56 protein-coding genes and 2 tRNA genes (2 of these 58 only partly in view) are annotated in these 56223 nt (G+C 60.4%); 12 read left to right on the top strand and 46 right to left on the bottom strand.

Annotation, left to right across the window (positions count from 1 at the left end):
- Both flhB and WNY80_RS15400 read left to right on the top strand, forming a co-directional pair.
- Window positions 1–130 carry the final stretch of a flagellar biosynthesis protein FlhB gene (flhB, locus tag WNY80_RS15395; protein ID WP_342888289.1) on the top strand. It extends 956 nt beyond the left edge of the window, so only the last 130 of its 1086 coding nucleotides appear in the window; the start codon falls outside the window, past its left edge; its stop codon occupies window positions 128–130.
- Between the two features lie 2 nt (window positions 131–132).
- Window positions 133–585, top strand: a complete 453-nt coding sequence (locus WNY80_RS15400) for a hypothetical protein (protein WP_342888290.1) — start codon at window positions 133–135, stop codon at window positions 583–585.
- A 157-nt stretch (window positions 586–742) separates the two neighbouring features.
- Here the strand turns inward: WNY80_RS15400 and WNY80_RS15405 are convergent, their stop codons facing one another.
- From WNY80_RS15405 to WNY80_RS15500, 20 genes are all read right to left on the bottom strand, one after another.
- Entirely contained in the window at window positions 743–1486 is a 744-nt protein-coding gene (locus WNY80_RS15405) for a helix-turn-helix transcriptional regulator (protein ID WP_342888291.1), read from the bottom strand.
- A gap of 17 nt (window positions 1487–1503) precedes the next feature.
- Window positions 1504–2106 (bottom strand): LuxR C-terminal-related transcriptional regulator, encoded by a 603-nt coding sequence (locus WNY80_RS15410; RefSeq protein WP_342888292.1) that lies wholly within the window; start codon window positions 2104–2106, stop codon window positions 1504–1506.
- Between the two features lie 746 nt (window positions 2107–2852).
- Window positions 2853–4535, bottom strand: coding sequence for a flagellar basal-body MS-ring/collar protein FliF (gene fliF / locus WNY80_RS15415; protein WP_342888293.1), 1683 nt, complete (start codon window positions 4533–4535; stop codon window positions 2853–2855).
- A gap of 106 nt (window positions 4536–4641) precedes the next feature.
- On the bottom strand, window positions 4642–5034 hold the full coding sequence (locus WNY80_RS15420) for a hypothetical protein (protein ID WP_342888294.1): 393 nt from the start codon (window positions 5032–5034) through the stop codon (window positions 4642–4644).
- Window positions 5035–5048: 14 nt separating this feature from the next.
- Complete coding sequence (gene cheD, locus WNY80_RS15425) at window positions 5049–5603, bottom strand: chemoreceptor glutamine deamidase CheD (RefSeq protein ID WP_342888295.1); 555 nt, start codon at window positions 5601–5603, stop codon at window positions 5049–5051.
- On the bottom strand, window positions 5600–5989 hold the full coding sequence (locus tag WNY80_RS15430) for a response regulator (RefSeq protein ID WP_269389511.1): 390 nt from the start codon (window positions 5987–5989) through the stop codon (window positions 5600–5602). The genes cheD and WNY80_RS15430 overlap by 4 nt, the downstream gene beginning before the upstream one ends.
- Entirely contained in the window at window positions 5989–7059 is a 1071-nt protein-coding gene (locus WNY80_RS15435; protein ID WP_342888296.1) for a chemotaxis response regulator protein-glutamate methylesterase, read from the bottom strand. The genes WNY80_RS15430 and WNY80_RS15435 overlap by 1 nt, the downstream gene beginning before the upstream one ends.
- Before the next feature lie 5 nt (window positions 7060–7064).
- Window positions 7065–7946 (bottom strand): protein-glutamate O-methyltransferase, encoded by an 882-nt coding sequence (locus WNY80_RS15440; protein WP_342888297.1) that lies wholly within the window; start codon window positions 7944–7946, stop codon window positions 7065–7067.
- Window positions 7943–8398, bottom strand: coding sequence for a chemotaxis protein CheW (locus WNY80_RS15445; RefSeq protein ID WP_342888298.1), 456 nt, complete (start codon window positions 8396–8398; stop codon window positions 7943–7945). The genes WNY80_RS15440 and WNY80_RS15445 overlap by 4 nt, the downstream gene beginning before the upstream one ends.
- A gap of 12 nt (window positions 8399–8410) precedes the next feature.
- Complete coding sequence (locus WNY80_RS15450) at window positions 8411–10660, bottom strand: chemotaxis protein CheA (RefSeq protein WP_342888299.1); 2250 nt, start codon at window positions 10658–10660, stop codon at window positions 8411–8413.
- 13 nt (window positions 10661–10673) lie between these two features.
- Entirely contained in the window at window positions 10674–11039 is a 366-nt protein-coding gene (locus WNY80_RS15455) for a response regulator (RefSeq protein ID WP_152010190.1), read from the bottom strand.
- Window positions 11036–11335 carry an STAS domain-containing protein gene (locus WNY80_RS15460; RefSeq protein WP_342888300.1) on the bottom strand — a complete coding sequence of 100 codons (300 nt, stop codon included), beginning with the start codon at window positions 11333–11335 and terminating at the stop codon, window positions 11036–11038. Before WNY80_RS15460 ends, WNY80_RS15455 begins: the two co-directional genes overlap by 4 nt.
- A gap of 63 nt (window positions 11336–11398) precedes the next feature.
- Window positions 11399–12955 carry a globin-coupled sensor protein gene (locus WNY80_RS15465; protein WP_342888301.1) on the bottom strand — a complete coding sequence of 519 codons (1557 nt, stop codon included), beginning with the start codon at window positions 12953–12955 and terminating at the stop codon, window positions 11399–11401.
- A 774-nt stretch (window positions 12956–13729) separates the two neighbouring features.
- A complete protein-coding gene (locus WNY80_RS15470) occupies window positions 13730–14806 on the bottom strand; it encodes a DUF1513 domain-containing protein (protein WP_342888302.1) in 1077 nt (358 codons plus the stop codon).
- Window positions 14803–15891, bottom strand: a complete 1089-nt coding sequence (locus WNY80_RS15475) for an imelysin family protein (protein WP_342888303.1) — start codon at window positions 15889–15891, stop codon at window positions 14803–14805. Before WNY80_RS15475 ends, WNY80_RS15470 begins: the two co-directional genes overlap by 4 nt.
- Window positions 15891–17423 carry a di-heme oxidoredictase family protein gene (locus WNY80_RS15480; protein ID WP_342888304.1) on the bottom strand — a complete coding sequence of 511 codons (1533 nt, stop codon included), beginning with the start codon at window positions 17421–17423 and terminating at the stop codon, window positions 15891–15893. The genes WNY80_RS15475 and WNY80_RS15480 overlap by 1 nt, the downstream gene beginning before the upstream one ends.
- 151 nt (window positions 17424–17574) lie before the next feature.
- Window positions 17575–18057 (bottom strand): bacterioferritin, encoded by a 483-nt coding sequence (gene bfr, locus WNY80_RS15485; RefSeq protein WP_342888305.1) that lies wholly within the window; start codon window positions 18055–18057, stop codon window positions 17575–17577.
- Between the two features lie 63 nt (window positions 18058–18120).
- Window positions 18121–18426, bottom strand: coding sequence for a (2Fe-2S)-binding protein (locus tag WNY80_RS15490; protein ID WP_342888306.1), 306 nt, complete (start codon window positions 18424–18426; stop codon window positions 18121–18123).
- A 12-nt stretch (window positions 18427–18438) separates the two neighbouring features.
- Window positions 18439–19662, bottom strand: a complete 1224-nt coding sequence (locus tag WNY80_RS15495) for an imelysin family protein (protein WP_342888454.1) — start codon at window positions 19660–19662, stop codon at window positions 18439–18441.
- An 83-nt stretch (window positions 19663–19745) separates the two neighbouring features.
- A complete protein-coding gene (locus WNY80_RS15500; protein WP_342888307.1) occupies window positions 19746–20267 on the bottom strand; it encodes a hypothetical protein in 522 nt (173 codons plus the stop codon).
- Window positions 20268–20553: 286 nt separating this feature from the next.
- Here WNY80_RS15500 and WNY80_RS15505 point away from each other — a divergent pair, with 286 nt between their 5' ends.
- Entirely contained in the window at window positions 20554–22374 is a 1821-nt protein-coding gene (locus tag WNY80_RS15505) for an alpha/beta fold hydrolase (protein WP_342888308.1), read from the top strand.
- Between the two features lie 111 nt (window positions 22375–22485).
- On the opposite strand, the gene WNY80_RS15510 is transcribed toward WNY80_RS15505, so the two are convergent.
- From WNY80_RS15510 to WNY80_RS15540, 7 genes are read right to left on the bottom strand one after another with little or no spacing between them, the layout of a single operon-like run.
- Window positions 22486–23433, bottom strand: coding sequence for an FAD:protein FMN transferase (locus WNY80_RS15510; RefSeq protein ID WP_342888309.1), 948 nt, complete (start codon window positions 23431–23433; stop codon window positions 22486–22488).
- Entirely contained in the window at window positions 23430–23981 is a 552-nt protein-coding gene (locus WNY80_RS15515; RefSeq protein ID WP_342888310.1) for a nitrous oxide reductase accessory protein NosL, read from the bottom strand. Before WNY80_RS15515 ends, WNY80_RS15510 begins: the two co-directional genes overlap by 4 nt.
- A complete protein-coding gene (locus WNY80_RS15520) occupies window positions 23978–24811 on the bottom strand; it encodes an ABC transporter permease subunit (RefSeq protein ID WP_342888311.1) in 834 nt (277 codons plus the stop codon). The genes WNY80_RS15515 and WNY80_RS15520 overlap by 4 nt, the downstream gene beginning before the upstream one ends.
- Entirely contained in the window at window positions 24811–25728 is a 918-nt protein-coding gene (locus WNY80_RS15525; RefSeq protein WP_342888312.1) for an ABC transporter ATP-binding protein, read from the bottom strand. Before WNY80_RS15525 ends, WNY80_RS15520 begins: the two co-directional genes overlap by 1 nt.
- Window positions 25725–26993: a nitrous oxide reductase family maturation protein NosD gene (locus WNY80_RS15530; RefSeq protein ID WP_342888313.1), complete on the bottom strand. Its 1269-nt coding sequence runs from the start codon at window positions 26991–26993 to the stop codon at window positions 25725–25727. Before WNY80_RS15530 ends, WNY80_RS15525 begins: the two co-directional genes overlap by 4 nt.
- A 20-nt stretch (window positions 26994–27013) precedes the next feature.
- Entirely contained in the window at window positions 27014–28927 is a 1914-nt protein-coding gene (nosZ, locus tag WNY80_RS15535) for a TAT-dependent nitrous-oxide reductase (RefSeq protein WP_342888314.1), read from the bottom strand.
- Between the two features lie 14 nt (window positions 28928–28941).
- Complete coding sequence (locus tag WNY80_RS15540; RefSeq protein WP_342888315.1) at window positions 28942–31194, bottom strand: 4Fe-4S binding protein; 2253 nt, start codon at window positions 31192–31194, stop codon at window positions 28942–28944.
- A 281-nt stretch (window positions 31195–31475) separates the two neighbouring features.
- Here WNY80_RS15540 and WNY80_RS15545 point away from each other — a divergent pair, with 281 nt between their 5' ends.
- Window positions 31476–32156, top strand: a complete 681-nt coding sequence (locus WNY80_RS15545; protein WP_342888316.1) for an NnrU family protein — start codon at window positions 31476–31478, stop codon at window positions 32154–32156.
- A gap of 1 nt (window position 32157) precedes the next feature.
- Here WNY80_RS15545 and WNY80_RS15550 read toward each other — a convergent pair whose 3' ends face one another.
- Window positions 32158–33342: an NnrS family protein gene (locus tag WNY80_RS15550; RefSeq protein ID WP_342888317.1), complete on the bottom strand. Its 1185-nt coding sequence runs from the start codon at window positions 33340–33342 to the stop codon at window positions 32158–32160.
- 119 nt (window positions 33343–33461) lie between these two features.
- Here WNY80_RS15550 and WNY80_RS15555 point away from each other — a divergent pair, with 119 nt between their 5' ends.
- The gene (locus WNY80_RS15555; protein WP_342888318.1) at window positions 33462–34157 is read left to right on the top strand and encodes a Crp/Fnr family transcriptional regulator; all 696 of its coding nucleotides are present in this window, start codon (window positions 33462–33464) and stop codon (window positions 34155–34157) included.
- Between the two features lie 6 nt (window positions 34158–34163).
- Here WNY80_RS15555 and WNY80_RS15560 read toward each other — a convergent pair whose 3' ends face one another.
- The 11 genes from WNY80_RS15560 to WNY80_RS15610 form a co-directional block, all read right to left on the bottom strand.
- Entirely contained in the window at window positions 34164–34382 is a 219-nt protein-coding gene (locus tag WNY80_RS15560) for a DUF1858 domain-containing protein (RefSeq protein ID WP_342888319.1), read from the bottom strand.
- 265 nt (window positions 34383–34647) lie between these two features.
- Window positions 34648–34723, bottom strand: a tRNA-Phe gene (locus WNY80_RS15565).
- Window positions 34724–34876: 153 nt separating this feature from the next.
- Window positions 34877–35077 (bottom strand): DNA gyrase inhibitor YacG, encoded by a 201-nt coding sequence (gene yacG, locus WNY80_RS15570; protein WP_342888320.1) that lies wholly within the window; start codon window positions 35075–35077, stop codon window positions 34877–34879.
- A gap of 4 nt (window positions 35078–35081) precedes the next feature.
- A complete protein-coding gene (locus WNY80_RS15575; RefSeq protein WP_342888321.1) occupies window positions 35082–35702 on the bottom strand; it encodes a Maf-like protein in 621 nt (206 codons plus the stop codon).
- A gap of 22 nt (window positions 35703–35724) precedes the next feature.
- Window positions 35725–35943 carry a translation initiation factor IF-1 gene (gene infA / locus WNY80_RS15580; RefSeq protein ID WP_004435948.1) on the bottom strand — a complete coding sequence of 73 codons (219 nt, stop codon included), beginning with the start codon at window positions 35941–35943 and terminating at the stop codon, window positions 35725–35727.
- Between the two features lie 101 nt (window positions 35944–36044).
- Complete coding sequence (locus tag WNY80_RS15585; protein WP_342888322.1) at window positions 36045–36518, bottom strand: low molecular weight phosphatase family protein; 474 nt, start codon at window positions 36516–36518, stop codon at window positions 36045–36047.
- 8 nt (window positions 36519–36526) lie between these two features.
- On the bottom strand, window positions 36527–37003 hold the full coding sequence (locus tag WNY80_RS15590; RefSeq protein ID WP_342888323.1) for a UPF0262 family protein: 477 nt from the start codon (window positions 37001–37003) through the stop codon (window positions 36527–36529).
- Between the two features lie 5 nt (window positions 37004–37008).
- Complete coding sequence (gene hisD / locus WNY80_RS15595) at window positions 37009–38328, bottom strand: histidinol dehydrogenase (protein WP_342888324.1); 1320 nt, start codon at window positions 38326–38328, stop codon at window positions 37009–37011.
- Window positions 38329–38383: 55 nt separating this feature from the next.
- On the bottom strand, window positions 38384–38821 hold the full coding sequence (locus WNY80_RS15600; RefSeq protein WP_342888325.1) for a DUF2948 family protein: 438 nt from the start codon (window positions 38819–38821) through the stop codon (window positions 38384–38386).
- A 148-nt stretch (window positions 38822–38969) separates the two neighbouring features.
- Entirely contained in the window at window positions 38970–40259 is a 1290-nt protein-coding gene (gene murA, locus WNY80_RS15605; protein WP_342888326.1) for a UDP-N-acetylglucosamine 1-carboxyvinyltransferase, read from the bottom strand.
- A gap of 117 nt (window positions 40260–40376) precedes the next feature.
- Window positions 40377–40601, bottom strand: a complete 225-nt coding sequence (locus WNY80_RS15610) for a hypothetical protein (RefSeq protein WP_342888327.1) — start codon at window positions 40599–40601, stop codon at window positions 40377–40379.
- Between the two features lie 388 nt (window positions 40602–40989).
- On the opposite strand from WNY80_RS15610, the gene WNY80_RS15615 reads away from it, so the two are divergent.
- The 3 genes from WNY80_RS15615 to WNY80_RS15625 all read left to right on the top strand — a co-directional run bounded on the left by WNY80_RS15615 (window position 40990) and on the right by WNY80_RS15625 (window position 43852).
- Window positions 40990–41064: transfer RNA gene (locus tag WNY80_RS15615), tRNA-Thr, on the top strand.
- A gap of 241 nt (window positions 41065–41305) precedes the next feature.
- Window positions 41306–42847, top strand: a complete 1542-nt coding sequence (locus WNY80_RS15620; RefSeq protein ID WP_342888328.1) for a phospholipase D family protein — start codon at window positions 41306–41308, stop codon at window positions 42845–42847.
- 135 nt (window positions 42848–42982) lie between these two features.
- Window positions 42983–43852, top strand: a complete 870-nt coding sequence (locus WNY80_RS15625) for an endonuclease/exonuclease/phosphatase family protein (RefSeq protein ID WP_342888329.1) — start codon at window positions 42983–42985, stop codon at window positions 43850–43852.
- Window positions 43853–43990: 138 nt separating this feature from the next.
- Here WNY80_RS15625 and WNY80_RS15630 read toward each other — a convergent pair whose 3' ends face one another.
- Window positions 43991–45124: an aminotransferase class V-fold PLP-dependent enzyme gene (locus WNY80_RS15630; RefSeq protein WP_342888330.1), complete on the bottom strand. Its 1134-nt coding sequence runs from the start codon at window positions 45122–45124 to the stop codon at window positions 43991–43993.
- A gap of 213 nt (window positions 45125–45337) precedes the next feature.
- Between WNY80_RS15630 and WNY80_RS15635 the strand changes: the two genes are divergently transcribed.
- Window positions 45338–46168, top strand: a complete 831-nt coding sequence (locus tag WNY80_RS15635) for a crotonase/enoyl-CoA hydratase family protein (RefSeq protein ID WP_342888331.1) — start codon at window positions 45338–45340, stop codon at window positions 46166–46168.
- Window positions 46169–46180: 12 nt separating this feature from the next.
- Here the strand turns inward: WNY80_RS15635 and galE are convergent, their stop codons facing one another.
- The 3 genes from galE to mscL all read right to left on the bottom strand — a co-directional run bounded on the left by galE (window position 46181) and on the right by mscL (window position 49175).
- Window positions 46181–47305 carry a UDP-glucose 4-epimerase GalE gene (gene galE, locus WNY80_RS15640; RefSeq protein WP_342888332.1) on the bottom strand — a complete coding sequence of 375 codons (1125 nt, stop codon included), beginning with the start codon at window positions 47303–47305 and terminating at the stop codon, window positions 46181–46183.
- 100 nt (window positions 47306–47405) lie between these two features.
- Window positions 47406–48572 carry a pyridoxal phosphate-dependent aminotransferase gene (locus WNY80_RS15645; protein ID WP_342888333.1) on the bottom strand — a complete coding sequence of 389 codons (1167 nt, stop codon included), beginning with the start codon at window positions 48570–48572 and terminating at the stop codon, window positions 47406–47408.
- 189 nt (window positions 48573–48761) lie between these two features.
- A complete protein-coding gene (gene mscL, locus WNY80_RS15650; protein ID WP_342888334.1) occupies window positions 48762–49175 on the bottom strand; it encodes a large conductance mechanosensitive channel protein MscL in 414 nt (137 codons plus the stop codon).
- Window positions 49176–49403: 228 nt separating this feature from the next.
- Between mscL and WNY80_RS15655 the strand changes: the two genes are divergently transcribed.
- Window positions 49404–52904 carry a hybrid sensor histidine kinase/response regulator gene (locus tag WNY80_RS15655; protein WP_342888335.1) on the top strand — a complete coding sequence of 1167 codons (3501 nt, stop codon included), beginning with the start codon at window positions 49404–49406 and terminating at the stop codon, window positions 52902–52904.
- 10 nt (window positions 52905–52914) lie between these two features.
- Here WNY80_RS15655 and WNY80_RS15660 read toward each other — a convergent pair whose 3' ends face one another.
- The gene (locus tag WNY80_RS15660) at window positions 52915–53574 is read right to left on the bottom strand and encodes a response regulator transcription factor (RefSeq protein WP_342888336.1); all 660 of its coding nucleotides are present in this window, start codon (window positions 53572–53574) and stop codon (window positions 52915–52917) included.
- Between the two features lie 149 nt (window positions 53575–53723).
- Window positions 53724–54167 (bottom strand): hypothetical protein, encoded by a 444-nt coding sequence (locus tag WNY80_RS15665; protein WP_342888337.1) that lies wholly within the window; start codon window positions 54165–54167, stop codon window positions 53724–53726.
- Between the two features lie 119 nt (window positions 54168–54286).
- Here WNY80_RS15665 and WNY80_RS15670 point away from each other — a divergent pair, with 119 nt between their 5' ends.
- Both WNY80_RS15670 and WNY80_RS15675 read left to right on the top strand, forming a co-directional pair.
- Window positions 54287–54634, top strand: a complete 348-nt coding sequence (locus WNY80_RS15670; RefSeq protein WP_342888338.1) for a DUF952 domain-containing protein — start codon at window positions 54287–54289, stop codon at window positions 54632–54634.
- Complete coding sequence (locus WNY80_RS15675) at window positions 54634–55713, top strand: quinone-dependent dihydroorotate dehydrogenase (protein WP_342888339.1); 1080 nt, start codon at window positions 54634–54636, stop codon at window positions 55711–55713. The genes WNY80_RS15670 and WNY80_RS15675 overlap by 1 nt, the downstream gene beginning before the upstream one ends.
- Before the next feature lie 34 nt (window positions 55714–55747).
- Here WNY80_RS15675 and WNY80_RS15680 read toward each other — a convergent pair whose 3' ends face one another.
- A protein-coding gene (locus WNY80_RS15680; protein WP_342888455.1) for an MATE family efflux transporter crosses the window boundary here: on the bottom strand, window positions 55748–56223 show its end. It continues 817 nt past the right edge of the window; only the last 476 of its 1293 coding nucleotides appear in the window; its start codon lies beyond the right edge, outside the window; it ends in the stop codon at window positions 55748–55750.

Consider the following 56223-nt stretch of genomic DNA (forward strand, 5'->3'; position numbering starts at 1 on the left):
ACTGGCACGCTCCATTTTTGCGCAAGTCTCAGTCGATAATTTCATTCCACCGGTGTTCTACAAGGCTGTTGCCGAGTTGGTGCACCGTATTTATTCGGCCAAACCTAATTCCAGAATTCCGGGCGCCTGATCATGAAACAGAATCCCTTCTCCGCCGAGCAGGAAAAGATCATCGCAGACGCCATCTGTACGGTTGCGAGCGAACTGCGCCTGATCGACGTGGCCGATCTCATCTCGATGCTGCGTTTCGAAAGGCACGGCGACCTGGCCGACCTGGTGGCTTCGGCAGCAGAAATGTATTTTCTGCCCGGCACAATCAAGCTCGGCATCGGCGGCGACTATTATCTGGACTGGGGCGGACAGCCGCGCGTGGTGCTTGATCTCGAGATCCGTCCAAAGAAGGTCACCATTTACGCACGACTGGTGCTGGAACAGGATTGCGGCGGCGTTGAAATCAATCACATTGCTTTTGACGAGACGCTGGAAAATCCGGACGACTATACCACCGTGCTTGCAGAAAACCTGCGCGCGGCGGCGTTCCGGCCATTCATGAACGCGACCCAGATCTCCAGACCCGCGGCCTGAAGCATCCGGCTTGCCGGAAGGCGAACGTCCGGCTCAGCTCCATTTTTTCCAAAGCATCCAGAGGCTCAGGCTTGAGCTGATTGCCTGTCTTGACCTTGATTGTCCGACTTTCGTGCGGGCACCGCACAGCGCGCTTCACACCGACTGGTGACGGTTGTCACGCAATGACGCCCAGCCGGATTGCCTTTGCAATCGCCTGAATACGGTTGACGGCGTTGAGCTTGGTCGTCGCCGATCCCAGATAGGCATTTACGGTGTGGACCGAAAGATTGAGCTGCTCGCCGATCGCTTCGCTCTTCATGCCGTTTCCGACCAGCTGCAGGCATTCAATTTCGCGGTCGTTGAGATTTTCCGATCCGCTTGTCATGCCGAATGCAAGCCGCAGCTTTTCCCGCATCACCGTGAGAGACTTCCGGTGCAGATCGATGAGGATGTCATTGTTGAGAATGGCGCGGGCGTCGAAGAACACCACGAAGCCATTGCCCATCGTTCCCAGCTGGACCGGAAACGCCAGGTTGGTGCCAGAACCGGCTTCCGTCTGGATGACAACGGCAGGCGAGGAGTTGAACACCGTTGCATCCTGCGGTGCAAACATGACCGGGCACGGTGAAGAGGACAGGTGTTCGAGCAGGAATTCCGAATGTTCGAGGAGGAACTTGCCGACTCGGTCCTGGGAACCGGGGCTCTGCATGGCGCACTCGATCTGGCCCGGTTTCAGCAATGTATGCGCCTGAACGGTCAACAGCGCGAACGCGGTGCTGCCACAGAGCCTCTGCATTGTCACAAGCTTGGGAAACAAATCAGCAATCGAACCGGCATCGCCAACCGCACCACCGCCAGGTGAACGCTCCGAAGAGCGCTCCTGGGTATTTTGTGCGTCTTGATATGCTCCGATTTCCATCTAGGTGGTTCCTCTGGTCATATAATGCGCTGACGAACGGCGAATGCAACCGCTTCGGAGCGTGTTTTTGCGCCGGTCTTGTTCATGATGCTGGTGATATAATTGTTCACGGTGTTGCGTGAGATACCGATAATCAACGCAATCTCATCGCTGGTTTTCCCCTCGCCAATCCAGGAAAGGCATTCGACTTCCCGCACCGTGAGGTCGGAAAGCGCATAATTGTTCGAAACCAGCTCGGGAAACTGCGAGGTGTGATAGGCGGTTGCCAGGGCCACGTCGCGCATGCGGTCGTGCGAGACCGATGCATCCTTGTCGAACAGGAGGACCAGCAACATGCGGGCCTGTCCGGCATTGTAAGGGATCAGGCACATCCGTCGCGCATATTCAGGCGCCAAGTCCACCGATGTGTCAATTTCCTGGAATGTCGGCTCGAAGGCCTGGAGGCAACGACGCACCTCGCTTGTCCGAGCCTCGGAATCAACCAGTGTCGCGCCAAATTTGCGGACAAGATTGAAGGGCCAGTTCGAGGTTACGATGAAATCGTGATTGCGGTCCGAATACAGATCCGTCCGGGCCAGAAGATAGGACCGCGCGCCGGCATAGGCGCAGATAAGGTCCATTCCACCTGTCAGATGCCCACAATTCCGCTGAGCTTCCAAATCATGGATAAATGCCCCGCGTGCAATCATCAGATACCCTTCCCTCGTATAGTGCCCGCAACTGACAGCGCACTGAGAAACCACCGCATGGTTCGGGAAATGTCAGTATCCATACGCTACTCGAAACCGATCGCCCCACCGCAAGACCAAGCCGCTTCCTCGTTTGCCCGGCCAATCGAATCAACGAATCGATTCGCTGGCAGAGGTAGTGTGCCGAAATTCACCCCGAGAAAACATAACCACTTTCTAGGACTGGACAGAACCAATGTTTTCTGAGGGGAACTTACAGCATTTCTCGCGGCTTGTGCGATTTATCGTCGAATCAGCCGATTTGACGCCGGGAATGAGCCTCAAGGGCATGATTTCGGCCGAATACTGCTATTTTCAGGCCGATTCTTCACCGGTTCGCTTGATTTCGCATACAGGCCCGGACCGGCGTAGCGGGGCATCATGCGCCCTTTTGGGGAAACCGCATGGGGCACCGTACAAGCATGTGGATTGGGAAAAATCTACGCTGCCAGGGACTGCTGTCCGGCAAAATTTGTCTTGAGCGGCTCTCGTCTGGTCCGGGGAAGGATACCCAGGCACCGCTCAGGCGGGGGCCGCTTTGACCACTGCGCTCCGGACCGCGCCGTCCGCGATCCCGGAATTTTGGTTCCCCCGGACGGACGGACCTGAGGCTGGTCCGGCCGGGGATAATTCTTTGGTTATGCCGCTTCGCTCGAGGCCCAGCTTCTGAGGATTTTCGCCGCGCGTTCCTCGTTGATCTCGACCATCCGGGCGAGACGCCGCTCCGGACCTTCCTTGACGCGGCGGTTGAAGGCACCGCTGTCTTCGAGTTCAAGATCGGATTCGCTCTCCTCGCCAAATCCGAAGTCGGCTCCGAAGCCTTCCATCGGCATTGCGTTGCCACCACCCATCGCCGCCGGCGAGAAGTCAGGCAGTTCCAGCTCATCATCCAGGCCAAGCGCTTCCTGGCTGGAGGCTGCAGCCGAGCCGCGCAGCAGCGGACGGAAGCCGAACATGATCAGCAACACTGCCACGGTGATGAACGCTATCGCATTGATGATCGTGCCGAGATGGGTCTTCAGGGTATCCATGAAACCCGGCTGTGCGGCATCAGCAGTGAGAATTTCGCTGGCCAGGAACTCCATGACCGTGACGGTGGCGCGGTCGCCGCGCTCGACATCGATGCCGGAAGCGGAAGCAACAACCTCTTCAAGTTCCGCAATATAGGCCGCGGTCTGTTCAGGAGTGGGTTCGCCGCCGAGCATAGCATCGATGCGTGCCTTGTTGACCACAACCGCGATCGACAAGCCCTCGATGGTGTAGCTGTTGCGTACGGTCGAGACAGTTTTCGAGTTGATTTCGAAATTGGTCTGCTCTTCTTTCCGCTCGGCCAGTTCGCTGGATTGCGGGCCGTCTGCACCGGTGGCGCCCGGTCCCTGGTCGGGAATGTTCTGCTCGACAGTGGCAGGCGTTGCCGAAGTCGACTGACTGGACGTCTGGTTTTCACGCGTTACCCGGATCGACCGCTCGACACGGGATTCTGGATCGTAAACGGTTTCCTGTATCTGCTGGCTGTCGGTGTTGACGTTTGCATTGACGCTGGCCCTGAAGTTCTCGATTCCGAGGAAGGGGGACAAAGCCTTCTCAATGTTGGTTTCCACCTCACCCTGCACCATCTGAACGATCGAGAGCGAGCGGTTGATGTTCGAGTTAGAGAAATCATCCCCGGCGGCGAGCAGCTTGCCTGTCGCATCGAGCACGGTGACTTCATCCACCGTCAGACCCGGCACCGATGAAGCGACCAGATGACGGATCGAATCTGCAGTGCGGCCGGCAATGTTGGTGCCGCCGCGGACCATCACCGAAGCTGACGGTTTCTGGTCTCCGCGCCGGAAATTTCCGCGATCAGGCATCACGATGTGAACACGCGCTGCCGAAATGCCGTTGATTGATTGAATTGTGCGGGCGATCTCGCCCTCGAGTGCGCGGACCCGGGTCACTTCCTGCATGAAGCTGGTCAGTCCGAGAGAGCCGACCTGGTCGAACAGTTCGTAGCCTGCGGTGCTTGACGAGGGCAGTCCACGTTCTGCCAGCAACATCCGGGCACGATTGGTCATGCCAGCAGGCACGGTCACGGATGTACCATCCGCACCGGTTGCGAAATCGATGTTGGATTCGGCCAGAACCAGACCAATCTGGTTAACGTCTTCACCGGACAGGCCGATGTACAACGTCTCACGTGTTGGTTTGTTCAGGAATATCGCTGACCCGATAATCAAAAAGATCGACAGGGCGCCGACCCCGACAAGAGCCAACAACTTCGTCTGACCGAGACCGGCCAGATTCTTGGTGATTTGTGACAGCTGGTTCAACAGACTCATTCTGTATCCGCGCTCAATAAAAGATGCCGGCCACATTGACCGGTAAGTTCACCCTAGATGGTGAAACTTGCGCGAAGATGGTCAGGAACCGCCTGGCCCCGAATGATCAGAAAAACTCGAGGTCGCCCGATGCCTTCTGATAGGCCTCTGCCGAAGGCTCTTCATGAATGGAGGCCATCAGGCGCCGCTTCATGTCTTCCAGCGTAATCAGATTGAGCGCCGTGGTAATGTCGATGAGGTGGTCAGGCTCCAGCCGCTCGCCGAGCCCGTTGAGGAAGTCCGCAAGCCCGTGGGTTTTCTGAACAGCAAGATCGATGCCCTGCATGACCCGCATGTGATCGGGAGACGCCAGAAATTCTGTCGACCTGCCATTGGACAGGAGAGGCTCGAGCCGTTCGATCAGCTGAGCAACATCAATGAGTTCCGAACTGATCCGGGCCATCACTTCACGCAACGGCTCGGTTGCGTCACCGCCGGGGTCATCGAACTTTTGCGTCATCTTGGCGGAACTCCCTAAAAAAACTCGATCGACGTATCCGCCGGCTTCGGTGCAATAATTTTTGGTTGTGCGGTCTCGAGTGCAACCGTCTTCTGCGTTTCCGCACCGGAGAGCGGGTACTGGCGGGCGCGGCCACTGACGGGGAAGTACTCAAGCTTGCGCCCGACGTCCCCACCGGTATTGCTTCCGACAATACGAATGCCTTCGTCACTGAGAAACTGCTGGGCAAATTCCGCGTTCTTCTCCCCAACATTGGAGAATCCTGCAATCGTCTTTGCACCACCGATAATCTTGGCTTCAATACGGTCGCGCCGCGCACCCTTCTTCAGCAGGCCGTTGATGAGCAATTCCATCAAATGCACGCCATAGCGGGTTGCTTCGCCACCGGACCCGTTGGCCGAACCGGGCAACAGGAAATGATTCATGCCTCCAACACCTGCTACCGGGTCACGCATGCATGCAGCAACGCATGACCCCAGGATGGTGGAGAGCACGACGTCCGGATCATCTGACACTTTGTATTCGCCCTGGATCACGTGGATCCTGCGAAACTGGACGTCTGCTGTCATTTCAGCGATCCAAACACTGCCTCAATCGCCGCTCTCATCTTTTCGATGGTGAACGGTTTCGCCAGAACATTGTTTGCGCCGAGTGCAGCAGCCTTCTGAACCAATGCCCGGTCACCCTGGGCTGTCAGCATGATAAATGCCGCTTTCTTGGTTGCCGGATTGGACCGGACCGCCTGGAGAAAGCCCAAGCCATCCATTTTCGGCATGTTGAAGTCCGAAATAACCAGATGGTGTGGTTGCTGGGCCATGATCTTGGCACCTTGCTCTCCATCACCGGCCACAGTGATCTGTGTAAAGCCGAGCTGCTGGAGTGCGTCGCCGAGCAAGAGCCGGCTAGTCACCTGATCATCGACGATGAGAACCTTGATTTTCTGTGCAATGGACATCACGCGACCCTATCTTTGCGAGAGGTTGTTGTTGTTGACTTGAGGATCTCTTCCCCAATCTGATTAAGAGGCAATTGGAAATCGACGGCACCAATCTCGTGCGCCACGCGCGGCATGCCGTAGACAACGCAGGTTTTTTCGTTCTGCCCCAAGGTGGTGGCGCCGGCTTTGTGCATTTCCAGCAGGCCGGACGCTCCGTCACGCCCCATGCCTGTCAGGATAATTCCAACCGCCTTGCGCCCGGCAAGCTTTGCAACAGACTTGAACATGACGTCGACCGATGGCCGGTGGCCATTGACCGGAGCACCGTCGATCAACATGCACCGCGGCGCTGACGGGTTGGAAATCTCCAAATGGCGGTCACCGCCCGGAGCCAGGTATATCCGGCCGATCTCGAGCCGGTCACCATCCTCGGCTTCCTTGACCCGTGGCGCGCACAGGCGGTTGAGCCGCTCGGCGAAACTCCTGGTGAAGGTCGCAGGCATGTGCTGGGTAATAACCGTGGGCGGACAGTTGGCCGGAAACTTGGTCAGAACCGCAATCAATGCCTCGACACCGCCGGTGGACGCGCCGATGGCGATAATCTTGCGCGCCGGCTGGTAATCGCTGGGCGCGGCATAATCAGGCGCAGCGGCAGCTGCTGCCTGGCCGGCAACAACCGGATCTGGCGGATGACGCTTCGACCGCGCCGCGGCCTTTACCGTTTCGGCCAGTCCCGCGAACGGCCGCGGATCGCCCGGCAATGGCTTGCCGATGCAATCGAACGCACCTATTTCAAGCGCGGCCAAGGTCGCCTCGGCGCCGCGCTGGGTCAGGGTCGAGACCATGATCACAGGCATCGGCCTGAGTTTCATGATCTTCTCGAGAAACTCGATGCCATTCATGTTGGGCATCTCGACATCCAGAGTGACGACGTCGGGATTGAGCTTCTTGATGGCGCTCCGTGCCTCCATGGCGTCGGCGGCCTCCCCGACGACCTCAATGCCCGGATCGGACCGCAGAACAGCCCTGATCAAGCTCCGCATCGTCGGAGAATCGTCGACAACAAGTACACGCGTTCGTGCTGTCATGAGTGTCAGACCCTCCCCTTGTGGCGATAGGTGGTGATGGCCGTGTTCTCAAAACGATCCTTGCCCTCGCCGGACAGCCGCTCAGAATGGCCAATGTAGAGATATCCGCCAGGCGGCAGGAGATCGGCGTAGCGAACCCAGATCTTCGCCTGGGTCGGTTCGTCGAAATAGATCACGACGTTGCGGCAGAAGATAACGTCAAACGGCCCGCGGAATGGCCACTGGGCCATCAGGTTGAGCTCCTTGAAGCTGATCAGCTGCTTGACCTGATCACTGATCTGCCAGCGTTTTTCCGGGGTCTGGGTAAACCACTTGCTGCGCATTCCGGCATCGACGGTCTCGATGGATTGCGCGTCATAGACACCGGCTTTTGCCTGCGCGATGATTTTCGGATCGATGTCGGTGGCGAGGATCTTGAAATCCAGGTTGGCCACGTTCGGCGCCATGGAGAGCACGGTCAGGGCGATCGAATAGGGCTCCTGGCCATCGGAACAGGCAGAAGACCATATGCGAACCCGGCCGCCGGCATTGGCACGGGCGAGAAGACCGGGCAGAACCTCGGTGCGAAGATGCTCAAAATGATGGTTCTCGCGGAAGAAGCGGGTGAAGTTGGTGGTCAGGAAACTCAACATCTCCCGCCGCTCTTCAGCGCCGGCGGCTGAACCGACAAGAGCGCAGTAATCCCGGAAGCTGTTCAGTCCGATCTGACGCAACCGCTTGGACAGCCGCGAATAGACCAGCGACGCCTTGGTCTCGTTGAGAGCAATGCCAGCATCGGCGTAGATCATCGCGGCAATCTCGGAGAGATCCTTGCGGGTGAGCGGATACTCTCCCTTTACAAGGCATTCATCAGGCCGGCCCGATTGGAGTATAGCAGCGGCGCTCATGCGGCCTCACTTTCAATGCTGACAAAAAGGGCGTCGAGTTGAATAAAGCTGATCATTCGATCATCCATCGGAAGCATCCCTCGGATCAGGTCGCGATCCATGTTCTTGCTGACGTCGGGCGCCGGGTGAATGTCGCTTGCGGGGACCGCGAGGATATCGGAAACCGAATCCACCAGCAGACCGACAATCTGGGTGCCGATCTGGGTGACGATAATGACATGTTCCTCGGTGGGTTCGGCTGGCGCCATTCCCAGTCTCAGTGACAGGTCCATTACCGGCAACACCGTACCGCGAAGGTTGATCACGCCGCGAACATAGCCCGGCGAGTGCGGCAGAATGGTCGCGGGTGTCCAGCTGCGGATTTCACGCACGGACATGACTTCGACGCAGAACGCCTGATCGCCAAGTGTAAAAGCAATCAATTCAAGCATGTCATTTTCCGAAATCCGCATTATGCCCTGCCCCTAGCCGGTTGCCGCGAGGACCATGTCAGGGCTCAGCGGCTGACCGCGAGAAGCCGTGACAACAGCATCGACATCGAGAATGAGAGCCACTCGACCATCACCGAGAATTGTCGCGGCAGCGATGCCCGGGACATTGGTGTAGTTGGCTTCGAGGCTCTTGATGACAACCTGGCGCTGACCCTGGATAGCGTCGACCATGAGCGCGCGCTGACCGCCGCCTTCGGATTCCACCAGCAAGGCCACTCCGTCGATCGGGTTGGCCAGATCGGACCGGAAGTTGAGGATGTTGCCGACATCGACAAGCGGACAGAAGGTGTCGCGGATGGCTATAAGCCGCTGGCTTGGGCCAAAGGAATGAATATCGGCCTTTTCCGGCTGCAGCGTTTCGACGATGGCGGTGAGCGGCACGACCAGTGTCTGGTTGGCGACCGTGACAACCATTCCGTCGAGAACGGCCAGCGTCAGCGGCAGGCTCATGGTGAAGACCGAGCCCTTGCCGGGCTTGGAGGTGATCGAAATTCGGCCGCCCAAGGCCTGGATGGAGCGCTTGACCACATCCATGCCGACGCCACGTCCGGAGATATCGGAGATCTTGTCCGCGGTCGAGAAACCGGGATGGAAGATCAGGTTGTCGATATCCTCGTCGCTCAGGTTTGAATCCGGTGTGATCAGCCCGTTCTCGATGGCCTTGGCCTTGACGCGTTCACGGTTGATGCCTGCGCCGTCATCGGCAATTTCGATTACAATGCGGCCGGAGCGGTGTTTCGCGCTGAGACGCAGCACACCTTCGGCGTTCTTGCCGAGCTCGGTGCGCTTCTCGGGCCTTTCCAGCCCGTGATCGACCGCGTTGCGGATCATGTGGGTCAGCGGTTCGGCGATCTTGTCGATAACCGTCTTGTCGACTTCGGTGTTTTCACCTTCGGTGACCAGTCGAACCTGCTTGCCGGTCATGTCTGCGATTTCGCGAACGATACGGCCCATGCGCTGGAACACCGGCTTGACCGGCTGGGCGCGGATGGCCATCACGCTGTCCTGGATTTCCCGGGTCAGCTGCTGAAGCTCTTCAAGTCCGAGGTTGACGGCAGACGAGCCGCCGCTTTCGTTTTCAACCACGCTCTGCGCCAGCATGGCCTGGTTGATCACCAGCTCGCCGACCAGGTTGATCAGACGATCAACGCGGTCAAGATCAACGCGGATGGTCTGCGGCGCCGCAGGGACTGCGGGAACGACGGTTTCCTTTTTCTCGCTTTCGGCAATCGCCTTGGCTGCAAGCGGCAGGTTTGCCGGAGCCTTTGCGGGTTCTTCGGCGGCTGCAGGCGCGGGGGCGGCAGCTTCGGCAGAAACCGCCGGCTGGTCTTCCAGCAACGACAGGTCAAACGGAACCGCAGCCATCGGCTGTTCCTCGCCCGATGCGGCGGGGGCGGCAAATGCCTCCTCGTCGGCGCCGGCGGTGATTTCAACGGTGGCGTCCCACTCGACGAATTCGAACACGTGACGAATGGCTTCTTCGTCGCTCTCGGTTTCAATCCGGATCAACCAGGAGAAGTAAGAGCCTTCCGGATCGAGCATGTCCAGCGAAGGCAGATCGTCTGTCTCGCAGCGGACCTGAAGGTCGCCGAGCTTGGCGAGTTCGCGCAGGATCAGGACCGATTCATTGCCCTTCGCATAAAGATCGGAGCGGGGTTTGAAGCGAACAGTGAAAACCGAGCGGCCGTCTTCGATCGCCAGTTCATCATCCAGGCTGTCGAAGCTGAACGGAACCGGCTGGAAGCCGCTGTCATCGGTGGGCTCGACCGCTTCGGCGGCCGGAGCAGGCTCTTCGGTTTTTGCAGGTTCCGGCGCCGCGGCAGAAGCACTCGGTACCGGCTGGCCCTTGGCGTAGGCTTCAAGTTCGGCGACCAGGCCCGAGGTCCGGGTTGAATCGACGGTGCCGCCGTCGCGGGATGCCGCCGTCAGGTCGGCGAGAACGTCCGCAGACCGGAGCATGACCTTGAGCAGGTCCGGAGACGCTTCAAGCTTGTTGGATCGAACGCAATCAAGTGTTGTCTCGAACACGTGAGCGAAGGAGACGAGATCGTCGAGGCCGAATGCCCCTGCGCCACCCTTGATCGAATGCACGGCGCGGAAAACCGCATTCACCGTTTCCGGATCGGTGTCGCCATCATTGAGTCGGAGCAGACCGGATTCCAGTTCAGCGAGTTGTTCCTCGCATTCCTGGAAAAAGATCTCCTTGATTTCATTCATGTCCATGGGGAAGATCCTGTCAGGCGGTTACACGCTCGATGGCGGCGATCAGCTTCGATGGGTCAAAAGGTTTAACAATCCAACCAGTTGCGCCGGCTTCACGAGCACGATTCTTCTTTTCCGCGTCGCTTTCGGTGGTTAGAACCAGGATCGGAATTGCGCGGTAGCGGTCGTTCTGCCGCACGCCTTCGATGAAACCAAAACCATCCAGCCGCGGCATGTTGATGTCGGTGACGATGACGTCGGGATTGGATTCTTCGAGCACTTCGAGGCCTTCGACGCCGTCTTCCGCTTGAACGATGTCAAAGCCGGCGTTGTTCAGGGTCACCAGCAACATGTTGCGGATGGTTCGCGAGTCATCGACCGTGAGAACCTTCTTCTTCATTTCAACATCTCCTTTGGAAGCAGAGCTTCATCCGAAATTCCTAGTAATTGCAGTGTCTTGGTAAAGACATCCGAAGCCGGCTCCACCTTGAAATTCTGATCTTCCGCGCGCCAGCTCTTGGCGGCGGCCAACAGCACCTGGATGCACTGGGCACCAACCCGGGTGACATCCGATGCATCAATGTCGATGTCCTCGCCCTTGTGCGCGAGCACCTGTTCATGCAGCCGACTGGCTGCGTTGAGGTCGAGAACCTCCGGCAGTTTCAGAACTTTCGGTGATGTACCGTCAGACGACATGTCGACTATCCTCGCTTTTGAATGGGCAAACGCAGTGTGGCGCTATCTGTTTCTGGTTCAGGCTCATCGTGCGAGCCTCCGCTGCGGCGGCTGTTCCTGTCCGGCCTGCGCAGATGCCGGCTGAGCCGACAGCTCGACAGTCTGAAACCCTGCGTGGCGCTGCTCACGGTGCAGGCGGATCTGTTCGCCAAGTTCGGAAATAACGAGCCGAAGATCGGCGCCGGCTTCAGCCGCGCCTGCAAACTGTGCCGCACCGGAATTGATCTGGCCGGAAATCTTTCCCAGGGAGATAGCCGAACCGCCGATCTGGTCGGCTTCGGTCTGCGTCTGGGTGCCGACGCCTGAAACGGATTGCGATATGTTGCCCACCTGCTCGACAAGTCCCGAAATGGCTGACCGGGTCTGATCGACCAGTTCGACGCCACGCCCGACATGGGACTTGGCGTCGGAAACCAGATCCTTGATTTCGTTGGCGGCGCCAGCCGACCTCTGTGCAAGGCCGCGGACTTCGGTCGCGACAACTGCGAAGCCGCGACCGGCATCACCTGCGCGGGCAGCCTCGATCCCCGCATTGAGCGCCAGCAGATTGGTCTGGAATGCGATTTCCTCGATAACCGAGATGATCTTGCCGATCTGTTCGGCTGAATTCTCGACGCCGGCCATGGCATCGATGGCGTCGGCAACAACCCGGTCACCGGCCTCGGCGCTCTTGCGGGCTTCGGCAATCAGGTTTTCGGCCTTCAGTGCGGCCTCGGCCGTCACGCGCATGCGGTCGGCAATGGCGGCAAGACCGCTGTGCTCTTCGTCAACTGATGCGCCCTGGCGCTCGATCTCGACGCGAACAGCCTCGATATCGTCGCTCAGCCGCACTGCGAGCTGTTCGGCCTCGGCCAGGCTGGCAGCGGCGCCGGTCACAAGGTCTTCAAGGCGGCTGACCGCACGATTGAAATTGTCGGCAGCCTGCCGGTGCGGCTCGATGTTTTCCGGCTCGATCCGCACGGAAAGGTCGCCATCAGCCAATTGGGCAAGTGCCGCACCCAAGGTGGATTCAACCAGCGCGCGTTCCCCGGCGATTTCGTCTTCGCGCTGCCGGGTCAAAGTTCTGGCCTGCTCGCCAAGCCTGTGGGTGACCTGCACGTCGATGTCGATGAGAGCGGCCTTGACGACATCGACAAGGCGGTCAGCCAGCAGGTTGCGATCGGACTGGCGTGAAAAACTCCTGAACAGGCCGGTGCGGCTTTCGTCGACAAGCCGGCGGATAACCCGTTCGAGAACCAGCGCATGTCCACCGATGGACCAGCCTGCGTCGAGGCCTATGCGCTGGCGAACCTCACCGAGAATGACCGACCGGTCCGCATAAAGACCATCAAAACGGCCATCGGCCAGAATCGACCAATGGGCCACTTCCAGCTCTTCAAGCCGGTCGATCTGGCGACCGGATGTAAACAGCGAGGCGATTTCGGGAGTGTTCTGGAGGCGTTCGAAAAAGGCCGAGAGTGCAATGCGGGCTTCGGCCTCGATCATCGGCCGCATGCCGCGCAGGCGGTCGCCGCTGTCCTGATCAAGCCGGGTCAGCTCAAGCCGTGCGCGCAGGCCGTCAGCGGCTGCTGCATCCCTCACCCTTGCTTGAACCTGCCCCACGCGTTTAACCCCAACAGTCGGCCATGAGCCGAAGACTTCGACTGGACCAGTCTGACTGCGGTGTGGCGTCAAAACACTTGATGTCCCTGTCGCGCTTGCTGACAGGACACAGCCGGTGTTTTCATACCGTGCGCCTCTTGGCCCATGAAATTCTGGAAATCCGGATCTTGCCGGAACCTTGGAGCGGCTTCATGCCTTTGTGGGAGGCGAACAGGTCGCGCATATCCACAATCCGAAGATTAGATTGTTTTTTACGTATTAATCCTTGCCCGAAGGTTAACGCCGGTTATCAGTGTTAATCATATTTCGCGGGCAATTGCGGGCCTTCCATGCCAAGCTCCGGCCAGTCTCAACTCATGTGAATTGTTGCAGCACAAGCTTGGGACAAGTTGCGCCCCGTAGTTTCTACTCCGAATATGACAATGATGTCAGTTGGGACCGAGCAATGATTGTTCTTGGAATTGGCGCGATCGTAATCGCGATCACCACTCTCGCAAGTTTTTCACTTCTTCTTCACTCGAGAGAACCGCGCCGCCGCTTCAAGCGGATTTTCTGAGCTGTAAAAAGCTCTTGCGGACACAGTCTCTTTACTGCTTTCCGCATCGCCCGGTCATACATGCACGAGAGCTAAGGTTTTAACCACGGACTGCAAGATCTCGCAGTCCGTGGTTGTTTTGCGAGCGGTTGCCATGTCCCATTCTGGATGATCCCGGCTTGTTTGCTGCCATCCAGGCCCGCAATCGAAGTCCACGATCAAACCCGTGCGATGTGATTGTCCCAGGCGCAATCATGGCTCGAAGCTCCAAACCGACCGGTTTCGCTGGAGCTGACAAAGCCACCCTTCCGGGCCTGGACACCGCATGTGCCCGGTTTCATGTCGATATCCAGAGCCTTGCCGGTGCGGGTGTCGAGGGTGATCACCACGCCGCTCTTGGGTGATGTGACGGCAAGGGTCACGCCATCATTGCCGATCGCAACGGAGCCTGCATATTTGCCGAGGGCCGTTGCGACCCGATCTTCGAGCTGGACCGACACCAGCCCCAGATCTTCATGAAGTCTGGCAAGAACCGGCACATCGTCGAAGACATCGCCTTCATACTGACCGCCGATCCAGACCTGGCGATTGGCATCCACCGCCATGTGACGCAAGGACAGCCGGTGCAGCCTGGCAGGCAGGGCATGGGACGAAAGCAAGGTTCCGCTTGCGGTATCGATAAAGGCCACGGACGGCGCCATGGTGGGTAGATTGAGTTTCTGCCGCCCCTGGTCGGGATGAGTGCGGATGCCGCCATTGGCGACGCACAGTGTCTTGCCGTCCGGCATCAGCACGATTTCATGCGGGCCGACGCCGTGGGTGGCGAATTCCGAGATCCGCTTGAAGCCATCTGTGACATCATAGACGCCGATGACGCCGTCGCCTGTTTCAAAGGCATTCTCGGCCGCATAAAGCAGACGTCCGTCAGCGGAGAAGACGCCATGGCCATAGAAGTGCCGGTCAGCAGGCGTGTGAAACAGCAAGGGCTCGGCAGCCATGCCGCGATGAAGGGCTACCGCAAAGTTGCCGGGGCGGCGGGCAAAGGCGACAAGCCATTCGACCCGAGGGTTTGCAGCAAAGCCATGCCCCCGGCCGGGCAGCGGATGGGATGAAACGACTGCCGCCTTTTCATCCAGGATGGCAACGCCATAGGCGCCCTGCGGATCCCTGTAGGCAGCAGCAAAGAGCACATCGGAAGCGAGCAGCTTTTCGGCGCCGGCAGGTGCGAGACTGGCCAGCCAGGCGAGGCCGGCTCCGGCCAGAAACTTGCGTCTTTCAAGAACGACAGGTTTCAATCGCCATCCCCGAACGAAAAACCGACCGCAAGGCCGCCCGCCTGGGCAAACTCCTGATCGAGGCGGCCGACAATGATCTTGATGGCATAATCCAGATAGAGCAGTTTTTCCCGCGTTTCCCGGTCGGCCAGAAGATCACCCACCGGCGCCTCGAGGCTCTCGGCGGTGCGGATGGCCTGACGGAACTCAAAGCGGATGGTGTCGGCAAGCCGGGGAGCGCTGTCTTTCGAGACGACTTCGATGCCGCTTTCGTTGAAAAGCGCCTGGAGGCCTTCCAGGTCGGCGCGGATCGACGGCACTGTCATGCCGGAGCGCCAGAAGAGGGCTGATTTCGGCCGGTCGTGGTCAGGATTCTCCTTGTCGAGAAAGGCGTTCACGCGAGTGTCGCGAATGGCTTCTAGTCCGTGGATCATTTGACCCAACAGCAGGTTCAATGCCTCCCGATCGGTCCTGAAAAGCGGATTTCCGGCTGCGGGTTTGAGAAACGCCTGCACGAGACCGGTTTCGTCGCCCCATCCGGCGATGATCTCGTCCGACAGATTGACAAGATTGGTTGCCGCGGCCAGCGCAAAGGCACAGCGGTGACTTGCCTGAGACTGCGCAAGCGCATCGCTGCCGCTGCCAAAGAGGATGAACTCGAGCGCGCCCAGCCCCTGCATGGCAACACTCTGGCCTGCGAGCGTGTCGACCCCGGTGACGGCCTCCATGCTTGAGGCGATGGCCGCCTGAACCTGCTTCCTGCCGGTGCCCTTGCGGTCCGGGAAAAACAGGATGCGCTCGAGCCTGTTTTCGGACATGACCGGGCCGAGCCGCAGCCATTCCATCCGCGACCAGCTTTCCACCACCGTGCGAAAGGCGGATCGCGCGGTTGCCAGCTTCTCGCCCGACGGGCTGGCGCAAAGTGCTGCGACGGAGGCTTGCAGGCCGCTTGCCGCAGTATTGACCTGAGCATAACCGGGGCGGATGTAATCGACCAGCATGCGCTCCAGCACCGGCCCGATTGGTGGACGCGCATCGTCCTGATCAGCCCGGGCGATGCCGGCGCCGATCATCAGCGCCACGAGACAGATCAGCAGACGGTTCATCACAGGCTTTCCAGAAATTTCAGAAGATTGTCCCGGTCCGATTTTTCCAGCCCGGAGAACCCGTCACGGGCGTTTTCGGCCTCGCCGCCATGCCACAAGATCGCTTCGGTCAGATTGCGCGCGCGCCCGTCGTGGAGAAAGAACGTGTGGCCGTTGACGATTTTGGTCAGACCGATGCCCCAGAGCGGCGGGGTCCGCCATTCCTGCCCACTGGCAGAACCGACCTGCTGTCCGTCCGCCAGACCTTCGCCCATATCGTGCAGCAGGAAATCGGAATAGGGCCAGATCAACTGGAACCGGTGCTCTTTGGTCGCCGCCTTGCGCGATGTCACGTATTTCGGAACATGGCAGGCGGTGCAACCGAGATCGTAAAACGTCTGCTTGCCTGCCAATACAGCGGCATCGTCAACCAGTCGCCGAGCCGGAACCGCGAGATTCTGCGAATAGAACGTGACCAGCTCCAGCACCGGATCGGGGGCCTCGGTATCCCCGAGATCAGCCTGGACACCGGTGGGCAGCACCAGGCATTCGGCCTGGCTTGCCGTGCAATCGCCATGGGCTGCCGGAGCATCGGGCGTGGAAATACCGATGTCTCCGGAAAACGCGCCAGACGTCTGCTGGCGCACGGTTGCGTTCTGGGCCTTCCAGCCAAAACGCCCGATGGCGAGCTTGCCGGTTGCGGGATCGCGGGCCATCGCAACGCGCCCGGACACGCCGTCGCCGTCCTTGTCGTCGGGGTCGGCGTTGGCAAGAATATCGGCCGGGTGAATGGCTTCGATCAGCCCCATACCGGTCATCGGCGGCGTCATCCGCGGCGACAGGGTGGTTGACGGATCGAGCGGGCCGTAGCCCAGATCCGCAACGCTGTAACCTGGCTTGCGCAGGGAGACGACCGAACCGTCGGCGAGCTCGACCGGTTGCTCCTGGTACTCGATCACCATCCGGCCCTCGGCCTTGAGCCCCGGCACCGCCAGATCCTGGAGCTGGCCGCCATAGACCGGATCAGGCAGGGAGGCGACGAGATAATCCTCGAGCGCCTGGCGCTCTGCATCGGTTCTGGCCGGCCGGGCAAGCCGCAGGAACATCGACGTCGCATCCGCCGCACCTTCGGGCGGATGACCGCGGCCATCCTTGATGTGGCAGCTCTGGCAGGCCCGGGCATTGAAGAGCGGGCCAAGCCCGTCGGACGCCAGCGTCGAGGAAGGCGAGGATACCCAGAGCTTGCGGAACAGGGCGTTTCCGAGCTTGAAGGTCTCCTCCTGCTTAAATGTCAGATTGGCGTTGAAGTGCGACAACGCATCACGATTGACCAGCTTGGTGGACGTGCCGGCTCCGCCCTGCATGCGCTCGAATTTCTCCGCCGCCGCAAATGAAGTCGCCGGACGGACTATCCGTTCGACGCGTGCGCGATCTCTTGCGCTCAGGTCATCACGGGTGTGCGGCAGCGCCGACAGATCGCCTGCAGATACCGGCGCCAGCAAAGCCAGCGCGACTCCGGCTGCGACGCAGCCTTGAAGGATAAAACGGGACATGCGCACCCCTTTTGAACCGGAGGTACGTAATGAAAAGGTATCGGTCATACAGTGCCGCACAAAATTTGGATTAGCCGACACTTAAACTCGTGTTCCGCGATCATGTTCGAAACCGGCATTGGCCAGCAAATGGCCCATGCATTGATGAAAGTTACGCTTCGTCAGCAGGTGATGCGTTCAGCTGACCGTATTTCTGTTCGCCCAGACGGGAAAGAAGTTCGAGCTGGGTTTCAAGAAAATCAATGTGCCCTTCTTCGTCGGCAATCAGGGACTCGAACAGGTTCTTGCTGACATAGTCGCCCTCCTGCTCGCAGATATCCCGCGACTTGGTGTAGGCTTTCCAGGCATCCTGTTCGCCAGCCAGGTCACACTCGAGCACTTCCTTGATGTTCTGGCCGATCCTGAGGGGGGCCACGGTCTGGAGATTGGGAAAGCCGCTGAGAAAGATGATGCGCTCGATAATCTTGTCGGCGTGCTGCATTTCCTCAATGCTCTCCGCACGCTCCTTGGCAGCCAGCTTCGCGTAGCCCCAATCCTCAAGCAGCCGGTAGTGCAACCAGTACTGATTGACCGCTCCGAGCTCGAGAAACAGCGCCTCATTGAGGCATTCGACGACTTTCTTGCTCTTTTTCATGACCCGCCAACTTTTCCGTAAATCACGCGCTCAACACGTCACACCATTAGACCACTGATGGGGTCAGACTGCAACTTTCAACCGGGCTCTTTTTTTGGCATTTTCGATGCGAACCCGCTGATCCGCAATGCGGTTCAGCAGATCGACGACCTTCGGCGCCGGACTCTGCATCAACTCATGGTAGCGCTCGGTTGTCTCCACGATAATATCAATCACCCCGGGAAAACAACCGCAGCATTTGCCACGGGCGCTCACGGCCTGGAACACCTTTCCCGGAGTGATCAATTGCCATTGGTCCTCATTGAGAAAATCGATGACGACCTGCTCGATGTCTTTCCGGGAAACGATATTGCAGCTGCAAACGATCATGGCGCATGGCTCTCACTGAAAAATGGCGTCAGGGCTGTCGAGGCTGTCAGACCCTTCCAACTCGATCGTGCCAAGCTCGAGTGCCGCGATGGCGCGCTCGATCGACCGGGTCTGCGTGATCAGGCCGTCAATCGCCGCCTGCACCGTCGCATTGCCCTCGTCATTGCCGACGGCAATCATCTGGTCATAGGCCTCGACCGTCTCGGCGCGCTCGACCATCGCTTCCATGGCCGCGATGGTTGCATCAAGATCGTCGGAAAGTTCCTGCGCGATGGCAGGGTCTTTTGCAGCCAGAAGATCGGCGAGTGACGGTCCGGTCATTTCGGATCCATTCGGCCTTGTGTAAACCCCGGTATATGCCGTGCGGATACCGACAGCATCGTAGCGGTGCGAATTGTGGGTGTTGTCGGAGAAGCAATCATGCTCCTCCTCCGGATCGCCGAGCAGCAGGCCCAGCTTCATGCGCTCGCCGGCCAGTTCACCATAAGACAACGATCCCATGCCGGTGAGAATGGTCGACAAACCGCCGGCGACGCCCGTTTTCTCGAGAGCCAAGCGCGCCGCGCCGCCTGTCTTCCAGTTGGCCGCCATCTCTTCGAGATCCGCTACCAGCAGGTCGCTTGCAGCGCCGAGATAGTCGCGGCGGCGATCGCAATTGCCGTTGGTGCAATTCTCGAGACTGTAATCGGTGGCTGGCCGGTCACCGGCACCGGGTCCGTTGCCATTGAGATCCTGTCCCCAGAGCAAGAACTCGATCGCATGGTAACCGGAGGCAACATTGGCTTCGATGCCGCCTGCTTCCTGCAGCGTCTCGGAAATCAGCGCCGGAGTAATCTTCGTGGCATCGATGGTCTTGCCGTTGATCTCAATCGACGGATTGGCGATGACATTTGCGGTAAAAAGCGAGTTCTCGTCGCTCTCGGCCCCATAGCTCGCATCGACATAGTCAATCAGGCCCTCGTCCAGCGGCCAGGCATTGACCCGCCCTTCCCAGTCATCGACGATCGCGTTGCCGAAACGATAGACCTCGGTCTGCTGATAGGGCACACGGGCCGCAAGCCAGGCTGACCTTGCGGCCTGCAAAGTCTCGTCCGTCGGGTTTGCGAGAAACGCCTCGATCGCGGCATCGAGCGCCTTGGCGGTTGCCAGCGCATCGCCGTATTTCGCTTCAGCCACATCCACATAATGCGCAATCACCGCTTCGGGCGTGACATCGGCAACGGCGACGCCGGTCATGGCGGTGGAGGCTGCGAGGCCAAGCAAGAATAGATGTGTGTAGCTTTTCATGATCTGCGTTACTCCCGGCATTCCATATTCTTTCAGTGAAGAGATCCGCTCGCCCCGGCTCCGCCGAGGGATGATCTCATGTCGATGTCGGCAATCGCGCTCAACGGAATCGGCGCCAACCTCTGGCTGTGGCCGAGCAGGATTCCCGCATAGGCACTCGCACGCTCGATGACCTCGATACATGCATCCGAACAGGTCAGCAGCCTGGCTGACTGGACCAGAAGATCCTCGTCGCCATGCTGCGCGCCCGACACCATGCCCAGGACAAGACACTCGTCGCGGCACAAATGGCCAGCGCCCGGCTTGTAGAAGCGCAACGGGCAGGTTGCGCAGGTGCCGAGCTGGCGAATCAGCGCTGCCATCGCATCAAGCGCTATCTGGCCGTCGACCGTACCCAGCGCCTTGGCATGGGCCGACCATGCGGCGTCCCAATAGCGCGAATCCGAATGCGCAAGACCGGCAACCCAGTTGCGATATCCGTTGACCACCAGGTTTTCCGGCTGCTGACGGAGATAGGCTGCAGCGGGGCAGTCTTCGCAATCATCGTGTTTCATTCGCGCCATTTCGCCGACCTGTGTTTTAAACATGAGATTTTGGGTAATGTATTCCGAAAGTGGAGTCAAACCGTATAGTTTAGAATGAATCCAAACTGTTACCTGCATCCGGCCCGGCTCAGGTTGAGGCGCCGGAAATGGCTGGTGGTAGCCGGCAGCACAAACGCGCTTGAAACAGGCCTGGCAGGCTCACATCTTCAGGATTGGCAGGAGAGCGCGATTGACATCGGTCAAGGCGCCTGCCCGGCATGATGCTAGGTTTGACGGGAGAGGATGATCTGATCTCATGCGCAAAAACAGCCAAGCAAAATCATCGAGAAAGCCAGCCAACCCGGTGAAGGTGCCGGTTTCCGTGGTGCAGCCGCCGCCGGCTACAAACAATCCCTCACAGCACCCCTATGCTGGGATCGATCAGGCCATGCGTGGCGCTCTCGCGCGGATGACGGGTGGCGTATCTCCATTCGCCCTTGTCGAGACCTGGACAGACTGGGCGTTGCACCTGTCCCGGGCGCCAGGGCGGCAACTGGAACTGGCCGAACATGCCAGGGACAACGCTCTGAAACTGGCGCATTTCGCAGCGAAGTCCGCGACCGGATCCGACAGCAATCCGCCCTTTTCTCCCAAGGCCCATGACCACCGGTTCACCGATGCCGGCTGGAAATCGCCGCCGTTCGGCCTGTGGCAGCAGAGCTTTCTTGCAACGCAGGACTGGTGGGACCGCGCGACCGAGGATGTGCGCGGTTTGCGCAAACAGGATTCCGACCGGACACGGTTCCTGGTGCGCCAGATGCTCGACACGGTCTCGCCGTCGAATTTTCCGTGGCTGAACCCTGAAATCCTGGCCGAAACGGCAAGAACCGGCGGCCGCAACCTGGCCGAAGGCGCGGTGCATGCCGCTGACGACTGGCTGCATACGCTCAGCCAGACACACACTCCGCCACCCGAAGGCTATCAGTTGGGCAAGGACCTCGCCTGCACGCCGGGTGAGGTGGTTTACCGCAACGACATTTTCGAACTGCTGCAATACACGCCGCAGACCGGCGAAGTGCAGGCCGAGCCGGTGCTGATCGTGCCGGCATGGATCATGAAATATTACATCCTTGATCTCTCGCCGCACAATTCGCTGATCAATTACCTGGTCGGACAGGGCTTCACCGTATTCGCCATTTCGTGGTGCAACCCGACCGCCGAGCAGCGCGACCTGTCACTCGAAGACTACCGCAAGCGCGGCGTCATGGCGGCACTCGATGCAATCAGCGCCATCGTTCCGGGCCAGAAAATCCATGCCAACGGCTATTGCCTGGGCGGCACCATGCTGGCGATTGCGGCTGCGACCATGGCCCGCGACGGCGATGACCGGCTGGCCAGCATCACCCTGATGGCGGCACAGGTGGATTTCACCGAAGCCGGCGAGTTGCTGCTCTTCCTCGACGAAAGCCAGGTGGCGTTCCTGGAGGACATGATGTGGGCCCAGGGCTATCTGGACCGCCCGCAGATGGCCCGCGCCTTTGCCTCGATCCGGGCCGAAGACCTGATCTACACCCGCGCCGTGCAGCGCTATTTTCTCGGCAAGGAAGACCTGCCGACCGATATCGGCGTCTGGAACGCGGACACGACACGGATGCCTGCGCGAATGCATTCGGAATATCTCAGGGGGCTGTTCCTGGAAAACCGGCTATCGGCCGGTCGTTTCGCGGTCGAGGGGCGCGTGATCGCGCTCAAGGATATCGCTGCCCCGATGTTCGTGATCGGAACCGAAACGGACCACATCGCGCCGTGGAAATCGGTCTACAAGACCCGGTTGTTCACCGATGCCGACCTGACCTTCCTGCTGACCAAATCGGGCCACAATGGCGGCATCCTGTCTGAACCGGGACATCCGCGCCGGCACTACCGTGTCGGACACAGGCCCGAAGGCGCGCTCTATGTCGATCCTGACAGCTGGTTTGCGCAAACAGAGCCCAAGGATGGTTCCTGGTGGCCGGAGTGGATCAACTGGCTCAACGCAAACAGCAGCGGCAAGACGGCGCCGCCGCCGATCGGCGCACCGGACAAGGGCTATCCACCGCTGGAACCTGCACCGGGAAGCTACATCCACCAGACCTAGGCCGTCGGGCGGCAACCAGGTGCTTGGACTGTTGGGCGTGATCCGGGGCTGATCCACACTACGGGGGCAGCGCCATGCCTTGCGCAATTGCCATCAGGTCCCGGATGCCGGTCAGACAGCCAGCGTGTTTCCATTCCGGTCAACCGCGCGGACTTCCGCTTCGGGAAACCGGACGGCCATGGCGCGGAGTTGCGCCGCGCTTTGCAGAATGCCTGCGGTGGACAGGCCATCGGCGATTGCGGCAGAGCGATGGATGACACTGACCCGGCGCCAGTTTTCCGCCGCGGTCAGACCGGTTGCCGGATTGAGAATGTGTCCCTCCGGTCCGGTGCCGAACACTGTTCCGCTCGGGCTTGAGGTCGCAACAGCCTTGTCCTCAAGATAGATCTTGGCGTCGGCCAGACCGTCCTCGTGATCGGCGAGCCCGATCGCCCACCCCTTGCCGCTCGGAGATGAACCGACAGCGGCGATTTCGCCGACGGACACCAGCCCGGTCCGGAGACCGCGTGCCTTGAGCAGACTTGTCACCCTGTCCGTGATGAAGCCCTGCGCGATGCCGTTGAAGGTCAGAGCGGCGCCCGGTGCCAGCCGGATACGGTCCATCGAGACCTCCACCCTGCTCCACCCGGTTGCCGCGCGGGCTATCTCCAGCGCTTTCGGATCCGGGGCGCCTTGCGCATTTGCATACGCCATCCAGAGTGGCTGGATGCTTGGATCGAACAAGCCGGAGCTTGCCTGATGAATGGTGGATACCAGCGAGCAGAGCTCGAGCATGTCCGGCCCGGGTTGCTCGAGAATGCCTGTTGCATTGAGCCGGGCCAGCGCGCTGTCACTGCGATAGAGACTGAACTGGAGTTCCAGGCGTTCAATTTCAGCGCGTGCGGCCGCCAGCAGGGTTTCGGCCTCCTGCGACGGCAGGCCAACCAGTCGCAGATCGGCATGGGCGCCAAGCGCGATCCCCTGCCAGCGTGCTCCCATCGTATCGGATGCAATCGCATGGCGTGCACCGAGCACGCAGCCTGCCGTAATGGTGATGAAGCGGCGGCGATTGAGGTTCATTGGATCGCTCCTGTAACCGGATTGGTTGTTTCCAAATCGAGACCGACGGGGCCAAGGACATAGGCGTCGGGGATCTCCGTGAGACGCACCACCGCGCCACCATTTTCGGCGGCAAAGGCGGAGGCTGTTTGCTGCTCGCCGAACGGGATGACTTCCGGTGTTCCCATGCCACCGGTCTTGCGCGACCCGATGACGAACCAGGCCTGCTGCGCGTCAATCCAGGTGTCATCCCCGGGGAAGTCCCACTCGCTTGCCTTGCCCATGTCGTTGACGTAGACCGCGACGGTTTCATAATGCTCCTCCGGCGAGCGGAGGAAGGCGACGCCGTCGCGGACCTGGCTGAACCAGACCGGATGCGGATTGTTGGCAAGGAAGATCTGCGCCTTCGGGCCGGTGTGTTCCAGAATGGTCATGTTGCAATAGTGGCCGACAGCCTCTTCGCTCAGCGCCACCGGCTGTGGCACTTCGACTTTGGCTTCCTGCTCGCTGCAGGCCGAAACGATGATCGCAGTGACGGCAATGGCTGCCACCCTGATGAGCGTCTTCATGGCCGGACTCTCTTGAGAATGAAGGTTGCAAACCCCAGCGCGATGACGGTCCAGGCGACCGGGCTGAGCATGGTCGCCATGCCGGACAAGGGCAACGACGAGCCGACATTGCCGCCAAAGTTGCTGCCCACGGCGGCGGCATCAATGGCGCTCATGTTGTAAAGTCGGAACGCATCTGCAGGGTTGAAGACCAGCAGCCAGGGGAACACTTCGCGGGCGAAAAAGCCGTCCTGGCTGGCGAGCAACCCGCCCAGCAGCGCCAGATCATAGAGCACCACGGCAAACAGCCAGATCGCGATGGCGAGCGCCGCCGCGGTGCCGGTCTGACGCACGCTGGCGCTGGCGATATAGCCGATGGCGATGAAGGTGGCGCCGAGGATCATCGAGCTTGCAATCAGGCGGCCGACGCCAACAAGCGCGCTGACATCACCGCCGCCATTGGCGAAATAGGCCACCAGCCCGGCGACGCCATATCCAAAACTGACCGCAATGCCCAGAACCGCAACGTGGCCCAAAAACTTGCCGACCAGAACAGTGCCGCGCGAGACCGGGCTGGCAAGCACCAGCTGCAGCGTGCCACGGTCGATTTCACCGGCGATGGCGTCAAATGACAACAAGAGCGCGATCAGCGGCACCAGATAGACCGAGAGCGTCGACAGGCTGGCTACCACGACGGTGACCGCATCGGTCCTGACCTCGCCGCCCGGCGCGCTGCCCAGAAGCACGAGGATAAGCGCGAAGGCCAACAGGATGAATGTGGACAGGATGATCCACCGGTTGCGAAGACCGATACGGATTTCCGTCGCGGCTATGGTCAGCACGCCATGCATCACAGTGCCCTCTGCGGAGCTTCTTCAGCCCCTATCCTGGAGAAATAGCGGTAGACCTCGTCCAGCGTCGGGGCGGCGACATCGACGTCTTCCACCTGGGTGCCGAGTGCGCTGATCCTTGACAGTATGCGCATCTTGTCGCCCCGGTCGCAGAACAGCTCCATCGATGCGCCATTGATGCGACCGCCGCCGATTTCCGCGTGAACCTTGTCGACAGCATTGGCGGCGGCTTTGACGCGGATTCTGATCGGCAGATTGGCTTCGTGCTGAAGATCGGCCAGCGGCCCGTTGGCGACCAGCTGGCCCTTGCGCAGGATTGCCACACGGTCGGTCTTGGCTTCGAGTTCACTCAGGCCATGCGAGGAGAGAAGCACCGAGCCGCCCTGACGGGCGACATCAGCGATCAGCTCATAGAAATGCTGGCGCGAAAGCGGGTCGAGGCCGGAAGTCGGTTCGTCGAGCAGCAGCAGGTCGGGTTTGCCGACCAGCGCCTGGGCCAGGCCAAGGCGTTGCCGCATTCCCTTCGAATAGGTATCGACCCGGCGGTCCGCGGCTTCGACGAGCTCGACTTTCTCGAGCACGGATTGCACGTCTTCCAGCGCCGCGCCCTTGAGCTTGGCGTAGAAACGGACGACCTCGCGGCCGGTCAGCATTTTCGGGAATGCGACCTGCTCGGGGAGATAAGACACCGTGCGCCGTGCCGCGTCGCTGCCCGGTGTGAAACCGGCAATCGAAATCGAGCCCGCAGTGGGCTTGATGAAGCCGAGGATCAGGCGGAACAGCGTGGTCTTGCCGGCGCCATTATGGCCGAGCAACGCCACCTGTTCACCCGGCGCAACGTCGAGCGAAACATTGCTCAACGCGTCGACACCCTTGAATTTCATGCTGACATTTGAGGCTTTGACGATCTCGGTCATTGCAGCGATGCTTTCCAGTTGCGCGCGGTTTCGGGCAACTCATGCGGTTTCATCAAGGGCCGGTCGTCGACAATGCCGCCGGGCAGCAGTGCCGGGAATTCGCTTTGTGCCCAGCGTACAAGCTGCACCGCGGGGCTGCCAAGCAGCAGTTTCGCCGATGGCTGGGTCCACAGCACCTGATCCATCGCGTCATTGGGGCGGAAGGGCTGGTCCGCGATGCCGTCACCGTTGACGTCGTAGGCGGCGTGGTCGCTCCAGTAATTGCCCGACCAGGTGTGATCCTTGGTGCTGACAAACTTGATCTGGGTGCGGTTGCCGACAAAGGCGTTGCCGGAAATCTCGTTGCGCGCCGAACCACCGGTGAAATGGATGCCTATTTCGCAGCCCTCAATCCGGTTGTCCTTGATGATGTTCTTGTTGGCATTGTAGACGAACAGGCATTTCTCGCCGCCGCCGACCACCGCGTTGCCCTCGATGCGGGCATTGTTGGCGTAATTGAGCATGATGCCGTGGTCGCGGTCATCGAGCGAGATGTTGTCGCGCATGGTCACCCGCTTTGAAAACATGATCGCGTAACCGAGATGGTTGCCGATCGAGATGTTTCCGGACACTTCGCTGTCATCGGCATTCATGTAGTGAATGGCAAAGCGCAGCCCCTCGAAACGGTTGTTGGTGAAGGTGTTCTTGCGGCTGGTGTTGACGAAAATGCCGTCCCGGCCCTGGCGGATGGTGTTGCCGGTGACCGTGGCGCCGGGCGCGTTCCAGACATAGACGCCATTGCCGCGCCGGCTCATCAGCCGGTCGTTGCCGCCGATGATGGTGTTGCCTTCGACAAGGGCGTCACGCGCGCCATGAATGTCGACGCCGTAAAGATTGTCTTCGATGTGATTGTTGCGGACGATGGCGCGGATGGCTTTTTTCGTCATCTGCACACCGCTGTCGATGGTCTGATGCGACGTGCCGGAGCCGGTCAGCTTCAGACCTTCGATGATCACGTCGGGCGCGTCGATGGTAATCACCGAGCCTGTGCCGGTGCCAACCACATGCGCATCGCCCTGACCGTCAATCTCGAGCGGTTTCGTCAGTGTGACACCGCCTTGATAGGTTCCGCCGGACAACAGAAGCCTGTCGCCCGGCTGAGCCAGTTCGACCGCCCGCACCAGTGCATCCGGACCCGGCTCGACGCGGAGATCGGCGGTATGCGCCAACCCCGCGAAGAGGGAGGTTCCGAGTAGCACTGCAAATGTGCGGGCGGTCAGGTTCATGGTCGTATGGGTCCTATGGGTTACGCAGGCTCGACGAGCATGCGGCCGCGCATTTCCATGTGCAGTGCATGGCAGAACCACTGGCAGTAGAACCAGTGAACGCCCGGACGGTTCGCGACAAACGTGACCGACGCGGTTGCCTGCGGCGCCACTTCCATCGCAATCCCGTAGTTGGAAATGCTGAAGCCGTGGGTCACGTCGTCAACATCGTCGAGGTTGGTCACGAACACCGTGACTTCCTGACCCTGCTTGACCGTGAATTTCTCAAGACCGAACTGCGGGGCAACCGACGTCATGTAGACGCGCACCTTGTTGCCATCGACGATGACAACGTCATCATAGTCGAGGTCCACGCCGTCCGCCTTCGCCTGGGCGTAAGCATCAACGAACATCGGGTCTTCGCGGGACCAGACATTGACCGGATTGACGATGTCGGCACGCACCAGGCACACATCATGCGGTTCGGCGAATGTCGGCCCGTCGTGGACCACCTTCATCTCATCGGTCGAGATATCGATGATCTGCTCGTTTTCCGGCTTCAGCGGACCAACATTGAGGAACCGGTCCTTGGAGAACTTGTTGAGCGTGATCAGCCATTCGCCGTCAGCCTCCTTGGTTTCCCCCATCGTGGTGTGGTTGTGGCCCGGCTGATAATGCACATCGACCTTGGAGACGATCGGATCGACGTCTTCACCGGCGAAAGCCTTGATGGCCTTGTCGATGTCCCACTTGACGATCTGGCTGTCGAGGAACAGCGTCGTATAGGCAAAGCCCTTGCCATCGAACGCGGTGTGGAGCGGCCCAAGTCCGAGTTCAGGTTCGGCAACAATGCAGGATCGCGGATCGGCATCGTCTTCGAACAATGCATCGACCTTTGTCACGTCGATGACCGAAACCGTCGGCGACAGTTTACCGTTGATCATGATGTACTTGCCATCAGGCGCGGTGTTGACGCCATGCGGGCTGTTCGGGATCGGGATGTAACGGGTGTACTTCTTGTTCTGTCCCTTGCGGCCATCGATGACCGGGATACCGTTGAGAATCTGCACATCGCCATTAGCAACGCCTTCCTCGATGGCCTTGATGTTGAACACCACCACGTGGTCGAGTTCACTCTCGGTCATTTCGGCCAGGTTCATGCCCATTTCCGAGTTGTAGCTGGTCGAGAAGGCATACTTGCCCTGATAGTCACAGTCGGTGTTGTCGAGGTTGCCCGACACGATGACCTGCCAGGATACCTTCATCTCGTCGCCGTCGATGGCGGTGAAGATGTTCACGTACTGCGACGGATCATCCAGAATCGTGCCGTCATTGACCAGCGGGGCTTCGTGCTCGCCATTGGCGAAGACGTAACCGGTACGCGGGAATTTCTGCGGCCGCATGCCGTGGATATCCTGGGCATTGGGGATTTCAATGATCTTGTCGCATTTCATCACGTCGCAGCGGACGCGGGCGACGCGGGTGTTGGCCTTGTCCTGCATGAACAGGTAACGACCGTCATAGGTGCCATCGGTGAACGACATGTGCGGATGGTGAAGGTCGCCGTTGTCATAGGTCTTCATGCCCTTGGCCGCGAGAAACTTCTTGGTATCCTCGGTCAGGCCTTCGGTCAGAACCTTCAGGCTTTCATTGGTCAGGCCCCAGCCGGTTGCCGAGCAACGGTTGAAAACCGGAACCCGCATCAGCTCACGCATCGACGGGAAGCCGAGAATGCGCAGTTCGCCGGTCTGGCCGGAAGACCAGAAGCCGTAATAGGGATCGAGTTCACCTGGCTCAAAGTGCAGCTTCGGTGTCGCGGCATGTGCCTTGCTGACAAGCGCACCGCTGAGCAGTTCGGAGCCCATGCCGGAGCCGGCAAGGAACGCGCCACCTGCAGTGGCGGTCATCAGGGAGCGCCGTGACAGGCCTTTCCGTTTTGTTTCGTCGGCTGACATATGCTGTCTCCTTTTTAGGTTGTTGGCTGTGATGTCGAATTGGTTCCCACAAGCGGCTGCCCTATGCCTGTTGACGCGGGGGCAACTGGGTCGAGAAGGTTCTGCTTGCGAAATTTCGCCCGTTTGGCTTCTTTCTTGATGCACACCGGGCACTTGGTGGCGCTCTGGTAGAGCACCTGGCAGTGCAGGCACTGGAGGCATTCGTTGGGATTGATATTGCCTTCGGGATGGATCGCCTGGACCATGCACTCCTTGGCGCAACGCTGGCACGGATCACCGCATTCCTTGTAGCGCTTCAGCCAGTCGAACATCCTCAGCCGGGCCGGGATCGCCAACGCTGCACCCAGCGGGCACAGGTAGCGGCAGTAAAACCGCTCGATGAACAGGCCTGCGCCGAGCAGCACGACCACGAACAGGATGTAGGGCCAGCCGCGCTGGAATTTCAGAATGATCGCCGTCTTGAACGGCTCGATTTCCGCATAGCGCTCGGCCATTTCCAGCGAATAGAGCGACAGGCCGAACAGACCGAGGAAGATCATGTATTTGATCGGCCACAGGCGCTCGTGCAGCCCCCAGGGAACCGCGTATTGCGGAATCTTGAAGAGACGCGCGACCTTGTTTGTCAGCTCCTGCAACGCGCCGAACGGGCAGAGCCAGCCGCAATACACACCCCGGCCCCAGAACAGCAGCGACGCGGCGACCGAGAACCACAGGATGAAGACCAGCGGGTCCATCAGGAAGGCCGACCAGGAGAAGCCGGCCATCACCGCCGAGAAGAACGCCAGCACATTGACCACCGACAATTGCGCATTGGCGTACCAGCCGAGACCGACCAGCGTGAAGATCAGAAATCCGACGCGGAACCAGTAGGTGAAGCGCTCGTATTTCGTCACCTGCATCTGGAAGAAGAACACACCGGTCAGAATGGTCAGGGCGGCGATCAGCACGACGACTTCGACGCGTTTTTGCAACCAGATCCGCTTCCACAGATGGCTGAGTTCGCTGGTGTCGGAGACCGCCACTTCGCTCTGGATCTGCTGGTTGTTGGCGGCAGCGGTTTCGACCGCAAGCTTCTCGGTATAGCGGTCGGGAATGCGGTAGCCGAGATCGAAGGTGATGAAAGCCTTGTCGATGGCGCCGACAGAGCGCTGCACCAGCAATTGCAGCCGGAAGGGTTCGGCCGGATCAAAGCCGCTGTCGGCCTTTATCTTGAAGATATCCAGTTCGGTGAATGACGGCGCATCCTCTGCCGCCAACTTGCCGATGCGCCGGTGCTGCTTGTCATGGAACCGGACAGCGGTATCGCCCTGGATCAGCTGGATACGGTCGAAAATGCCGCCGCGGACATAGCCCGAGCCCTTGAAGGAGTACTTGCCGCGACCAACCACCAGAATGGCCTGGTCGCCTTCGTCGAGCCATTCGCGCAAATTTGCATATTCGTCGTCACCAAGCAGGGAACGTCCGATTTCCGGAGCGCTGACCAGCGCCACCTGCATGTCGATGAAGGTATCTTCCGGTGCGCCCTTTTCTGGACGCTTGATGGCGCGGGGATCGCCGGTCTCTTCAAAGGCAGCGTTGACCTGACCGATATCAAGCCGCAGGCTGCGGATCGATCCGTCACCGGCCAGCGTTTGCCAGTCGGAGATCGTAACATCGGCATCGTCCGGCATCAGAAGCATTTTCGTTGGGCCGGAACTTGCCAGTTCAGGCTCAAGCCCGCCAAGGCCGAGCGACCGCGCCACTTTCAGGCCGGCTCTGACAATGGAATCGTCAATGACGATGATGGTGACGGTGGCGCCGGAGACGATATCGAGATCATGCGCCGAGCCACCGGCGGCGGCCTCGGCGATGAGATCGAGGCCAGCATATTTCTCGGTCACGGCGGTGATCTTGGATTCGGGAATGCCGACCAGCACGATCGGTTCGGAATGCTTGACCAGCCGGACCCCGGTCACCCTGGCATTGTCGTCGACGCCCATCAGCGTGTGGATCGGCTTGCCGGAATAGCCGGTGGTGGTGACAAAATCCGAAGTCAGGAACACATATCCAACAACCTTGCCGTCTTTCAGCGCTTCAACGACCGGCAGGTCCGAACGCAACTGACCGTATTCGGTGGCACCGGGCACGATGTCGCCGACGCTGGCCTTGTCCAGGAACTTCATGACCAGCGGCTCGGCTTGCGCCGCAATCACGCCAAACAGAAGGCTGGCAATCATCACGAGCACCGTGGCTACCCAGGTGCGACCCTTGTCTGGCTTGGTTGTCATGCTTCGCTTCACCCGATTTGTTCAAGTCAAACCTATCGATGCGAAGCAAAACGCTCTTTGATCTAGCACAACCTTTTTAGGCGATTTGCCTGTAATTTCAACATTATACATAGCAGATACACTATGATTCGCGATCGACAAAGCGACCGATATCAGCGCAACCTGCATTGATCGTGCCTGTGACCGGGAATTTCTGTGTTGATCACGATTACGTTGATTTCGCAGGCGAAAGCCGCGATGAATTCGCAAAGCCATTGCACAGCTTTCGAATTGAGGCCGACATGAACGACTGGAGCGAATTCACCCTGGCCCTGGTGGCCTTTTTCCTGCTGCACAGCCTGCCGGTGCGCCCGGCTGTGAAGGCCCGAATCGTCAGCCTGACCGGTGCGAAGCTGTTCACGTTGCTGTATTCCTGCGTATCCATTCTCGCGCTCGGCTGGCTGATTGTAGCGGCTTACCGTGCGCCCTATGTCGAAATCTGGCCCCCCGCAGCCTGGCAGCATATGGCCGCACTGATCGTCATGTTCGGCGTCTGCCTGATCGTCGCCTTCACCCTCGCGCGACCCAATCCGTTTTCCTTCGGTGGCAGCTCCGGAACCGAATTCGATCCGGCCCATGCCGGGATTGTCCGGCTCCATCGGCACCCGCTGCTGCTGGCCTTCTTCCTGTGGGCCAGCGTGCATCTGTTGCCCAACGGCGATCTTGCGCATGTGATCCTGTTTGGGCTTTTCGCCGGGTTTTCCCTGATCGGGATGAAACTGGTTGACCGGCGCACACGGCGCAAACTCGGCGCTGATGAATTCGAGGCGCTGCGTGCTTCCATGCAGCAAGCCCCGCTTCTTGGGAGTTTTGCCCGCGACCATGTGCTGATCCGGGCCACGGCCGGCATCGCCCTGTTCGTCTGTTTCGTGGTGCTGCATCCCCTGGTCATCGGCGTTTCGCCCATGGCTGCGCTTTATTGAGCTAACGGGACTTGCGACGCCGGCTCAATGCCGGGGCAAACACAATCGCGAAACCACAGAACGCCGCCATCCAGGCGAAAGCTGCAACATGCAACGCGCTGTCCGAATAGCTGTCGGTCATGGTGGCCAGTATCCGCGCCAGCGCCGCAACCAGTACCGCCACGAACAGGAGAACAACGACGGGCCGGGCGCGCAATGCCTGCCCGGTGTGCCCCAGCGAAGCACGCACCATCACCGCCAGGGTCATGCAGCCAACAGCACCGACGCCCAATGCATGTATGCCAGCAACTGGAGAGACCCGTTCGGGCCAGATGATCGCTGCGGCAATCAACGCAAACCCGACAGGCACGAACATGTAGCCGGCGTGCAGGATCCAGACCAGCGGATCGCGCAGGGTGCGATCACCGGCCCAGCGACCGAGCCGGATGACTTGCAGCAGAGCCGCTGCAGCCATCAACGCGGCGGTTATTTTCTCATCCGGGCCGATGGCCCAAAGACACAATGCCGCGATTCCGGCGGCGATAGCGACAATGTCATAGCGCGAAAAGGCGGCCGGCAAGCGTCCGGGATTTTCGCGCACCAGCCAGTTGCGGGAGAAACTCGGAATCACCCGGCCGCCGATCAGCATGATCAGCGTGATTGCGGCAAGAGCTGCCAGCCGGCGGCTGATGTCGGACACGCCATTGTAATGCGCTTCGAGATGAAAGGTGATGTTTGCGGCGATCAGCACCAGCAACGGCAGCAGCACCTTGAGGTTGCGCCAGTTCGCCCCGGCAATGATCTCGCGGGCGATGACGGCGGCCACGGCGCTGAGAAACACGGCATCGACGATCATCGCCGCCTGCCATCCGATGTGGCTGGAAAATGTCACCGCAATCCGGCCTGCCAGCCAGAGCAGGACAAGCACCAGCAGCCCGTTTCCCTGCAAGGGCATGCGGCCTGTCCAGTTGGGAACGGCGGTGAACAGAAAGCCCGTGATGACTGCCGGCAGAAATCCGAAATAAAGCTCGTGGACATGCCAGTCGGTCGGTGCGAACAGCGTTGCCAGCTCCAGTTCGCCGTAAAACTGCGGCAGCCAGAGCAGGATCGACAGGCCCGAGTACAAAGCGCCAAGAAGAAAGAACGGACGGAAGCCATAACTCAGGATGGCCGGTCCGGTATAATTGCGGGTTCGAGGAATTGCCATAATCAGATCCACGTCGGTTGTTGCCAAGGCACCACCCTGTTTCGGTTGCTTTGGCGCGCCCGAATCCCTATCAGTTTGGCCAGTCAGATCTTTGCATTGTCGCAAACTGGAGAAAATCATTGAGCCGCCTGGATGCCTCCCTTCTTGCGGATCTGCCTCCGTTTTCGGGATTGAGCAAAAGCTCACTCGACGACATGCTGGCTCGCGCTGTCTCTTTCCGGCACCCCAAGGGTACGCATATTTTCCGCGAAGACGAGGACGCACACTCGTTTTTCCTGCTGCTTGATGGCTATGTGCGTGTCGTCAAACTGACGCCTGACGGCGAACAGGTCATCGTCCGCTACATCGCAACCGGCGAATTGCTCGGAATCGCCAAGGCGATTGGCCGCGAGACCTACCCGGCAAACGCGGTGGCCGCGGCTGACTGTGTCGTGCTGGCCTGGCCCTCGAGCGCCTGGGAGACGATCGTCGCGGCGCATCCGGGGTTTGCCACCAACACCTACACGATGGTCGGCAACCGGCTGGTCGGCACCCAGGACCGGGTGGTCGAACTGGCAACGGAACGGGTCGAGCAGAGGGTTGCCAACGCCATTGTCAGCCTTGCCCGGGAGACCGGGCGAAAGACCGAGGACGGCATCCTGATAGACTTCCCGATCTCCCGGCAGGATATTTCCGAAATGACAGGAACGACGCTGCACACGGTATCGCGCCTGCTCAGCAGCTGGGACACAAAGGGGTGGATCAAAAGCGGCCGCCAGAAGATCACCTTGGTTGAAGGTCACAAGCTGATGATGCTGGCATCGGCACGCGACTAGAGCGTCTCATGATTCCGGTGAATTTTCGATTGCGGCATTGAGCGCCTGCAGCAACTCGTCGGCGTCGCAGGCGTGCTCGAAAGCGGCATCCCCAACACTGTGAAACGAACTCAACAGGCACCCGACGCAGTGGATCCTGAACTCCAGCAAAACCCGCACCGCTTCCGGGTGGCGGCTCATGACCAGATCCATCGGCGTATCAAGTGTTATGGCTCGCATACCCATTGAAGTGCCCGGTTGCCCAAAACCGGAGATTAGCAGAGCCTTCAGGATGCAATTTGTCCGATCGCAATGAACTGCGATTTCGATTTTGTCTGGGTGGAACCGCTCAACAGCTGCGCTTCCAAGCCTTGGCGAGAGCCGGCACAGGCACATCAATGACCGCATCAGCTGCAAATCGCCGAAATCAATTGGCAAAACGACGCGACATGAAACAGCCGACTATCCAAGGCAATCCGGCGACAGCACTGATTTCATCATGAAGAAAAAGTGGTGCCCGGAGGCGGATTTGAACCACCGACACGCGGATTTTCAATCCGCTGCTCTACCAACTGAGCTATCCGGGCATCCGGTCCGTGAACCTTGAAGGGCGGGACCAGAAGCTTGCCGGCAGAGGAGTTTTCCAACGCCGAAAGCGAGCGCGTTATACCATCTTGAAAGGCACTGTCCAGCACCCTTTTCGCGGTTTTTTGCGATCCGCGAAAAAACCTTGGTCCGACCTAGCCGCGGTCGTCGAAATCCTCGTCCTGATTGTCCTCGACTTCGGTGACCGGAATGGCATAGCTGCCGGACAGCCAGCGATTGAGATCGACACCGCGGCAGCGCTCGGAACAGAAGGGATAGCTGTCACGCGTCGACGGGCGCCCGCACTCGGGACACGGCTGCGCCTTGCGCAATGGGGTTACCTTGCCGTCCTTCATTGCCTCAGCCCTCAAGCCACTTGTAATGAACATCATAGCCTTCGCCGGTCAGCAGGCCAACGGTCTCGTATAGCGGCAGGCCGACGACATTGGTGTAGGAGCCGACGAGCTTGACCACGAAACTTCCCGCCAGCCCCTGGATGGCGTAGCCGCCCGCCTTGCCGCGCCATTGGCCCGAGGCGAGGTAACTTTCGATCTCGACCCTGGAGAGCCGCTTGAAGCGGACCCTTGTCTCGACGATCTTCTGGCGGATGGTGTGGCCCGGCGTAACCAGGCAAATGCCGGTGAAGACGCGATGGTTGCGGCCCGACAGCAGGTAAAGCGCGTTCGAGGCCTCGTCGATCTGCTCGGCCTTGGGCAGGATGCGGCGGCCGACGGAAACCACCGTATCGGCAGCCAGGATATGGGCATCCTTCCAGGCCGGATCACTCCGGGTCTGGGCAAGTGCTGCTTCCGCCTTCTCGCGCGACAGACGCCGGGCAAGCGAGCGGGGGTGTTCGGAACGCTGCGGGGTCTCGTCGAGATCCATCGGCATCAGCCGGTCGGGGGCGATGCCTGCCTGGTCGAGCAGCTCAAGCCTGCGCGGGGAACCGGAAGCGAGGATCAGTTTTTGCGATCGTGCCATGGGGTGGCGTCACAGCTAGCGCTTACTTGAAGCGGTAGGTGATGCGGCCTTTCGTCAGATCGTAAGGGGTCATTTCGACCAGAACCTTGTCGCCTGCAAGCACGCGGATGCGATTCTTGCGCATGCGGCCAGCCGTGTGCGCGATGATCTCATGCTCGTTTTCCAGCTTCACCCGGAAGGTTGCATTCGGCAGCAGTTCGGTGACCACGCCCGGAAATTCTAGGACTTCTTCTTTCGCCATTCAGTGTCTGTCTTTCTGTTTAAAAAGGCGGCGCAAAACGCGCGGGCCTGAAATTTGGCCGGAACCTACACAAAGACGAGCGCTTTGTGAACCAAATTGATTCACATGCCCGCAGGCCCCCGGGACCAGCCCTTGCCGGAAGCAATACGCTGTTTGAGCATGTCGCGCACCTCGCGATAGGCGTCAAGAATGCGCTCACGGGTTCCCGTCGCCACGGTCGGGTCCGGGGTAGGCCAGTAGATCACCTCAACGGCATTGCCGCGGGTCAGTTCCATCGCCCGGTGGTGACCTTCGGGCGCCAGGGTGACGATGACATCGAAATAGTCGTCTTCGAGCTCATCGAGCGTTTGCGGCTGCCGGTCGCCCAGATCGAGGCCGATCTCGGCCAGAACGACATCGACAAAGGGATCGCGTTCCCCCGGACGCACGCCGGCGGAGGCAACATAGGTGCCCGCCGGCAGGATCGACCGGGCAATCGCCTCGGCCATCGGCGAACGGATGGCGTTCATGCCGCACACAAACAACACCGCGCCGGGTGTGGTCTTGGCCGGATCCGGGGCGATGTCGTCCGCCATGGCGGTCTCTATCCGCGCCAGTGCAGCACGCAGACCAGCGTGAACAGCCGCCGGGCGGTATCGAAATCCATACGGATCTTGCCGTCCAGCCTGTCCATGAGGGTTTGCGAGCCTTCATTGTGAATGCCGCGGCGGCCCATGTCGATCGCCTCGATCTGGCTTGGCGTCGATGATCGGATAGCCTCGTAATAGCTTTCGCAGATCATGAAGTAATCCTTGACGATGCGCCGGAACGGCGTCAGCGACAGGATGTGGGTGGCGACAGGGACATCGGCCTGCGTGGTGATCGAAAACACCAGCTTGGAATCAATCAGCGACAGCTTGAGCTTGTAAGGGCCGTCGTCATGACCGACCGGCTCGAAGCTGTTTTCCTCGATCAGGTCGAAAATGGCTACGGCGCGCTCATGCTCCACATCAGGGGTCGCGCGGCCGATGGTTTCATCGAGCACAACATCCGAGAGCCGTTGAGTGTCCGCCGTTGTCATCCCTGTTACAGGCCCCCATCCGGCCCTTCGCCACGCTGGTTCATCCTGATCGAGACCGAGCGCGCATGGGCATCAAGCCCTTCGGCCTGCGCCAATGTTATGGCAGCAGGGCCGAGTGTCTGCAACTGCTCAGCGCCGAGCTTGAGAATCGAGGTGCGCTTGACATAATCGAGCACGGACAGCCCTGAAGAAAACCGCGCGGAGCGTGCTGTCGGGAGCACGTGGTTGGAGCCGCCGACATAATCGCCGATCACTTCGGGCGTGTGCCGGCCGATGAATATGGCGCCGGCATTGCGGACCCGGACGGCCAGCGCCTCGGCGTCATCGGTGGCAATTTCAAGGTGTTCGGCAGCGATGCGGTTGACGAGCGGCAGTGCTGTCTCCCAGTCCGGAACAACAATCACGGCGCCGAAATCGGCCCAGCTGCTACGCGCCGTCTCGGCGCGTCCGAGCGTTGCGATCTGGCGCTCCACCGCCTCGACCACCGCCTCGCCGAAAGCTTCGTCGCGGGTCATCAGGATCGATTGCGCGCCGGCGTCATGCTCGGCCTGGGCCAGAAGGTCGGCTGCGATCCAGTCGGGATTGTTGTCGGGGTCAGCCATCACCAGCACTTCCGACGGCCCGGCGATCATGTCGATGCCGACCGTGCCGAAGACCTGGCGCTTGGCGGCGGCCACCCAGGCATTGCCGGGGCCGACGATCTTGGCGACGGGCTGGATGGTCTCTGTGCCATAGGCAAGTGCGGCAATCGCCTGTGCGCCGCCGATGCGGTAGATCTCGCTGACACCGGCAATGCGGGCGGCGGCAAGAACCACCGGGTTGAGTGCGCCGTCACGCGCCGGCACCACCATGACGATGCGCTCGACGCCGGCCACCTTGGCGGGCACCGCGTTCATCAGCACCGAGCTGGGGTAGCTTGCGGTACCGCCCGGAACGTAAAGCCCGACGGCCTCGATTGCCGTCCAGCGCGAGCCGAGCTCAACGCCGAGTGCATCGGTGTACTGATCGTCCTGGGGCATCTGCCGCTTGTGGTGGCTTTCGATGCGGTCATGGGCGAGTTGAAGGGCCGCAATGATTTTCGGGTCGGTGGCCTTGAAAGCCGCCTCGATCTCGGCTTCGGTGACAGCGAGACCAAGCGCACGGGTGTCTATCCGGTCAAAGTGCTGGCTGAAATCATGCAGTGCCTCATCGCCGCGCTCGCGGATCTGAGCAATGATCGCGCGGACATCGGTCTCGACATCCACCGACACTTCACGCTTGGTGGTCAGGAAAGCGGCAAACCGGGTTTCGAAATCCGGCTGCCGGTAATTGAGCCTCAGTACCAATTTGCTGCCCCTACGCTATCTTCATCATCCCCCGGCACGCCTGATTGCGAACCGACTAGCCGCCCAGCGGATGGCGCGGCTTGAATTTCGTTTCCCAGCCACCGCCGATATCGGCCAGCTGTACTTCTATGCATGTGACATCGAGATGGATCACCGCACCGCCGGACAAGACCAGTTCGATCACGCCTGCAGGCGCTTCCGTACCGGATAAAAACCGCAAGGCCAGCAGCGAATGAACCGTATCGGAATCCTTTGGCTTGATGCCGAGCGACTTGACCGAGCGAACCTGCTTGATCACCAGCAGCGCGCGGCGGCGCTCGAAGGTCTTCTTGTCCCTGCCCTCTTCCCAGACAAACCGGTTTGCCTCAAGCGTGAAAACGCTGTCCTTACCGAGAAATTGCGTGTCGCCGGTCTTGAAGACGGCGTCCTGCAGGCAGGCGGAGATCACGGCCAGGTCTGCTTCGTCGAGCGCGATGAGTTTCAGACTGTCCATAAGTTCCTCGGGTTTTCTTCATTCAGGGCTTTGCCCGCCGCAAGGCGAGTGCTGCAGTGCAAAGTAGGTGCGCGGGAGGCAAAGCGCAATGAGCAGAAGGTGGAGGTTGCGGTTTGTACCCAGAACCACTCGGCGGACAGTGCGAGGACTATCCGCTGATGCGTTCAACCACTGCGCCGCAATTGGTCAGCTTCTCTTCCAGCCGTTCGAAACCGCGATCGAGATGGTAGACCCGGTTGACCACAGTCTCGCCCTCGGCGGCAAGGCCGGCAATGACCAGCGAGACGGAAGCGCGCAGATCGGTCGCCATCACCGGGGCGCCGCGCAGCACCGGCACACCGGTCACGGTTGCCGTCTGCCCCGAAAGGGAGATTCTGGCGCCAAGGCGGGCCAGTTCCTGGACATGCATGAAGCGGTTTTCGAAGATGGTCTCGGTGATATGCGAAATGCCGTTGGCTCGGGTCATCAGGCCCATGAACTGCGCCTGCAGATCGGTGGGAAAGCCCGGAAACGGGTCGGTGGTCACGTCGACCGGCAGGATGTCGCCGCCATTGCGGCGGACACGGATGCCGCCGGCTTCGGGCGTTACCTCCGTGCCGGAGCGGCGCAGCGCCAGCAGCGCGCTTTCGAGCAGGGTTTCGGAGGTGTTTTCAAGCAGCACGTCACCGCCGGTCATGGCCACGGCCATGGCATAGGTGCCGGTCTCAATGCGGTCGGGCAGAACCCGGTGGCGCGCACCCGACAGCGAGGCAACACCGTCGATGGTGATGGTCGAGGTGCCGGCGCCGGAGATTTTTGCACCCATGGCAATGAGGCAATTGGCAAGATCGACGACTTCCGGCTCGCGCGCGGCGTTTTCGATCACCGTCTGGCCCTTGGCCAGCGTCGCCGCCATCAGCATCACGTGGGTGGCGCCGACGGAGACCTTCGGGAACACGTAGCGGCCGCCAATCAGGCCCTTTGGCGCACGCGCATCGACATAGCCGTTCTCGATGTTGATCTCGGCGCCGAGGTGCTGCAATCCGTCTATGAACAGGTCGACCGGCCTCGTGCCGATGGCGCAGCCGCCGGGCAAGGAGACCTTGGCCTCGCCCATGCGGGCCAGAAGCGGGCCGATGACCCAGAAGCTGGCGCGCATCTTGGAGACAAGCTCATAGGGCGCGGTGGTATCGACAATGGTGCGGGCGGTGAAATGCACTGTGCGGGCGTAGGCAGTGTCCTGGCGCTCGCGGCGGCCAACCACGGCAATATCGACGCCGTGATTGCCGAGAATGCGCTGCAATTGCTCGACATCGGCGAGATGCGGGAGGTTTTCCAGCGTCAGCGTGTCGTCGGTCAGAAGCGATGCGATCATCAGCGGCAGGGCCGCATTCTTCGCGCCGGAAATCGGAATAACGCCATTGAGCGGATTTCCGCCAACGATCCTGATGCGATCCATGCTGTCCTCTTGGAGTTTCGGACTGCGCCGGTCCCCCGGCGGCAAAGCCCTGAAAAATATCTGGTGGGCTGTTTAGACCATCAACGGGAATGCGGCAACACGAGGACAGCTTCGCGGTTAATCTGTATCGGGAGTCTCACCGGGGGCGGTTCGGCTGCCCGAAGCCGGCAGGCCGTCGGTCTCGTCGGCACGGCCCTCGCGGCGGGCGCGCACCTGCGCCTTGCGGCGCTGCAGATTGGCGCGCAGCTGTTCGGCACTGCGCTGGGCCCGTTTTGCCGCCTGGCGCTCGACTTCCGCCTTGCGCTGGCTCGCTTCCATGTCTGATGGTGTTTTCTCGCTCATGACACCGGAGCGATAGCGCAAAACAACAGCGAGGTGAAGACACCCGCGCCAATCCCGGATCACCCGCCAGGCAAGAAAGGTGGTTGCCGATGGGGCAAGCAGGAACTTGCGGCAAGGATTCGCGCGGAATATCGATGCAAGGCAATGGGTTCGGGCAGCAAGCGGAGAAACCGGGCCCCGATTTCGAGAAGCCGGACCGGCCATTTCCGGGGTTTTTGAAACTTGTCGCGCCAATCGCCCGTTTGCGCTTGCACTCCTGTCCAAGCTGTGGCAATAGCGGGCCGCTTCAGTCGTTTACGGCCTTTCGTTCAAATCGGGAGCGTGACACAGACAGTGGCTGACGGAGATACTCTCCGGTCCGGTCGCTGATCCGAAACTGAAGCAAAGGGCTGCCGTAGCTCAGGGGTAGAGCACTCCCTTGGTAAGGGAGAGGTCGAGAGTTCGAATCTCTCCGGCAGCACCATTTTATTTCCCCGAAAATGCTGGAACACCGGTTTTCAATGCGATCCCGCACTTCGCCTGCGATTCGCGGGTTTGAGAAACATGAACGCAATCTCCGGCAATGGTATGCAGCCGGAAACCGCACCGCTATCATGCCCCGCGAGTGCTTTTGTGCGTGAGAGAATCTGAAATCACCATGGACCCGGCCTCATACATGGTGTTCATGGCATTCCCGGCAGACCCAAGCGCCCCGAAAGGATGCGATGCTTTTCGTCCTATATTGTGTTTTTGGCCTTGGGCTTCTGGCGGCTGTGGCGGTGATGGCATGCCGCCGTCTCTTTGCGCTGCCGGTTTCCACGGGACGCCATGATGCAACCGCCAAGCCGCCGCCAGGCTCCGGGCCGCTGACTGACGCCCTGTCCAGGCTTGCATCCGACCATGCAGGGCTGACCGGCGTTGCTCCGCTTCAGCAAAGCGCAATGGCTTTTGCCGCGCGGATCAGTCTCGCCGATGCCGCAGTATCGTCCATCGATGCGCAATATTACATCTGGCACGATGACCTGACCGGATACCTGTTGCTGGACGCCTTGCAACGGGCCGCGGATCGCGGGGTGCGGGTCAGGCTGCTGCTGGACGACAACGGTGTCTCCGGCCTTGATTGCGAGCTGGCACATCTGGAAGCCCATCCCAACATCGAGGTCCGGCTCTACAATCCGTTCAACCTGCGGCGGCTGAAGCTGGCGTCCTATTGTTTCGACTTCTTCCGGCTCAACCGACGGATGCACAACAAGTCGTTCACGGTCGATGGGCTTGTAACTATCCTGGGCGGGCGCAACGTCGGTGACGAATATTTCGGGACCGGCTCATCGGCGCTCTTTATCGACCTGGACGTTCTCGCGGCGGGCAAGGCCGTGGCCGATGTTTCGGCTGATTTTGACCGCTACTGGGCCGCGCCATCGGTGCATCCGGCAGGCCCTATCCTTGGCAAACCCAATGCAACGGATCCGATTGGCGAGGGACTGGCCAGGCTTCGAAACAGCCCCCGCCAGAAGGAACATCGCGAGTTGCGGGAAACGCGCGACATCGTCGAAGCGCTTGCCCGGGGCGAGCTGCAACTGGAGTGGACAACCGCCATTCTGGTCAGCGACGACCCGGTCAAGGGCGAAGGTGCGGTGCGGCGCCAGGACTTGCTTGCCGTGCGCCTGATGCAGGCCGTCGGGGAGATCCATTCCCGGTTCGACGGCATATCACCCTACCTGGTACCGGGCAGAGCCGGGGTCCGGGCTTTCAGGACACTGAACAGGCGGGGCGTTGCATTGCGCATGCTGACGAACTCGCTGGAAGCGACTGACGTGCTTCCGGTTCATGCGGGCTATACCAAGTACCGAAGGAGAATGCTTCGCTGCGGGGTCAGGCTTTTCGAATTGCGCAAGCAGGCCGCACAGGACCGGCCGAGCAAGGTGTTCGGGCCCTTCGGCCCCTCCGGCTCCAGCCTGCACGCCAAGATCTTCGCCGTGGATGGCAAGCGCATCTTCGTTGGATCATTCAATTTCGATCCCCGGTCAACAACGCTCAACACGGAAATGGGCCTGTTGATCAACAGTGAACGAATGGCCCAAGCAGTGCATGACGCCTTCGATCATGAACTGGGTGGCCTGGCCTGGCGTGTCGAAATGAACAACGGGCATCCCACATGGGTTGACCTCATGACCGGTGAAAAATCGAACAAGGAACCCGGTTCGGACATGCCGAAACGGATTGCCCTTGCGGTCATCGGCTGGCTGCCGGTCGAATGGCTTCTGTGAAGCGGAACAGGCCGATCAAGCGCACGGCTGCGCACCCGGCACACTGGCAATTTTCCGGATAGTTCCCATATTTGTAGTGGATGCAGCGTACCAGTTCGTCTCAAGCTGCGTCTTCGGCGGAGGATGACTGGTAAAATGGCCGCGATCCGATCCGGCTTGCACTATTTTCAGCTGTCATCGATGATGCATCAAGCAAGGGAACATACCGCCATTTCTGCCATGATCCAGGATACAAGACCGGTTACCAAGACAGCGACGTCTCTAAGTGTTGCCACTTACAACGTGCGCAAGGCTATTGGCCGGGACTACCGGCGCGACCCGAAACGCATTCTTGAATCCGTCGCGGATCTGGACGTTGACATTGTCGCCCTGCAGGAAGCCGATTACCGCTTCAAGCAACGCCAGGCCATTTTCGAGCCGGAACAGGTTCGGCATGTGACGTCGATGCGGGCCGTGGCTTTGAAGCATGACCAGAATGGTCTTGGATGGCATGGCAACATTCTTCTGATCAATCCGGCAATGCATATCGCTGACTCCCGGATCATCGAACTTCCCGGCCTGGAGCCGCGCGGGGGGCTGCTTGTCGATCTTGTGCATGGCGGCGCCGAAATCCGGATCATCTCGGCCCATCTCGGGATACTGGCAGCCTATCGACGCCGCCAGGTCGAGGTTCTGATGGAGGCCGCGGATCTCGAATCCGGGCGAACGACATTCGTGCTGGGAGATTTCAATTGCTGGGGAAAGGCGCGCTGGAGCCTGAAGCCTTTTCGCGATTTCCTGCATGAGGCCGCCTGCGGAAAAACATTTCCCGCCGGCTACCCCGTCGCTTCACTCGACCGCATTTTCTACACCGACCATGCGCAACTGACGTCCTGCGGCCCGGTGATGAACGGGCTTACCCGCATAGCGTCGGACCACTTGCCGGTGCGGGCGCAGTTTGTCATCGAGACCGAACAGAAAGACGCCGAAAATCAGGCAGCTTTCGCATCCGGCATCGGCCTCTGATTTTCCGATCCAGCTACTGTCTTGCGGGTGATCCCCGATAACCTGGCGAGATGAGTGCGCCTCCACACGCACCCACAAACCGTCCCTGCGATGCGCGCCGCCATGGTTCAGACGGCTTCAGTTCATCGCCATTTGGATTCAGCCCTCGGCGATCTTGTCGAGGACGGATTCGAGCTTGGCCACGGTGCCGTCGACATCACCAAGCTTGTCGAGACCGAACAGGCCGATGCGGAAGGTGCGGAAATCAGCCGGTTCGTCGCACATCAGCGGCACCCCGGCTGCAATCTGCATGCCCTCGGCCACGAACTTCTTGCCGTTCTGGAACTCGGGATCCCTGGTATAGCTGACGACAACGCCCGGCGCCTCGAAACCCGGGACGGCTACCGACTTGAAACCATTCCCGACAAGCAGGGCGCGAACCTTGCGGCCAAGCTCCCACTGCCGCTCGCAGGCGAGCTTGAAGCCGAAATCGCGGGTTTCGATCATCCGGTCGCGGAGAACCAGCAGGGCATCGGTCGGCATGGTTGAATGATAGGCATGGCCGCCGCTGACATAGGCCTGCATGATATCGTGCCATTTGCGCAGATCCACCGCGAAGCTCGTGCTCGTGGTTTCGCCAAGCCGTTCAACCGCGCGGGCGCCAAGCATGACAAGCCCGGCCGAGGGCGAGGCGCTCCAGCCCTTCTGCGGCGCCGAGATCAGCACGTCCACACCGGTTGCCTTCATGTCGACCCAGATGCTGCCGGAGGCAATGCAATCAAGTACGAACAGGGCGCCGACATCATGGGCCGCTTCGGCAAGCGCCTTGATATAGTCGTCGGGAAGAATGACGCCCGAAGAGGTTTCCACATGGGGTGCGAAGACAACACCCGGGCGCTCTTCACGGATCCTGGCGGTAACCGTCTCGACCGGCTGCGGTGCGAAGGCCGAGGTGCTTTCGTTGCCGACCTGCGAGGCCTTGATCACTGTCGTTTCCGATGGAATGTCACCCATCTCGAAAATCTGGGTCCAGCGGTAGGAGAACCAGCCGTTGCGAATGACCATTACCTTCTGGTCGGTGGCAAACTGGCGGGCGACCGCCTCCATGCCGAAGGTTCCGCCACCGGGCACGATCACGGCGGCGTCGGCCTGGTAGACCTCGCGCAGCACGGCGTAAAGATCGTTCATAACGCCCTGAAACGTCTTGGACATGTGATTGAGCGAGCGATCGGTAAAGACCACCGAAAATTCCATCAGACCATCGGGATCGACCGGTGATGTTGTCATGTTCATGTCCTTGATTCCTCTTTCGCACTACCTGTCCGTGGACGGCTCTCAATTCCGCTATAGGCCGGATTGGCAAAACATTGAAGGCGCGCCGGGCCAATATGTCGGCCGAAGCCAAATTGACGCATCCTCGAAGGCACAATGTTGAGGAGATTGCGCGCGCAACCGGTTTCTCAATCCGCAATCGGAAGCTACAAGGAGGGAAAGGGAGAGACCGCCATGACCTACGCCTGTTTCACCGTCGAGATTGCCGACCATATCGCCCATATCCGGTTCAACCGGCCGGACAAGGCAAATTCGATGACGCCGGAATTCTGGAAGGAACTGCCCGAAGCGGTCGACAAGATTTCCAATGATGCGGAAGCACGGGTGATCGTGATTTCATCGGAGGGCAAGCATTTTACCGCCGGCATGGACATCTCGGTGTTCATGAGCGGCAGCCTCGACGCAGATACCGCCAATGCGCATGTCTCCGCGGAAGCCTTCCGCTACAAGATCAAGGCGCTGCAGGAGACGTTCTCCGCACTCGAGCGCGCCCGCCAGCCGGTGCTTGCCGCAATCCAGGGCGGGGCGATCGGCGCCGGCGTCGACCTGGCAACCGCCTGCGACTGCCGCTACGCCTCGTCGGACGCGTTTTTCGCCGTGCAGGAAACCGCCATCGGCATGACCGCCGATGTCGGCACATTCCCGCGGCTGGTCAAGCTCATTCCGGAAGGCTGGGCGCGGCAGATGGCTTACACCGCCGAGCGGCTTCCGGCGGCAAAGGCGTTGCAGATCGGCCTCGTCAACGAGGTGTTTGACAGCCATGAAGACCTGCTCGAAGGCGTCATGGCGATCGCGCGCAAGATTGCCGCGCATTCGCCGCTGGCGGTTACCGGCTGCAAGGCAATGGCGAACTATTCCCGCGATCACTCGACCGCCGACGCGCTCGACTATATCTCGGTGTGGAACGCGGCAATGCTGCGCCCCGATGACATCAAGGAAGCCTATATCGCCAAGGGTGAAAAGCGGCCGCCGGTGTTTGACAGTCTCAAGCCGGTTTCGAAGTAGCCCGGGACGGTGTCATTGCCCATGCTTGCGTTGCGCCAGCACGGGCGCGAAAGCCAGCGCGTTTCCCACCACTTCCTCCATGTCGTCATGGGGTGGTGTCCAGTCGAGAACCATGCGGTTGGCCGATTGCACTTCGGGGTCGGCGATGATGTGGTTGCTGCGTGCCAGCGCCGCTTCCCAGGCCAGCGCGCTGCCGACGATCTCGTCGAGATTGTCGTGACGCGGCGTCCAGCCGAGCTGCGTCCGGGCTCGGGTTGAATCAGCCACCGAGGTGACAATATCGCCCTCGCGCCGCTCGCCAAGACGGATTTCAAAGTCGCGGCCGCTGAGGCGCCGGACCGCATCGAGCACTTCACGGACCGTGTAGCCCTGCCCGTAGCCACAATTGGCGACAAGGCTGTCACCGCCGGCACGCAGGTATGTCAGCGCATCGAGATGGGCGGCAACGAGGTCGCTCACATGGATGAAATCACGCACGCAGGTGCCGTCGCGAGTCGGATAGTCGGTGCCGAAGACCTCGATGCCGGCGCGCTTGCCCATGGCCGCTTCGGTCGCAACCTTGATCAGGTTGGCGGCACCGCGCGTCGATTGGCCGGTGCGGCCCTGCGGATCGGCGCCCGAAACGTTGAAATAGCGCAGCGCGGCGTAACGGAAATCATGCGCGGCGGCGGCATCGGCCAGCATCGTCTCGGTCATCAGCTTGGATGCGCCATAGGGTGACTGCGGCACGGTTGGCGTGGCTTCGGCAATCGGATGATCGCCTTCCGGGCTGCCATAGACCGCAGCGGTTGACGAGAACACAAATTTCCTCACCCCGGTGGCAATCGCGGTGCGGATCAGGGCCAGGGAATTGGCGGTGTTGTTCTGGTAATAGCTCAGCGGGTCGGCCATCGATTCCGGCACCGAGATTGAACCGGCGAAGTGAACGATCGCCTCGATAGCGTGCGAGCGGATGATGTCAGCGATGGCGGCGGTGTCGGATATATCAGCGCGAATGAGCTTTGCCTCAGGTGCCACCGCCCAATCGAAGCCGGTGGACAGGCGGTCAACGACGACGACCTGTTCGCCTGCATCGAGCAGCGCCCAGACCATGTGGCTTCCGATATAGCCTGCTCCGCCGGTCACCAGTACCGTCATGCAAATCCCTCGATGGTGTTTCCACCACCGCAGGATGAACCTCAAGTTTCAAGAAACCATGAATCGCAGCTGTGCCTCTCCGGGGCAGGCCGCGAACCTGTCAGAGCGACGAGATATAATCGGCCAGTCTGCCGGCAGCTTCCTCGACATGATCGAGACGGCGCAGGAAACAGGCGCGGAAGAAGGTGGCACCGCCATCCCCAAAGGCAGTGCCCGGGGCCAGGCCAACGCCTGCGCGGTCGACGATATCGATGGCGGCGGCCCTGGTGTCGGAGATGCCGTCGATGCGGAAAAATGCATAAAACGCACCGTCTGGCTTCTGGGTGACGACGCGGTTGGTCCCCGTCAGCGCATCACAGAACAGATCGCGCGCGGCGGTCGCCTTGGCGATCTGGGCCTCGACATAGTCTTCCCCTTGCTCAACGGCTGCGAGCGCGCCTTTCTGCATGAACTGGGCGACACCCGAGGTCTGGTACTGGACACTGTTTTCCAGCACCTGAATGATCGACGGCGGGGCCACGACCCAGCCGACCCGCCAGCCGGTCATCGACCAGTTCTTGGAAAACGTGTTGACGAAGATGATGCGGTCATCGTCTTCCATGATGTCCATGAACGAGGGCGCCCGGCCACCGGCATAGAAGAAGCGGGTGTAGATCTCGTCGGCGATGATCCACAGACCATGCTTGCGCGCCAGATCGAGGATCGCCAACAGATCGTCGCGCGTTGCGGTCCATCCGGTCGGGTTTGACGGCGTATTGATGAAGAGCGCCCGGGTTCTGGGCGTGATCGCGCTGGCGATCCGGTCGGGATCGATGCTCCAGCGGCCGTTTGCGTAATCCAGTTGCGCCGCCACGGATATGCCGCCCGACATTCCCAGCGCGGCAGCAAAATTCGGCCAGGCCGGGGTGATCTGGATGACTTCATCACCGGGATCAACAACCGCCTCGATGGCAATCTTGATCGCCTGCATGCCGGAGCCGGTAACGCAGAAGGCATCGAGCGGCAGTTGCCGGCCGAACAGGCGGGCATGGTAATCGGCCAGCGCCTGCCTGAGTTCGGGGATGCCGCGCTGCCAGGTGTAGAATGTTTCGCCTGCGAGCAATGCCTCTGCGGCGGGCCGGGCGATGAATTCGGGGGTCTTTTCATCACCCTCGCCTGCCCACAGCGGGATCAGGCCGGGCTTGAGACGTCCGTGATTGACGACGGCGACGATACCGCTTTCGGGCGCCTCGGTGGCGCGGCGGCTGAGACTTTCGAACTGGTTCATGGCAAACTCCGTTTGCCTCTCATAACCGTTCCGGCGACTGATCGCATCCATCAAGGCATGATTGATCCATCGATTTTTGTGATGCGAACCGGAACGGGAAAACAAAAAGCCCCGGCACGAGTGCCAGGGCCCGGATTCAGTCTTCGCTTCCCGGCGGCTGCCGCAGCAGCGACAGCGCCAACCAGAGCCTTACTTTTTCAGAAGATCACGGATCTCTGTGAGCAGGGCGACATCAGCCGGCGGTGCTGCAGGAGCTGCAGGCGCAGCTTCTTCCTTTGCACGCATCGAATTGACGGCCCGGACCATCAGGAAGATGATCCATGCGAGGATCAGGAAATTGATCAACACTGTCAGGAAATTACCGTAGGCAAGGACGGCGCCCTGTTCCTTGGCCGCTTCCAGCGTCGTTGCCGTCACACCGCTCGCAAGCGGGATGAAGAAATTTGAAAAATCCATTCCGCCGAAAACTGCGCCGACGATCGGCATAATGATATCATCGACCAGCGATGAAACGATAAGACCAAATGCGCCGCCGATGATCACACCGACAGCAAGATCCATTACATTGCCCTTGGCAATAAAGGCCTTGAACTCATTCAACATGTCTATTCTCTCCGTTTAACGCGGGTGTCCCTCTTGTCAGAACCGCAAGGCCCGCGCGCCCTGTTAAATCGGTTTAGAAAACTCTAACACAATTACGCGCGTAAAGAACCCGCATTTTCCGGTTGCCCACGACAGGATTGAATCCGGGCTGCCCGACCAAAGGCTGTCTTGCCTGCCGGCACTTTGGCCTTATGCTGCATTGTGGAGGCGTGGGGGAGGAACGAGACCATGATGCCCGGCTGGCTGGTTTTCGGATCAGCCCTTTTCTATTTGCTGATGCTGTTCGCCATCGCCACCTATGGCGACCGGTCGGCGCGTCAGCGGCGAAAGCGCACAGCGGGCCGCCCGATCATCTACTCGCTCAGCCTGGCCATCTACTGCACCTCATGGACCTATTTCGGCGGTGTTGGCCTGGCCGCCTCGCGCGGACTGGAATTCACCGCGATCTATATCGGCCCGATCCTGATGTTCACCCTCGGGATGCCGATCCTCAAACGTATCGTCACGCTTGCAAAGGCGGAAAAACTTACCTCCATCGCCGACTTCATGGCGGCGCGCTACGGCAAGAACCCGCTGGTGGCCGCACTGGTTGCGCTGATAGCGGTGATCGGCACGATCCCCTACATCGCGCTGCAGCTCAAGGCGGTGTCCTCATCGGTGGCGGTGATGGTCGATGTCGAGCAATTGAACCGGGTGACCGAAACCTTCTTCCTCTCGGACATCTCGTTTTTCGTCACCCTTGTGCTTGCAGCCTTTGCGGCAATTTTCGGCACCCGCCATACCGACGCGACCGAACACCAGGATGGCCTGATTCTCGCCATCGCGATGGAATCGCTGGTCAAGCTTCTGGCATTCTCTCTGATCGGCCTGTCCGTGCTCTTCGTCCTGTATGATGGGCCTTGGGATCTGCTGCGCGCAGCCACGGCGCATGCGGAGGTGATGGAGGCGCTGACCTACAAGACACCGCCGCTGCGCTGGGCATTGCTGATCGTGCTGTCGGCCTTTGCCATCATCCTGCTGCCACGCCAGTTCCACGTGGCGGTGGTGGAAAACAGGACACCGGGCGAATTGCGGCTGGCGGGATGGTTGCTTCCGCTTTACCTCATCGCCATCAACATTTTCGTTCTGCCGGTGGCCATCGCCGGCGTGCTCCAGTTCGGGTCCGGCGGCAGCAGCGATCTCTTTGTGCTGGCGCTGCCCATGGCCAACGACATGCCGGTGGTCACCCTGCTCACCTTTATCGGCGGGTTTTCGGCGGCGACCGCGATGGTCATCGTCGCCTCAGTGGCCGTGGCCATCATGGTCTCCAACGACATCATCGTTCCGGTGGTGCTCAGACGGCGCAACCGCCGCGGCCAGAGCGGCGATTTTTCCGGCCTGATCCTGATCATCCGGCGAACGGCGATCATCGGGATCCTGCTGCTCGGCTTTGCCTATTACCGCGCGGCGGACATCAATGCGGGCCTGGCTTCCATCGGCCTGTTGTCGTTTGCGGCAATCGCGCAACTGGCGCCGGCCTTCTTCGGCGGCCTGTTCTGGCGGCAGGCCAATGCGCGGGGAGCCATCGCCGGACTTTCGAGCGGGATTGGCATCTGGGCCTATATCCTGATGGTGCCGAGCTTGGGCGGACCCGACAACAGCCATATGGCCGCGGCAATCCTGGACTTCATCGTCCCCGGTACAAACGGATTTTCGGGGCCAAACGCGGACCCGCTGTTCAATGCCGTGGTTCTCAGCCTGCTGGTCAATTGCCTGTTCTATGTCGGCGGCTCGCTGTCGCGGCGGCCCAAGTCCATCGAGCGAATCCAGGCCGCGATGTTCATCCCGGAAAGCCAGAGGCTGACCACATCGGGGCGCAGCTGGAAAACCAAGGTAACTGTCGGCGACCTCAAGCAGACCATCAGCCGCTATCTCGGGCAGGAACGGACAGAGCGTTCGTTTCATTCGCACGAGCGCGCCATCGGCCGATGGATCAATGACCAGGATCCCGCCGACATGGGGCTGCTGCGGTTTGCCGAACAATTGCTCGGCAGTGCGATTGGCTCGGCTTCAGCGCGGCTGGTGCTGTCGCTGCTGTTCGAGCGTGCCGATGACATTCCCGGCGACACGGCGCGGCTGCTCGATGAAGCGTCGGAGGCGCTGCAGTACAATCGCGACCTGTTGCAGACCGCGCTCGGGCAGATGAACCAGGGCATTACCGTTTTTGACAATTCCAACCGGCTGACCGTCTGGAACAAGCGCTTCCGTTCACTGCTGGAATTGCCCGAGCAGGTTGGCCAGGTCGGGTTTCCGCTGGAAAACATCATTTCCATTCTTGTCGAGCGTGGAGACCTCAAGGCTGGCGAGGAGCAGGAGGCGCTGGACCGTTTCCTGGTCATGGACAAGGCGTTCTCGCTGACCATCGGGCCTGAAAAGCGGATCATCGAAATCCGCTCGAACCCGATGCCGGACAGCGGCATCGTGACCACCTATGCCGACATCACCGAGCGCGTGGCGGCGGACATGGCGCTCAAGCAGGCCAACGAAACACTTGAGCAACGGGTCACCAAACGAACAGCGGAACTGACCCGCGTCAACCGCGAACTCGAAAAGGCGCAGCTGACCGCCGAAGAAGCCAATATCGGCAAGACCCGGTTCCTCGCAGCTGCCGGTCATGACATCCTGCAGCCGCTCAACGCCGCCCGGCTTTATTCCTCCACGCTGGTCGAGCGGCTTGGCAATTCGCCGGACCAGAAACTGGTGCAGAACATCGATTCCTCGCTCGAATCGGTGGAAGCCATCCTGGGAGCGGTGCTGGACATCTCCCGGCTCGATACCGGCGCGATGAAACCGCAGCTGGCCAGTTTCCCGCTCAATGACCTGCTGCAGCGGGTGGTTACCGATTTTGCACCGGTGGCCCGCGAGAAAAATCTCAAGTTCACCGTGATGCCGACCAGCGTTCACGTGCGCTCCGATCCCAATCTGCTGCGCCGTCTGATCCAGAACCTGGTTTCCAATGCCATCAAGTACACCCGCGAAGGCAGGGTTCTGGTCGGGGTCCGCCGGCGCGGCGACAAGGTGATCATCCAGGTCATCGACACCGGGATCGGCATTCCGACCACCAAGTTCCGCACTGTATTCCGCGAGTTCGCGCGACTGGAAGAAGGTGCGCGAACGGCATCCGGGCTGGGGCTCGGCCTGTCGATCGTCGACCGCATCGCCCGGGTTCTCAAGCATTCGGTCGACATTTCCTCGCAATCCGGGAAAGGCACGGAGTTCCGGGTGGAGTTGCCGATCGAGACCAATATCGCGCGGATCAAGGCGCAGCCGAAGCGCACCGGCGCCGATGCGGCAAACACCAACCTGAAAGGGCTGCGGGTGCTGTGCATCGACAATGAACTGAAAATCCTCGAAGGCATGACGCTGCTCTTGAGCGGGTGGGGATGCACGGTGCTGGCATCCGATTCACTGGCCGAAAGCCTGAAGATTGCGGAGACGGAAGACGCGCCGGACGTGATCTTCGCCGATTTTCATCTCGACGACGGCACCGGCATCGAAACCATCATCGCACTGCGCAAATTGTGGAAGATGGACATCCCTGCCCTGCTGGTCACCGCCGACCGCACGCCGGAAGTGCGCTGCATGGCCGAAGCGGAACGGATCGCCTTCCAGAACAAGCCGATCAAGCCGGCGGCGCTGCGGGCATTTCTCAATCAGGTGACGGTCACCCGGCGCACTGCGGCAGAGTAATCAGACCGTCTCAGTCGTCGCCCTGGGTCAGGACTTCCGCGCCGATCTTGGAGAGCTGGATGACCGCCTGGGTGCGGCTGTCGACACCGAGTTTTTGCAACACGGCCGATACATGCGCCTTGATGGTGGCTTCGGAGACGCCGAGTTCATAGGCAATCTGCTTGTTGAGCAAACCTTCAGCCAGCATGCCGAGCACGCGTCCCTGCTGCGGCGTCAATGTCTGGATGCGGGCGATCAGGCCTGCAATTTCCTGATCATGTTCGGACCCGAGATCCACGTCGGGCGGCGTCCAGATGCCGCCATCGAGCACGGTACGGACGCCCTGGCGGATTTCATCGATGCTGGCAGATTTCGAGATAAAGCCGGATGCACCCAGTTCCAGTGCCCGGCGCATGGTCGAGATATCGTCGGTGGCAGAAACCACCACCACCGGCAGGCTGGAAAACTCGGCGCGAAAGGCAATCAGGCCGGAAAGACCGGAAACGCCCGGCATGGTCAGGTCGAGAAGAATGAGATCGGCCTCGGGATGGTCACCGGCCGTCTTGCGGGCGCTTTCGAGATCGCCTGCTTCCAGAATATCAATAGTGGCGCCTATCCCCTCCAGGGCTTGCCGCATGGCACCCCGAAACAATGGATGATCGTCCGCAATAATGAATGTCAATTGCGCCATGCACTCTCCCCCTCCTGATCGCGCTGCCGCGGCAACCAGGCCCAAACCCGGCTTGCGCAAATCACTGTAACGGCGCGCCAAGCCTTCGCGCAAGTGCATCGGCCCGAGGACGGGCCAAACGCAATCCCCTCATTCACTCCATTCTGGGGTCAGGTGCGGTCCGGTATGGGCTCCGGCGGGATTTCCGGGCTCTGCTCGAAATCCTTACGCAACTCTTCAACCGCGCCGAGGAACCGGCGCATCATCTTTTCCATGGCGCCGATGGCACGGTCGATTTCCGCCTCGTCGGGAAGATCAGCATCCCCGTCCGGCGGCGCCAGTGCATCGAGACGGTTTTCGAGATCCTCCACGCGTGCCGACAGCTCAGACAGCGTCTCCTCAAAGGCACGGCGCTCATCAGCGGCAAGCCTGCAGACAAGCTGACCGCCTTGTTGCGTGCAGATCGAGATCTCGCCGGTCAGCGTGTCGAGCCGGACAACGCCATTTTCGGTCTTTTCCATGGTATAGCGGTTTGTGCCCGGCTCCTCGGAAAACGCCTGAACGGGAATGAGCAATGCCAGGGCTGAAGCGGACAGAATTGCAAATCGGGTCATGACGGCACACTCCTGTTTCTGTATGTGATGACACGCAATAAGGACAAAATCGAGATTGGATACCGGAACGCTGCCCAGTTGGCGATGTGACCGGGATCGGGAAAGCGAGACGCTCAGGCATGCATGCGACAATCTACAAGATCACCCCGGTAGCGCTTTGGCGCACAGCTGAAGCCGAAGGCCGCTTTACCGGCGCGCCCATCGATCTGGCGGACGGGTTCATTCACTTCTCCACCCGGGAGCAGGCCATAGAAACGGCGCAGAAGCACTTTGGCGGGCAGGACGATCTCCTGCTGGTGGCCGTCGACGCCGGCGCTCTTGGCGAGAAGCTGGTCTTCGAACCCTCTCGCGGCGGCGCATTGTTCCCGCATCTTTATGCCGACATGCCGCTGTCGGCGGTCAAATGGGTCAAGCCGCTGCCACTCGATGCTGACGGCGCCCATGTGTTTCCGGACATGGAGCCGTGATGAGCCTGATTGACGGGATTGCTCGGAACGCCCTTTTCAAGTTCGACCCGGAAACTGCGCACGGACTTTCGATCACAGCGCTCAAGAGCGGGCTGGTACCAGGATGCCGCGCCGACCGCGATCCACGGCTGGCAGTCACCGTCGCCGGACTGGGCTTTCCCAATCCGCTGGGCATGGCGGCGGGATACGACAAGAACGCGGAAGTTCCGCAGGAACTGATGCGCCTCGGGTTCGGATTTGCCGAAGTCGGTACGCTGACCCCCAAGCCGCAGCCAGGCAATCCGAAGCCGCGGATTTTCCGGCTGGTCAAGGACCATGCGGTGATCAACCGGCTGGGCTTCAACAATCAGGGGCACGCCGCAGCGCACGGGCGGATTTCAAGCCACCGTCCGAAAGGCATCCTCGGCGTCAACATCGGCGCCAACAAGGACAGCGAGGATCGTGTCGGTGATTATGTTGCCGGGATTTCGCTTTTTGCGGATGTGGCAGACTATTTCACGGTCAATATTTCGTCGCCCAACACCCCGGGCCTGCGCAATCTGCAAACCCGCGAGGCCTTGTCGGACCTTTTGGGCCGGGTTCTTGCCGAGCGCGACGCGAAGGCCAAGCGCGTTCCGGTGTTCCTGAAGATCGCGCCGGATCTCACCGAACCCGATCTCGATGATGTCGCGACGGAATGCCTTGCGCACAGGCTGGACGGTGTCATCGTGTCGAACACGACGCTGTCGCGCACCGGACTGTCGGCTGATCCGAAGATGGGCGAAGCGGGCGGACTGTCCGGACGACCGGTGTTTGCGCGTTCGACCATCGTGCTGGCCAAGATGCGGCAGAAGCTCGGAGTCGACATGCCGTTGATCGGCGTTGGCGGCATCGACAGCGCAGAGACGGCTGCGGAAAAAATGCGGGCCGGCGCCGACCTGGTCCAGCTCTACACCGGCTTTATTTATGGCGGCCCGCTGCTTCCGGGCCGGATCGTGCGCGGTCTCTCCCGCCTCTGCGACCAGGAGAAGCTGTCAAGCATTTCAGATCTGCGCGACAGCAGGACCGCCCACTACGCCGCCATGGCCATTCCAGATTAGAATCGGGCCGGATTAGGGTCGGGCCGGAATAGGATCAGGCCGGGGCAAACGCGCTGTCACGGCGGCGCGGCAGGATCGCCAGCAAGGTGAAGCCCCGTGCCGCAAGGAAGATGTTGAGCGAAATCCAGAGCCCCAGATTGCCCCAAACCTGGGTAAGGGCAATCGACAAGCCTATGAACAGAGCCAGCGACAGGAGCATCATGTTGCGCATGTCACGCGACCAGGTGGCGCCGATGAAGACGCCGTCCATCTCGAAAGCAAGAACGCCGGAGACTGCCGTCAGTGCTGCCCAGAACAGGTAGAATCCGGCTTCAAGCCGCACCGGCTCGAGGGTGGTCATCAGCCCGATGATGGCATTTCCGAAGATCAGGAAGAAGCCGGTCGTGAACCCGGCAAGGGCAAAGCCCCAGAAGACCGTCAGCCGGACGGACTTGTCGAAAGCCGGACGGTAGCGGGCCCCGATCGCGCGGCCGGCAAGCTGCTCCGCGGCGGTGGCAAAGCCGTCGAGAT

The sequence above is a fragment of the Hoeflea sp. AS16 genome (genome assembly GCF_038900095.1).
Classification (GTDB): domain Bacteria; phylum Pseudomonadota; class Alphaproteobacteria; order Rhizobiales; family Rhizobiaceae; genus Hoeflea.

Coding starts and splice junctions, on each gene's coding strand:
- WNY80_RS15400 (WP_342888290.1), top strand. CDS start 133: ATGAAACAGAATCCCTTCTCCGCCGAGCAGGAAAAGATCATCGCAGAC.
- WNY80_RS15405 (WP_342888291.1), bottom strand. CDS start 1,486: ATGGAAATCGGAGCATATCAAGACGCACAAAATACCCAGGAGCGCTCT.
- WNY80_RS15410 (WP_342888292.1), bottom strand. CDS start 2,106: ATGGACCTTATCTGCGCCTATGCCGGCGCGCGGTCCTATCTTCTGGCC.
- fliF (WP_342888293.1), bottom strand. CDS start 4,535: ATGAGTCTGTTGAACCAGCTGTCACAAATCACCAAGAATCTGGCCGGT.
- WNY80_RS15420 (WP_342888294.1), bottom strand. CDS start 5,034: ATGACGCAAAAGTTCGATGACCCCGGCGGTGACGCAACCGAGCCGTTG.
- cheD (WP_342888295.1), bottom strand. CDS start 5,603: ATGACAGCAGACGTCCAGTTTCGCAGGATCCACGTGATCCAGGGCGAA.
- WNY80_RS15430 (WP_269389511.1), bottom strand. CDS start 5,989: ATGTCCATTGCACAGAAAATCAAGGTTCTCATCGTCGATGATCAGGTG.
- WNY80_RS15435 (WP_342888296.1), bottom strand. CDS start 7,059: ATGACAGCACGAACGCGTGTACTTGTTGTCGACGATTCTCCGACGATG.
- WNY80_RS15440 (WP_342888297.1), bottom strand. CDS start 7,946: ATGAGCGCCGCTGCTATACTCCAATCGGGCCGGCCTGATGAATGCCTT.
- WNY80_RS15445 (WP_342888298.1), bottom strand. CDS start 8,398: ATGCGGATTTCGGAAAATGACATGCTTGAATTGATTGCTTTTACACTT.
- WNY80_RS15450 (WP_342888299.1), bottom strand. CDS start 10,660: ATGGACATGAATGAAATCAAGGAGATCTTTTTCCAGGAATGCGAGGAA.
- WNY80_RS15455 (WP_152010190.1), bottom strand. CDS start 11,039: ATGAAGAAGAAGGTTCTCACGGTCGATGACTCGCGAACCATCCGCAAC.
- WNY80_RS15460 (WP_342888300.1), bottom strand. CDS start 11,335: ATGTCGTCTGACGGTACATCACCGAAAGTTCTGAAACTGCCGGAGGTT.
- WNY80_RS15475 (WP_342888303.1), bottom strand. CDS start 15,891: ATGAACCGTCTGCTGATCTGTCTCGTGGCGCTGATGATCGGCGCCGGC.
- WNY80_RS15480 (WP_342888304.1), bottom strand. CDS start 17,423: ATGTCCCGTTTTATCCTTCAAGGCTGCGTCGCAGCCGGAGTCGCGCTG.
- bfr (WP_342888305.1), bottom strand. CDS start 18,057: ATGAAAAAGAGCAAGAAAGTCGTCGAATGCCTCAATGAGGCGCTGTTT.
- WNY80_RS15490 (WP_342888306.1), bottom strand. CDS start 18,426: ATGATCGTTTGCAGCTGCAATATCGTTTCCCGGAAAGACATCGAGCAG.
- WNY80_RS15495 (WP_342888454.1), bottom strand. CDS start 19,662: ATGACCGGCGTCGCCGTTGCCGATGTCACGCCCGAAGCGGTGATTGCG.
- WNY80_RS15500 (WP_342888307.1), bottom strand. CDS start 20,267: ATGAAACACGATGATTGCGAAGACTGCCCCGCTGCAGCCTATCTCCGT.
- WNY80_RS15505 (WP_342888308.1), top strand. CDS start 20,554: ATGCGCAAAAACAGCCAAGCAAAATCATCGAGAAAGCCAGCCAACCCG.
- WNY80_RS15510 (WP_342888309.1), bottom strand. CDS start 23,433: ATGAACCTCAATCGCCGCCGCTTCATCACCATTACGGCAGGCTGCGTG.
- WNY80_RS15515 (WP_342888310.1), bottom strand. CDS start 23,981: ATGAAGACGCTCATCAGGGTGGCAGCCATTGCCGTCACTGCGATCATC.
- WNY80_RS15520 (WP_342888311.1), bottom strand. CDS start 24,811: ATGCATGGCGTGCTGACCATAGCCGCGACGGAAATCCGTATCGGTCTT.
- WNY80_RS15525 (WP_342888312.1), bottom strand. CDS start 25,728: ATGACCGAGATCGTCAAAGCCTCAAATGTCAGCATGAAATTCAAGGGT.
- WNY80_RS15530 (WP_342888313.1), bottom strand. CDS start 26,993: ATGAACCTGACCGCCCGCACATTTGCAGTGCTACTCGGAACCTCCCTC.
- nosZ (WP_342888314.1), bottom strand. CDS start 28,927: ATGTCAGCCGACGAAACAAAACGGAAAGGCCTGTCACGGCGCTCCCTG.
- WNY80_RS15540 (WP_342888315.1), bottom strand. CDS start 31,194: ATGACAACCAAGCCAGACAAGGGTCGCACCTGGGTAGCCACGGTGCTC.
- WNY80_RS15545 (WP_342888316.1), top strand. CDS start 31,476: ATGAACGACTGGAGCGAATTCACCCTGGCCCTGGTGGCCTTTTTCCTG.
- WNY80_RS15550 (WP_342888317.1), bottom strand. CDS start 33,342: ATGGCAATTCCTCGAACCCGCAATTATACCGGACCGGCCATCCTGAGT.
- WNY80_RS15560 (WP_342888319.1), bottom strand. CDS start 34,382: ATGGGTATGCGAGCCATAACACTTGATACGCCGATGGATCTGGTCATG.
- yacG (WP_342888320.1), bottom strand. CDS start 35,077: ATGAAGGACGGCAAGGTAACCCCATTGCGCAAGGCGCAGCCGTGTCCC.
- WNY80_RS15575 (WP_342888321.1), bottom strand. CDS start 35,702: ATGGCACGATCGCAAAAACTGATCCTCGCTTCCGGTTCCCCGCGCAGG.
- infA (WP_004435948.1), bottom strand. CDS start 35,943: ATGGCGAAAGAAGAAGTCCTAGAATTTCCGGGCGTGGTCACCGAACTG.
- WNY80_RS15585 (WP_342888322.1), bottom strand. CDS start 36,518: ATGGCGGACGACATCGCCCCGGATCCGGCCAAGACCACACCCGGCGCG.
- WNY80_RS15590 (WP_342888323.1), bottom strand. CDS start 37,003: ATGACAACGGCGGACACTCAACGGCTCTCGGATGTTGTGCTCGATGAA.
- WNY80_RS15600 (WP_342888325.1), bottom strand. CDS start 38,821: ATGGACAGTCTGAAACTCATCGCGCTCGACGAAGCAGACCTGGCCGTG.
- murA (WP_342888326.1), bottom strand. CDS start 40,259: ATGGATCGCATCAGGATCGTTGGCGGAAATCCGCTCAATGGCGTTATT.
- WNY80_RS15610 (WP_342888327.1), bottom strand. CDS start 40,601: ATGAGCGAGAAAACACCATCAGACATGGAAGCGAGCCAGCGCAAGGCG.
- WNY80_RS15620 (WP_342888328.1), top strand. CDS start 41,306: ATGCTTTTCGTCCTATATTGTGTTTTTGGCCTTGGGCTTCTGGCGGCT.
- WNY80_RS15625 (WP_342888329.1), top strand. CDS start 42,983: ATGGCCGCGATCCGATCCGGCTTGCACTATTTTCAGCTGTCATCGATG.
- WNY80_RS15630 (WP_342888330.1), bottom strand. CDS start 45,124: ATGAACATGACAACATCACCGGTCGATCCCGATGGTCTGATGGAATTT.
- WNY80_RS15635 (WP_342888331.1), top strand. CDS start 45,338: ATGACCTACGCCTGTTTCACCGTCGAGATTGCCGACCATATCGCCCAT.
- galE (WP_342888332.1), bottom strand. CDS start 47,305: ATGACGGTACTGGTGACCGGCGGAGCAGGCTATATCGGAAGCCACATG.
- WNY80_RS15645 (WP_342888333.1), bottom strand. CDS start 48,572: ATGAACCAGTTCGAAAGTCTCAGCCGCCGCGCCACCGAGGCGCCCGAA.
- mscL (WP_342888334.1), bottom strand. CDS start 49,175: ATGTTGAATGAGTTCAAGGCCTTTATTGCCAAGGGCAATGTAATGGAT.
- WNY80_RS15655 (WP_342888335.1), top strand. CDS start 49,404: ATGATGCCCGGCTGGCTGGTTTTCGGATCAGCCCTTTTCTATTTGCTG.
- WNY80_RS15660 (WP_342888336.1), bottom strand. CDS start 53,574: ATGGCGCAATTGACATTCATTATTGCGGACGATCATCCATTGTTTCGG.
- WNY80_RS15665 (WP_342888337.1), bottom strand. CDS start 54,167: ATGACCCGATTTGCAATTCTGTCCGCTTCAGCCCTGGCATTGCTCATT.
- WNY80_RS15670 (WP_342888338.1), top strand. CDS start 54,287: ATGCATGCGACAATCTACAAGATCACCCCGGTAGCGCTTTGGCGCACA.
- WNY80_RS15675 (WP_342888339.1), top strand. CDS start 54,634: ATGAGCCTGATTGACGGGATTGCTCGGAACGCCCTTTTCAAGTTCGAC.